Source organism: Microcoleus sp. EPA2 (genome assembly GCA_020882975.1).
Lineage (GTDB): Bacteria > Cyanobacteriota > Cyanobacteriia > Cyanobacteriales > Microcoleaceae > Microcoleus.
The window spans coordinates 54593-108448 of the sequence record JAHRFD010000023.1; the positions used below are offsets into that span (position 1 = coordinate 54593).

A 53856-nucleotide genomic window follows, 5' to 3' on the forward strand; every position below is an offset into this window, starting at 1 on the left:
ACGTCTGAATCTTGAACATCTGGCAAGCGATCGGCTTGCTGCTGATTGGTGATGACAGCTCCCGAAGGTATATACTTTCCAGGAGGAATCTCTACGTCTTGAATTAGTACGTGCATCATTACAATGCAACCGTTTCCTACCCTGGCATTGAACACCGTAGAGCGAAAGCCGATAAAGCAGTTATCGCCTACGTAGGCCGGGCCATGAATTAAACTCATGTGAGTCAGCGAAGTATTTTCCCCTACCCAAACGGAATAAGAGTTGCCATCGTCTCCGGTGACTCTGCCTTGTTCTAAACCATGAATTACCACTCCGTCTTGAATGTTGGTACTATTTCCGATATGGAAAGGAGTACCTTCATCGGCGCGGATAGATGTTCCTGGGGCAATCAGCACTTTAGAACCGACACGCACATCCCCAATAATGTTAGAAAAGGAATGTACATAGGCGGTTTCGTGAATTTTGGGCTCTGCCAAGTTTTTCGACCAAGGCGTCGGGGGAGCCGCAACACTGCGGGCTGCCATAAGTTAAGTTCTCCTGAACTGAAAAAAAAAATTGTTAGCTGTTAGCTGTTAGCTGTTAGTTATTGACGGTTAACTATCAACGGTCAACTGTCAACTTCTACTAACTACTAATGGTTGCAACTAGCGGTACGGGTCGTCTTTTTTACTGTAAATGAGGCGATTTTCTACATTGACAGTATCTATAATACCTACCACCAAAGCATCGAGCGGACGGTTTTCGCTTCCAGGTGCAATCCGGGCTGCGCTTCCCCTAGTTACTAAAACCCATTCATCTATACCAGCGCCCACACAGTCAGCGGCTACCTCATATCCGGGAACTGGCGAACCTTCTTCATTGATGAATTGCAGCAGCAGAAATTTCGATCCTCTAAGACTAGGCTCTTTTTGGGTACTGACAACTGTGCCGAGAACTTTTGCCATTTGCATTTTAGGTTACAGGTAGTTGGTAATTGGTAATTGTCAATTTTTCGATGTCATTAGTCTTTATTAGATTAGCCTTCTTCCATCAGTTTTTTCGTTTTTTTTAGTTATTTTGTCTACTAATGACTAATGACTAATAACTAATGACTCATGACTAATGACTAATGACTAATAACTAATGACTAATAACTAATGACTAATGACTAATAACTAATAACCAATCTGCCATCTCCTACTCAATTAAAAATTAAAAATACTAAATCAAAATCTCTCAGGATTTTTAATTTTTAATTTTTAATTTTTAATTACCAAACGCTGAATGAACGATCGCCTGTTTTAAGATCTATTGAGTGGGCGAATGCCACTCACGCCTTCGCGGAATTGTTCCACAGCTTCGGTGTAGCGAATGGGTAGTACATACTCCAAGTTTTCGTGAGGGCGGGCAATGATGTGGGTGGACATAACTTGTCCGCCGTTAACACGCTTGACGGATTCTACTCCAGCGGCCACTGAAGCTTGTACTTCCGAGACATCTCCTCTGACGATGACTGTAACGCGGGCGCTGCCGATTTTTTCGTACCCGACTAGGGTAACGCGGGCTGCTTTGACCATGGCGTCGGCTGCTTCTACAACTGCCGGGAAGCCTAAAGTTTCAATCATGCCAACTGCAATTGCCATTGTTTCTACTCCTGATTTAATATTGGGGGAACTAAACGATGTTTTTTTGACGGTTGCACTAATTTTTCACGGAACTAAGTTTCTGTGCAGTGAGAACTTAGTCGCCACGGAACTGTTCGACTGCTTCGGTATAGCGAATCGGTAAAACATATTCTAGGTTTTCGTGGGGACGGGCGATGATGTGGGTAGAGACAACTTCTCCGCCATTGACCCGTTTGACGGACTCGACTCCTGCTGCTACTGAGGCTTGGACTTCCGACACGTTACCACGCACAATTACTGTGACGCGGGCGCTGCCAATTTTTTCATAGCCCACGAGGGTGACACGAGCAGCTTTGACCATAGCGTCGGCAGCTTCCACAACAGCGGGAAAACCTTTTGTCTCAATCATTCCCACGGCAATTGACATTTTTGAATCTCCTAAGCGAGAGTTAGTGGAATTACCGTTACAAATCTTTGACCAATTTTAAAAATTGGACGGGGGAGCCCAGATTATTTAGAAAAACGGTTTAAAGCTTCCTATCCTTTAAGAATAGGCTAAGCTGTGTACCTTGACAATATAAACCAACATCATAATGTTTAATAACAAAAATTAAAATATTTTATGATCCTTAAAATGATTTAATATTTTTTTAATAAACTTAACATAGTCAGGAGTATATGCCGGTGGCAATGGGAGAGTCCGCTAAGTAAAAATACTCGTCAAGTAGAGTTCGCTTATGCGGTAAAAACTAATTTTTAACTGATTGAATTCTCAGTTTGAGTGCTTTCATGTATAGTTAACATTAGTGCAAAAAATTTTGCCAAAAGTATACAATCACGTTTAGCCAAAATTCCAGGGTGCGATCGCTCGCGGATATTTTTTTCATAAAGACAGCAGTAAAATCCAAATTTATCAGGATAAATTCATGAATCCATTGCTCCTCCAAACCTGTTGGTGGGTACCTTTATATGGCTTAATAGGCGCTATTTTAACTTTGCCTTGGTCTACGGGAACAATTCGCAAAACAGGGCCGAGACCAGCGGCTTATTTCAATTTGTTGATGACTGTGTTGGCTTTTATCCACGGGTCAGTTATTTTCAGAGAAACTTGGAATGAACCATCTCAACAATTGCTGCTAAACTGGGTGCAAGTAACAGACTTAAACCTATCTTTTGCCCTAGAAATCTCTACCGTAAGTGTGGGCGCAATGGAGTTGGTGGCATTTCTAAGTTTGCTAGCACAAATTTATGCTTTGGGCTACATGGAAAAAGACTGGGCGATGGCTCGATTTTTCGGGTTGCTAGGTTTTTTTGAAGCAGCAATTAGTGGTATTGCAATTAGCGATTCGCTGCTTCTAACTTACGCTTTGTTGGAAATGCTGACACTTTCAACTTACTTGCTAGTAGGATTTTGGTACGCTCAACCCCTGGTAGTCACAGCGGCTCGTGATGCGTTTTTAACCAAGCGAGTGGGAGATGTACCCCTGCTGATGGGAGTAGTGACACTTTCTACTTTAGCAGGAAGTTTGAATTTTTCGGATTTAGAAACATGGGCAGAATCGGCAACTTTATCTCCTCTAGTTGCGAATTTATTAGGTTTGGCTTTAATTGCCGCACCTACGGCTAAGTGCGCTCAATTTCCCTTCCATTTGTGGCTAGACGAGGCGATGGAAGGGCCGAACCCAGCTTCAATTATGCGGAATACGGTAGTTGTGGGTGGTGGGGCTTATGTTTTGATTAAACTTCAGCCGGTTTTGGCGCTGTCGCCGATGACTGGTGCGGTGTTGGTGGTTTTGGGTGCGGTGACGGCGGTTGGGGCTTCTTTAGTGGCGATCGCCCAAATCGACCTAAAAAGAACACTATCACATTCTACCAGTGCTTCAATGGGTTTGGTGTTTATCGCAGTGGGGTTAAATCAAGTTGACATTGCTTTGCTGTTACTGTTTGCACACTCGATTTCCAAGGCACTATTATTCATGAGCGCTGGGTCGATTATTTCGACCACCAACACTCAAGATTTAACAGAAATGGGTGGCTTATGGTCGAGAATGCCCGCCACTACTGCGGCTTTTGTAGTAGGCGCTGCGGGGATGGTGGCACTGTTGCCCCTAGGGAATTTTTGGGCAATGCGACGCTGGCTGAATGGTTTTTGGACAGTACCTTTATGGTTGGTAGTTTTGCTGCTGTTAGTTAATTGTTTGACGGCGCTCAATTTAACTCGCGTATTTGGTTTGGTGTTTGTCGGAAAACCGCAGCCAAAAACTCGCCGAGCTCCTGAAGTGGGATGGCTAATGGCTGTTCCCATGGTAATTTTGACTGTTACAGGACTATTAGTGCCTTGGATGTTGCAGCAGTGGCAATTATTAATTAGTTGGAGTGGACCTTGGGCTGAGACTGGAGATTTTGATAATTTAAATTTGCTGTTGAAAACTTTGGATACACCGTTGTTGATGTTGTCTGGGTTCATTGGTTGTGCGATCGGGGTGGCTATCTATTGGTATGGGGTGATACCCAGGCCTGTACGATTACCGATTCCGGCTATACAGGATTTGTTAGCTTACGATTTTTATATCGATCGCGTTTACCGTTTGACTGTGGTTTGGGCAGTTGATTCTATTTCTAAGATGAGTGCTTGGACTGACAGGTATGTGGTGGATGGCGTGGTGAATTTGTTTGGTTTTGCCACAATTTTCAGCGGTGAAGGTTTGAAGTATAGTGGTAATGGTCAGTCCCAGTTTTATGTGTTGACTATTGCTGGGGGGGTGGCTGTATTGCTGGCTTTGATAGTTTGGTTGTTTTAAACCGCAGATGAGAGCAGATGAGAGCAGATGATTTTATTCTGGGTTTGTCTGCTTTTTATTTAATTTTACTCAAACTCGATCGGCCATAATTCTGCAACGGGAACTTCCCAACCAGGTAATAGTTCAGCAATTGAAATAATGTCTCCATCTCTCAATATAACTGGTTCGGTTGCGGGGCGGTAAATTGTGACTGTGCATTTGTCTGGATCGATTAATATTCCTACTTTTGCTCCGAGTTCGAGAAATGAGAGGATTTTTTCTCGCAGCGGTTTAATGCGATCGGACTGAGACTTTATTTCTACAACTAAATCGGGGACGAGTTCGGCAAAATACCTTTTACTTTGTTTGAGGCGCGAGGCTACCACAAAAGAAACATCAGGAACTCTCAGATCGGAATTCGGGAGAATAAACCCGCCACTAGATTCAAACACTCGTCCCAATTTGCGGGGTTTGACCCAGTTAAGCAAAAGTCGGCTGAACTCTGCCCCTATTTCGCTCGATACAATGTCTGCTCCGCCCATTATGATAATCTTCCCGTCTACGAGTTCTAATTGGTAGTCTAGCTGTGCTTCGCAGAGTATACCTTGCAGTTGTTCCAAGTCGGCAACTGTGAGGCGGGTGGAAGGGTATGCCGATCGAACTTGCAAATCTTCCCGGTCTGTGAGACTTTCTGTAAGACTTGAGGTCATAGGATGGTTCCAAATACATCTGAACCTATGTTAACAAAAAAAATCAGCCGATCGCTTTTATCTTGTCTGGGTTTGCGCTAATCTTAAATATAGTTTAAAAATCGGTAGTAAAGGAAAGTTTTAATTGATGCTTAGTGCTTTAATTTGGATACCCATATTGGGGTCCGCTCTGATTGGGTTTTGGCCGAGGGCGGTTAGTTCTAAAATTGTGCGGAATCTGGCCCTGGCGATGGCAGGTATAACTTTGATTTTATCGGTGATTTTAGCGGCTCAGTTTGATCTAAATGCGAGTCAGTTGCAGTTTGCAGAATTTCTGCCTTGGATAGATGTTTTGGGATTGAACTACAATCTGGGTGTTGATGGTTTGTCTCTGCCTTTAGTAATTTTAAATGCTCTGCTGACTGGGGTGGCTATTTACAGTACAGATGAGTCTATTCGCAGACCTCGAATTTATTATTCTTTGATTTTGCTGATAATGGGTGGCGTGAATGGCGCTTTTTTAGCTCAAAATTTGCTGCTATTTTTCCTGTTTTTTGAGGTGGAACTAATCCCCCTTTACCTGTTAATTGCTATTTGGGGAGGGGAACGTCGGGGTTATGCTGCTACTAAGTTTTTAATCTATACTGCCTTTGCTGGGATTGTGCTGCTGGCATCTTTCTTGGGGACAGTTTGGCTCAGTGGTGCTTCTAGTTTTGATATTGTTGGTGCTGTGGGTGCATCGCATTTGCAGGGTGCTTTACCTTTGCCTTTGGTGAGGCAAATTGTCTTACTGGCTGGGGTGTTATTGGCTTTTGGGATTAAGATGCCTTTAGTGCCTTTTCATACTTGGCTTCCTGATGCTCACGTAGAAGCTTCGACTCCGGTTTCGGTGTTGCTGGCTGGGGTGCTTTTGAAGTTGGGAACTTACGGGATGCTGCGATTTGGTTTGGGTTTGTTTCCTGATGCGTGGGCGGTGGCTGCACCTTGGTTGGCTAGTTGGGCTGTTGTCAGTGTGCTTTATGGGGCTAGTTGCGCGATCGCCCAAAAAGATATGAAGAAAATGGTAGCTTATAGTTCGATCGCTCACATGGGCTACATTCTGTTGGCTAGCGCTGCGGCTACTCCGGTGAGTATGTTGGGTACTGTTTTACAAATGGTAAGCCACGGTTTAATTTCGGCGCTACTGTTTTTAACCGTCGGTGTTGTTTACCGAAAATCAGGTAGTCGCAATTTAGATGTGCTGCGGGGTTTGTTTAATCCCGATCGAGGTTTGCCGATGATTGGTAGTTTAATGATTCTCGGAGTGATGGCTAGTGCGGGTATTCCAGGTTTGGCTGGATTTATTGCTGAATTTTTGGTATTTCGCGGTAGCTTGCAAGTGTTTCCCGTGCAAACTTTGCTGTGCATGATCGGCACTGGTTTGACTTCTGTTTATTTTTTAATTATGGTCAACCGTGCTTTTTTTGGTCGGCTTTCGGATTTGGTGGTGAGTTTACCACAAGTGCGTTGGGGCGATCGCATTCCTTCTTTGGTATTGGCTGTGATTATTGTGATTATGGGAGTACAGCCGGGAGTGATTGTGGCTTTGAGTGAGAAAACGGCGATCGCCATGGTAGCTAATGTGCCACCACAAGTTAATGCGATCGCTCAAAACTTACCATAAAATATGACCTAGCTGTAGGGACACGGCAGGGGACATTGGTGTCAACTTAACGTCAAACCGATAGTCCGACAGGGGTTTAAACCCCTGTCTCAACTCATTAGTCCTCTTTTAGAGGACTAATGAGTTGAGATTCTTCTCTTCAGTCCTCTTTGAGAGGACTTTCGCTATTAGACAGGGGTTTCAACCCCGCTTAGGACTTGATGAATGACTAACGGACACGGGGCGGGCTGACAGCTTAAGTTGACACCAATGGGCAGGGGAGAATCCCGATTTTGTAAGGGCTATAGCATTCCGGCAGATAAGTTATTGGTTAAAAGGAAGGATTTACTACGGTCATGCTTCGCCCCTACCGATATATTTGCAAATTCTGAATGCTCCCCACGACAGTGTCCCTACCAGACCAAGAAATGCTATATCTGAAAAGCTTTTAGTGCATCATGAAAGGACTAAAGTTGTTACTACAAACATCTTTCTTCCTTCTTCCTTCTTCCTTCTTCCTTCTTCCTTCATTTAAGGTTAAATTAAAATGACGAGTACCGTATTAAAGCCATCTTCTCATCCTCTAGCAGCCTACATTGACATCTTGGAATCAGGAAAAGCTTTACTTCCTGAATCGGCAGAAAATTTAATAGAAGTAGTCGGAGTTCTTAAAAGTTATGGAGTTGTTTTAGATGCCTATTCTCGGAATCTAAACTACATCGCTGAAGAACAGTTTTTAGTGCTTTTTCCGTTTTTTAAATATTTCAATGGGGAAGTTACTCTGCCGAAATTAATGCGCTATTTGTGGCACGATCGCATAAATTTTGAGTATGCCGAATATTGCATGAAAACAATGCTGTGGCACGGTGGTGGCGGTTTGGATAGTTATTTGGATTCCCCGGAGTTTGATAATTTGGTCGAAAAGGCGATCGCTGCTAAATTAAAAGGCAACTTTTTCATGCAGGGGCTCCATAAAGCATTTCCTGATTTTTTGCCGGAACAAGTGCGGATGCTGGCTTACTACACCGGTTTAGGTCAGTTTTGGCGGGTAATGAGCGATTTGTTTATGGACTTATCTGATTCCTACGATCGAGGGGAAACTAAGTCTATTGCTGACGTAGTTGATTTTGTTAAAGCTGGTTTAGTCGCAGCCGCCAGTTTACCAATTACCTACAGCGTCAAGATTAGCGGTCAAGTTTACGATATCATTCCTCCAGAGGCTGGATTGACATTTTTAGCAGATGTAGCGATTCCCTATGTCGAGTCAATTTTCTTTCGGGGAACTGCATTTTTTGGAGTAGTTTCCTACAACGCTCAAGCTCATCAAATCCCGGAACAACAAAGAGACTTTAGCTATGGTGCTTTGTTTGCCGATCCTTTACCGATTGGAGGGGCGGGGATTCCGCCAACTCAATTGATGCAAGATATGCGGCATTTTTTGCCGGAGTATTTGCAAGAAATTTATCGCACTAGCTGTCGAGGCGAAGATGATGTGCGGGTGCAAATTTGTCAGAGTTTTCAAAAGTCGATGTTTTGCGTAACGACGGCGACTATTTTGGGTTTGGCACCTCATCCCATGAATACATCAAATCCAGAGGAAAGAAAGGCTAATCGGGTTTATTTGGAAGGTTGGATGGATCGGTTTGGAAATTCTCGTTTGGATTGGGCTAATCAACCAACTAACAGGGCTTGTCAGTTGTTTCCCGAACGATAGTTAGTAATTAGACATCTCCCATAATTATTGTGGAACAGGCAGGATGCCTGTTCTTGACAAGCTTTTTGGGAGATGTCTATTGTAGGGTGCACAGGCAGCGAGAAATCTTTGATTCGCTGCTTGCGACTGCGGACTGTCACGCACCCGGTAAAAAGTTGCTTGCTGGTGCGGCGAAAAAGTACCGAGTATTTTTTATAAAAAATTAATCGAACTCAATCAATAGGGCGATCGCAACTTAAATAACTTTTAATTATTGTATATATATATATATATATATATATATAATTCAAATCAATAAACTCTTGAACTTGCTTATAGGAAACAGTAAAGTGTTAGTCAATCAGCCAAAAATAAACTGATTAATGAATTAATGCAAATTTCACTCTATGAGAGGTGCTCGTAGGAATAGAGTTTAGGACGGGCGCAAAACTAAGTTGTAAAGTCTATTTTCTGTAGGGCAATTTATGAGTTACCCCTACCAATGGTTTACGCTGCGTAAGTTCAGGAATTTTTACAGAATTGAGTTTATTAGTTGGATTTAGTGGTGTTGAAAAAGGTGCGTCGCCTTCTGTAAAACCTACAAATAAAGCTAACATCTAGTTCCAGATTTCAGCATGACTGCACAGGTGACTCGCGCGAGATGTGTAGCAATACAGCAGATTCCACATTTATGAAGGACACCGCGCGATCGATCAGGGCTGTTTCATTCTCAGACAAATCATCATTTTGTAGGGGTAGTGCCCCCGTGCCTACCCTCTTCGTCCACGATTTTGTATGTGTTTCAGAGATCGGGGCGGGCACTCTTGGCACCGCCCCTACAAGAGAATAAAACAGCCCTGCCACGGTATGGACACTCCAAGATCTCATTAGTGTCAACTTAAGCTGTCAGCCCGCCAGTCCTTGCGCCCACCCGCTAGTCCGCCAGGGAATGAATTCCCTGTCTAATAGCTAAAGTCCTCTAAAGAAGACTAATGAGTTCTTCAGTCCTCTTTAGAGGACTTTAGCTTTGAGGCAGGGGTTTCAACCCTTGCCGGACTATGAGTTGTACCTTAATTTGACACCAATGGGCACGGTGCCGTGTTCCTACTTCATAAAGTCGGTTCAAACTTTACTTGTTGAGGTTAAATCCAATAGCAAGGTCTGTCAATTTGTCCAGTCAATTAGATACTAACGAATGATTAACTTTAGTCACTAAACCAGTGCCTAACCATCCAAGCAAACTTGATTGAGGAATAAAAGAATGAGCGGTTACAGTTTATCTCGACAAATCCCTGGGGGTAATGGAAGTGATAATTTTCCTTTGCCGAATATAGTTGCAAATCAGCTTACTAATATCGCTGTAATAAGTGCAAATACGGACACATTTAAGCCTTTTTTAACGGTCAATAATCCTAGTGGAGCCGAAATTGGAAATGGTAACAATGCCACTTTTACCCCCCCAGTAGGCGGTACTTTCGCGGGGATTGTTCGGGACGATAGAGGGACAGTTAAAGAAACAACGGTGTACACAGTCGAAGTGAATCTAGAGCCGAACAAGCTTAATAACACTAACAATGCTGATACTCCAGCCTTTACCCCCGGAAATTATCCAGGGTGGGTAGGTTCCATTGACGCATTGGACTACTACCGCATTGAAGGGCCGGCTGTTGGTAAGTTGACGGCGACTCTGACAGGTATAGATGGTGCAGTCACTGTAAGATTACTGGACAAGGGCGGATTTGAAAAAGCTACAGCAAAAACAACAGCTAGTGCGGAGACTGCAATTCAATTGGAGTTTCTGATACCTTCAGCGAACGAAAGATATTTTTTGGAAGTTGCTCCTCAAGATATTAAGAAGCCTGGTGATGGTCGGGGTGATGGTAAGAATAACAGTAGCAAATACAATCTGAATTTGGCATTTGCTACTTCCACAACACCGACTCCTGTGGTCACGACTCCGACTCCTGTGGTCACACCTCCAACACCTGTGGTCACACCTCCAACACCTGTGGTCACAACTCCGACTCCTGTGGTCACGACTCCGACTCCTGTGGTCACAACACCGACTCCTGTGGTCACGACACCGACTCCTGTGGTCACAACACCGACACCAACACCAACTCCAACTCCAACACCGACACCAACTCCAACACCAACGGCTGGTGGTACGCCTGTAACGATCGCGGCACCTGCAATCAATTCTTCGGGCCCTGGTACTCCCACTGGGCAACCAGCAAACACTGTTAGCGGTCAGTCTTACAACCTGTCAGACAATAATGACAATATTTTGGTGTCATCACTGCCCCCGGCTGCTGCTGGCAAACCAATCTTGGGGCTATCTGGCAACGACAATATTACCGGGACAAGCGGCTTTGATATCATTAACGGAATGCAAGGAGCCGATACAATTGACGGAGGGGCTGGCAACGACTCTTTAACCGGCGGTAAAGGGTCGGATCAGATTGACGGCGGTGCTGGCGACGACAACTTGTCCGGCAATAATGACAACGATACTCTCACCGGAGGAGATGGCAATGACACTATCACCGGTGGTAAAGAAAATGATGTCCTGATTGGCGGCTTAGGCGACGACATACTGAGTGGCGATCGCGGTCAAGACATTCTCACAGGTGGCGGCGGAAGCGATACATTTATCTTAACCGGAGGGGCGGCGACTGCTGCCACCCTAGCAGAGGCAGATGTGATTGCAGACTTTACTGTTGGGGACAAAATTGGTCTAACTGGCGGGAGTGTATTTGCTAGCCTCATCTTGGAAACTGTAAGTTTGAATCTGAATGGAGGAGCTCCTGTTAGTGCTACGGCAATTAAACTCGGCGGCTATTTGGGTATCGTTGTAGGGGTTGCCCCAAGCGAGCTTACGGCAAGTGTTTTTGTGTCATAGTTTCTGTAGCGTGGGCTTTGTGAGTCCTATTTGAGTGGAATTAAGTGCGATCGCCTTTGAGTTTGACTTGGGGGCGATCGCCTTCTGTAAAACCTACAGATCAGGCTAACATTTAGTTCCAGATTTCAGCATGACTGCACAGGTGACTCGCGCGAGATGTGTAGCAATACAGCAGATTCAACATTATAGAATCAAATCCCTTGGCGATCGCCTGAATATTACGACATTGGATACAGTCCCGCGATTGCGAGAGTATGCAGAAAAAAATAAAACTTGTGTACAGGGCTTTCCCAATGCTCTGCCCTGTGAAGGTCATTGGAATAGTCAAGGCCATGAGCAAGTTGGTCAACTTATTGCAGAACACTTATGCGATAAGTTCAAAGCAGAGCCTTAAGTTTGAATCTGATCCTATATCTAGATTCTGACTAAAAGACTGAGGCCGTGAGAATCAGTTCCACAAGTTCCAAACAAGCCGTGAGTTTCTGCTAAATCTTTGACTAAAGCAGTTTGTTTGGGACTTGATTTCCAAGGATTTGGATTACCATAGGCATAGTAAATTTCTACACCGTCAATGCCGAAACGAGCAGCTTCTGGGATTAATTTATCGGCGGTCGATCGATACCGACAGGGATGGGCGAGAACGGCTAAACCTCCTGCTTCATGAATAGCTTCAATTACTCTGGTGGCTGCATACAAATAAGTTCCTTCTGTACCTTTACCTCCTAAGTAGGGTTGGAGACTGGAATGTTGCGGATCGAAGCCATAACCGAGAATATGTACATCGTTATTGAGTAATTCAGCATTAATTTCCACCCCTGTCCACAGAGTTGGTATGGTGCTATTGTTATCGGGATGCTCTAATTTCCAATTATCTAACCAAATTTGAGCTTTTTCGTAGCCTTTGGTGCTGTGGTGGTCTGTAATAGCTAAGCCTTTGACCCCAAGGGCGATCGCTTTTTGGAGCAATTCCTCTGGCTGCAAGCGTCCATCCGAGTACACTGTGTGCATATGGAAGTTATAGGAACCGGGACAGCTATGAGCATCAATTGTCTGGAAGACTTGTTTGAGTGCACAGATATTTTGGGCTTGGGGTTTGAGACTAGAACCAGGGGAGGGAGCGAGATTGATATTCATAAGTGTTCCTATAAAAAAAACTAGCCTTGTTCAATATATCTAATAAATTGATATGTTGCACTTGTGGCGATAGTGGCACCGGGCGGGGCGGGTTTATGAGATTATTGATTTTTGGCAGAAATGGTTTGTAAAACCCGCCCCTACAGGTTTGTTGAGAATGGTGCAAGATATTAATTCACTGGCATTTTAAACCTGCGGCGGCGGCTGTGGGAAATTCGATGGGCACAAATGTCAGGCCAAATTGTTCTCTGGAACACGGAACAATGTGCGCCACTCGTTTAGGAGAGTTTTTTCGATTACCGGTGTTTGGGTCAAATTCAATTATACCTGTGGCTCCACTGGCTTGAAACTTTGGTGCTGCTAAGGTTTTTTGCATTCCTTCGCGGCTGGGTTCTGGCTGCATTTCTAGGGCTTGAATCAAGGTGCGGGCGGCATCGTAGGTTAAGGCCGATCGAGTATTTACCGGGCCTCCCCACAATTTTTCAGCGTTTTGAGGAAAATTTTTGTCAAAACTGATTAACGGATGCCAAAATACGGATACTCCCAGTTTGTTAACAGATTTCAATTGCTTGGCTAATTCTAATGTTCTCGTTTCGTACAGAGTCCAAGGGCCGATAATCCAATTGCGATCGTTGTTAGCTTTAATCATTTCGAGCGCATTTTCCAGGGAACTGGTGACTTGACCATCGGGAATCACAAGTATGGCTATTTTTCCCTCTTTTTCAACTTCGGCAATTGCTGCTGGGGCGTTAAAATTATTTTTAGATAAATCATAATAATTATTGATTCTAAAAGTGGTTCCTCCTAGGGCTTCAAATTGTTTTTTGAATTCTTCCCACAACGAAGCGCTGAAGGGACTGTTGGGATTGTAAAATACTGCCACTTTTTTCCAATCGACTGAGATTAGTTGATTTACTAAACCTTCAGCTTCTATGCTAGTTGTCGGCGCTGTCCGAAAGAAAAATTTCCGGGGTTTGCGTGTCAGTTCTTCTGTTGTGCTTCCCGGAGAAATAGCGACAAGTTTATTGCGATCGTAAATATCTACTGTTTCCACGGTCATGTCGCTGGTGTAGTGTCCGATTACTGCTAAAATATCGGGCTGAGCAACCAGAGAATTTGCTCTTTTAACTGCGTAGGATTTGATATTTCCGTCATCGGCGATGATGACTCTCAGTCCTTTGCGTTTAAGAGGTTTTGTTTCGAGTAATTCTTGACCGGGAAAGTCTTTATTGCTATTACTGGGAGTGATGAGACTTAAATTAACTTCTGTTTGAGCCTGAGCAATGCCGCGCAGCAGTTCTTCTGCTAAGTTGGCATTGAAAATGCTGCCGTCCTGATTTCTGCGGACGGGAACGACTATTGCGATGGTGTAATATTCTGCGTTGATTGATTTGAGCAGGGCATTGTTGATGTAAATTAAAGTTTCTGGGTCTTTACGGTCTTCTTTCCAAGACTGTTTGAGCAATTTTAAAGCTTCTGGATAATTTAAATCGGCAAACTCATTGATTCCTCTTTGTTTTGACCAGAGTGGCGAGGTTTGAATGAGGAGTTTTTCTCCTGAACTGATACCCTCTACAGAGGCTAGTGAAGGAATTGTTGGTCGAAATAAGGAGAAAGAATAGGCGATGATTAATGCAGAGGCTACTCCCGCAAGGCCGAACAGTAACCAACGAAAGTGGGGTGAATTTTTTCTTGGTTTTGACTTGACTGGTGCTACAAGAGGCTTTAAGGCTTGCAAAACCTCGGTAGCAGATTGGTAGCGGTCTTTAAAGTTAAAGCGCACCATCTTGGTTAAGATATTTTTAAGTGGGTCGCTCAGGCGATCGGATGTTAAATGAGTCCAGATAAATTCGCAACTATCAGGGTCTTGTGGCAGATTGGTGGGACGGCGCCCGGTGAGAGCTTGAATTGTGATAATTCCTACTGCATAAATATCATTATATGGTTGGGGAATTGACTGGGGATTGTATTGCTCTGCTGGCATATAACCTGTTGTCCCCCATGCTTTTGATGTCAATATTTCACCTGTACTGTTAGAAGTCAAAGTGCTTACTTCTCTGACTGCTCCAAAATCAATCAGAACTATTTTATTCCCTGTTATAGACCTAATTAAGTTAGAAGGTGTCAGATCGCGATGAATAATATTTGCGTTGTGAACAAGTTGTAAAATTTCAAGGATTTTTTGTAAAAAGGAAATCGCCTGTGCTTCAGTCCAGTGATTTTTTGCCGTAAGGAGTTCTTGACTTAGGGCAGTTCCTGTAATAAATTCTTGAACTATGTAAAAATTGTCATTTTCCTCAAAGTGATTTAATAATGTGGGAATGCGAGAATCATTTCCCAAAGTCTGCAAAGCCAAAACTTCTTTTTGAAATCGGTTCCTGGCTTTTTTTAGTACCAAGGGATTTTCGGTATGAGGAAAAGGAATTTCTTTAATGACGCAGGGTGGATTTGAGGGGTTTTGTAAATCTTGAGCTATGTAGGTTATGGCTGTTCCTCCCTGTCCTAATTGATTAATGATTTTATAGCGTCCGGTCAGTTCATCTCCGGGATTGAGAGACATAAATTTTAAAAAAAAGTAGTGCTGTTTTAATATATTTAATTAGCTGAAAATCTTTCATAATCCGGCATCCCTAGTGGGAGTTTTGAGAGAGGACGCCGGGGCGGGCATTGTTTTCAGTGCACCGCACCCGATCGCATTTTCCAGTCTCCAGCCAAGGGTTACTTTCATGTTGAAGTACCCGTTAGGCTTGGATGCTGTTGCGAGTCTGGCTAGCCAGCTCCAACAGTTGCGCCCAACGTTTTTGGACTTGTTTGGGAGTACATTTGATCGCAGTGGCGATCGCCTTGTCACTTTCTTGATTCCGCTTCATTGCTAACAGTTGTTGCTGTTCGGGAGAAAGTTGAGCGCGAAATGTTTCCCACTTGTCCGAAGTCATTCCCAATTTTTGATCGACATCAGCACCGAGCCATTCGTGCACTAATTTCCAGTTTTGAGTGCGGGCAAATTTTTCGACGTGGTACTTGAAACGTTGTTGCAAGTAGTCCCGTTGACGGGAAGACAAACCAAGAACGCGATCGATTTCAGAAGCAGAAAGGTCTTGCAATTTCAAATTGAGGTAGCTAACACATTCTGGCTGATTTTGCGATTCCAGATAAGCAATCAATTCCGATACTACTCGATCGCGCAACACAGCATCAGCCGGATCGACAGTTTCAGACACCATTTGTTCGCGCACTTGTTGCAGCGCTGGAGAGCGGCTGTACATTTCTGCATCTTCTCCCTTGCCAGATTCTACAGCCATTTCAATGTCGATCGCAGTTTCAGGAGGTTGACCCTTGGCAAAACCTTGAGCGCGGAGGACAATCAGGCGTTGGCGGTTGCGGCCTGGTAAGCCAATTTGGCGTTTGGCGTAGTGTTCGGTGAAAGCCATGTACTCAGCCAATTCTAGCTGTGTGCGGGGCTGGTAGCTGAGTTCGAGTTGGTGTTCCCGGCGGAAAGCCCGTAAAGATTCAATGTAAAAGCCTTGCAAAAAGTCTTCAATCATGTTGTAGCGAGCTTGGTAGTTCAAGTTCGATCTAAAGGAAGCAACATGGCGATAAATCATCGATGCGAGGTGAGAGTGAAGTTCGACGCGGCCTTGCTTGGAACCGAGGCGATAGAATTCCAGGGTTTTTTGCAAGCGGTGTTCGGCTAAGGTGATTTGCCAAGCTTGGACTTCGCCGGAAATTTGGATGCGATCGCTTTTTTGGCAAATCCGTTCGACTTCCTTCGCAATCCGCATCGCCACGGATTGAGCGCTACGGCTTGGTGTTTTCATCTCTGCTTGCAAGGCTTTGAGGGCGAAGTCAGCCAAAGCTAGGGTATCGACGCTGGGAAGGTTATTGATTTCGAGGGTTTGTTCGCAGGGGGCAGTTTGAAGGGAGTTGATGGTAGAAGCGGTGTTGCAGTTAACGGAGTTGGTGGCAGTTGTGACAGTCATGGTATTTATCAGGTGGTAGGGCACCGCAGCGACAGTGCGAGGACTTTTGTCAGAGAGTGAGTGATGCAGTTGCAGGCGGTTTGGCTTGCTGTGCGGATTCAACTCTCTATACATTGAATGTACGGGAAGTACAAATAGTGCAGTGACTCAGGTGTTCCACTCTCTCATGCAACTCTTTTTGGCTGCTGAATCTGATTTTAAGCTTTGGCTGTAGAGGATTGATGATTTGGTGCTTAAACCTATACTGTACAAGCATTCTGAGCTATTGCAAAGGTGGGGCGATCGCACTTGCGTGTGAGGGTATAGCAAGGCCGCTCAGTGGACAATTTACTAACTGGCCTTGGGACGGGATTTTGGGGGTGGAAGATTCTGGAATTGGTAGTCAGCAGAATGTAGGGAACTGCAATGTATTCTCTACCTACGGCAGAGCAGTTTCAAAACCCGGTTAATTTAGAAAATTGGTCTGACAGAAGGCTGGTTGATTGACAGAAGCCAGATTTCTGGGTACAAAGGCTGGCTACAAAGGAATGTATGCGATCGAGCTTGGTTTGATGGGGGCGGGTGAGTCCTTCCAGAAGTTTAAACCCCTAAATTGAGAACAGCGCCGCTGAGTCGATCGAATTAAATATTAAAGGTGATAATTCCTCTCAAGCTGAAATATCCAATTTTAAGTACGCGACAGGTTTTCGAGAATATCGGGTGGTGGCTCAAAAAATTGTACCTGATGCCCATTCACAATCTCAGTACCGATGAGCTGCGAACACACAGCTCGTAAAGACTTCCAAAGCATTGTCTCCTCGTAATGTTCTAATTCGGCTGGAATGTGATCTAGCAGAGTTTGAGAGCAGACCACAATCAGTTGTTTCTGAGCCCGAGAAAAAGCCACATTAGACCGATTGAGGTCTAAGATAAATTCCACATTTTTACTAATTGCTGAGGGGTCGCTGGCTGTTGCCGACACAATGATATAAGGTCGCTCGTCACCTTGTAAGCTTTCAACAGTATCAATTACATCGATCAGGTCGCCGGAGTCCTTCAAGTAACTTTTAAGCAGTGTTCGCTGCGCTCGGTGTGGAGTGACAATAGCCACAGAGTTGTTTTCTATTGCTCTTCTATTTTTTGCAGCAGCAATAATTTTCTCAATAATCAGCACCTCAAGCATATTGCTGCGTTTTGACAGGCGCTCAGAATGAAGAACAAGAATTAGACCTTTTGACTCCTCCTGCAAAAGACTATTTGAATCGGGCAACCTTCCTTTTAGTTCAATATTATCCAGTTGGTAAATACGAGAAATTAAATTACAAATCAGCGGTGGCAAGCGGAAAGTAAAACTCAACGCAGAACTCAGAATGGCTGAATCTGAAACTCCTGTAATTTTAATATTTTTAACCGCATCATATGCACTCACATAAGGCTTGTATAATTGAATGGGCGGACGGTCTTCCTGCTCCCAATTATGAGCAACAATTGGTGAGAGCTGCCGATGATCTCCGGCAAGCATGATTTCCCCGTCACTTTTTACTAATGTAGCCAGTGACAGAAAGTGCGGAAACACCATCATGCTTGCTTCGTCAACGATTAGTGTAGGTACTTGGATACCTTTCATTTCCAGCGATAATTTCAAAAGAGCACTGGTTGTGCCGCCGATGACCAAGACAGCATTTGAACGCATTTTCTTCAACTTGGCTGCACAAGGCTTAGAGGGAAAACATTCAACATTTTTTCCGAGAAAAACCTCACCCTCTTTAGGGTCAACTCGGCTAAGTTGTATCGGCGGTACTGTTAATCGCCATTTATCTGCCTGTTGCTGAAGGGTTGGCAAGAGGCTATCGAGGCGCAAAAGCAAGTTATTTACAGCAGTATGGGTAGGTGCTGCGATGAGAACGATATCTCCCATCGAACAACGCGCCAAAATTCTTAAGAACGTAGCGATCGCAGTTGTCTGTGTCTTGCCAGTTCCTGGAGGCCCCTGTAAAAGTTGAATTCTAGCGGTTAAGCCACTGACAGCAGCAGTGACTTGATCGGTAGCCAATTTCTGTCCGTTAGGCAATATCAAGAACTCCAGTAGATTCTGGTATTGTTCTAGCTTCTGTGCTGCTAGAGCCTGTTGCGGAGGAATCTGAGGACGCTCAGGATCGAACCACTGACATACATGATTTCCGAAACGACTTATTAGTCTGTCGTCAACCTTTCCGGCTACAAAATCAGAAGGACTTTCATCTAAAGTAGCATAGGAAAAAATCTCTTCCTCTTGGTTATAAAACCGACCAGGGAGTTGATAGCGGTCTGGTTGATTTGTTTGTCTTACTGAAAGCTCAATCTGTCTAGTCTCCCAGTCAATACGATCCACAAAACACGTACTTCCACCGCGTAGAAGTTGACCGAATGTTTGACCGCGATGCGGATCTTTAAAACAGGGGCTAAGCCTTACACAGTTGCCTTTTTCGATCGTGCAGTTGGTCTCGAAAACTTCATAATTAATACCGTACTCATCAAGGTTGATAGTGGCTGTCAGCCTATTGTTGCCGTGGGAGACAACATCACTAATAGGAATAGTGCGCCCTAGAGGGACGCGATAGACAGGCGGGACTAAGTGAGTAGCAATCCAGTTTGTCACTTTAACGTGCTGATCCAGTCGGAGATAGTCAATCCCCGCCTGCGCGGCGTTATCTACCCCAAGAGTGAATTCCAGTAAATCAGCGATGACAAGAGATGGTTTTACTACGTCTGGGTTCTTAGAACGAATGCTTTCTTCAACCCACCGCAGCGCGTGTACGCGGGCGCGAAAATAATCCTTGAGATAGTTAGGTTTCCGGGCGCTGTTGTAGCGCTCAATTGCCTTAGCAACTGCTGCCGATAGATTTGGGTCTTTTGGATCTGGCAATTTTCGCCAGTAAGCGCGCCAGTAGGGTGCTGTTAAGGAATCATAAAAGCGACTGCGGAGTTCAAACTTGTGCCTGCTGACTTGCTCAGAATCTCGATCTGCCCACTGCCCCTGAGCATCTAAATCCAAATCAGTCTTAAAATCGAAGATATCCTGTGTAAAAGCTTGCTCTAGATCGACCTCGGCACCAGACACCCGCCGCCGCCAATGATAGCGCCTGCCAAACCATGACAGAGAAGTAACGACAGCTAAGCCTCTACCTGTCCATCCCAAAGCAAAACGCCGATCGACTTCATCGTGCAAGCAAGAGTAGATGAGTTGCTCTAAACTCTCACGGCATCCTAGCAGTTCCCGGAGGTTGCCGAGTAACTGCGAGCTGACGCGGGAGCATCCTTCGAGCAACTGAGTCATCTCCGATCGAGACCAGACATAAAAGTGAATGGGAGCCGTTTCGGCCTCGGCTACCTCATCAATAACCTCAACCAACTTCATTAGAAACCCTTGAATTAGCTGTTTCTCAGCGCCTGTGTCTTCTCTGTATTCTCCCGTCCACGGAGAGGTTTGAAACTCAATAACTTCTCTACTTTGGAGGGAACGCTCTTCATAGACTGGGCGATTATTTCGATCACGCCCTACCTCCCACCGTTCCTTGACTGTGGGGTCTGGCTGCCAATGTCCATTTACCTGCGTGAAGCTTGTATGTAATTCTCCCTCGCTCTTGGTCACATGAGCTGCAAGCGCTCCGATCCTATTTTCTACATAGTCGTAATCCACAGAAAGGTAAACGCGAATCAGTCGCTCACCATTAATTATGTGTTCTGGAAGTTGACCTTGACCTACATAAGGTAGCGACTTCACTTCATAGGAATCTGGATTGATATTTCCGCCTGGAAGTGTACGCCTGCGAGTTTTTGCTTTTAACTGGATAAGTTCTAGGTTATCGCTAAAGCTTGGATCTTGCCGCACTTGAACCGCCTGCTGTCCATGTAATTCGAGTTCAGCCAAGTCATCGATTTTGTCAATCCCGGCCCCTCGCAAGACTCTTACTGCTGATGGATCTAAGCCTATTAGTTCAAGACGACGCAATCGAGCACTTTCAGATAGGCAGTGAATATTGAAAACACAGCCATCACACTTGGGATCGATTTGATAGTCCAAATCGGCTAAATCAGCCTGAACTACGCGGTTTAGCGCACCCTCAGATGCCAGGAGGCGATTAATGTCTGCTTCTTCTGTATCTAGCTTAAACGGTTTTAGATCGAGGATGAGCTGACTTTTATTTGTACTTTCATCAATCCTAGCAACAACGCACTCGATATCTTCTGGTCTGAGTTCTACGCCACAAATAGCCACTGGACTCACCTGAATAAGCTGCCGTACTAGCATCCGGTATAGAGCAACCTGCACGCGGTGGTAGGTACGGTCTCGACGACTGGCTTTGCATTCAACAATTCGCAGCTTTGGTCGATCGGCTTCCCACAGGATTAGTACAAAGTCAATTTGGCCTTTGATCTGGAAAGCTCCCTCGTCTGCTTCGATGGAAATTTCGCGTCCATATGCTCTTTGTCCTGAACTTATACCTTGCAATTGTGATACAAAGGTAGTCCAGGGTGTCTTCTTTTCCTCAGCAGACTTTTGGCTGTACAAAGTGAGGTCAAGGAGACCATTTTTTTGGAGAGAAGTTTCCCATTCGTTCTCCCTCAATCGCCCCGCCTCTTGGAGAACTGGATCTAATGAGTTGAAGAGGCGTTCTGCAAACGGAAGCTCTCGCGCAAGCTTTCGGTTATTATGCTCTAGCTTAAAGCGGCGATCGCAAGATTGATAATGGATGTACTCACCAATTTCGGTAACTCGAACAGATGGTTTAGTTACTGGGGTTAACATAAATCTAAGAATAAAATATTTAAATGAGTCAGACTTGCATAAAGGGTGCAAATCGACTAAATTTTAGTAATCATCTCACAATTAAGTCAGGGGTTACATGACAATAATCACCTTTAATTGTGACCATACTCACTGCAACTATTTTGATTATAAATTTATAATTTACCCTGCTTCTTTTTCTAACACCAAAGTCACCGGCCCATCATTATCTATAGAGACTTGCATCTGAGCTCCAAACAAGCCTGTTTCGACTTTTAAACCGCTGGCGCGCAACTTTTCGACAAATTTGTCATACAGAATGGAGGCGGCTTCTGGGGGCGCAGAGCGATCGAATGAAGGTCGGCGACCTTTGCGGCAGTCGCCGTAAAGCGTAAATTGACTGACAACCAGCAACTCGCCACCGATGTCTTGTACGGATTTCTCCCAGCGGCCAGTGTCAGTGGCTGGATCGGGAAATAAACGCAATTCTAGGCATTTGCGAGCCATCCAATCTAGTTCTGCTTCGGTGTCGGTAGTGGCAATGCCTACTACCAGATTCAGTCCGTGGCTAATTTTGCCAATTATTCGATCGTTAACTTCGACTTGAGACGATTTGACTCGCTGGATTATGATTCGCATTCTGAATCGGTAATTGGTAATCGATAGAGAACTTACTTGTTTACTCGTTACCAGGCTAGAGTCTGGTAACGCATATCCAAAGGCTCTACCTCCTATTTTCGTTGAATAAAAGCGAGATAGATCCTCTAGACATTTCCAGGCTCTAGCATGGAAGTTGTACTGTGTAAGTCCTGTTGTCTTTATTTTTTGCCAAATCCTTTGCCGCGATTTGCTGAAGGGAGACAGAGACAGTTTTCGATTTGCGATCGCAAAGTTTCGATATCTAAACCTTGACCGATTAAGACAATCTGGTTTTTCCGTTCGCCTTTCCACTCATCATCATCGATGGAAAATCGCTTACCACTCAAGTGAAAAATATGCCGTTTGGGACTTTCTTCAAACCACATAATTCCTTTTGCCCGAAACACATTTGTAGGCATTTGGTGGTCTAAGAAATATTGAAATTTCCTCAGAGAAAACGGCTTGTCACTCTGAAATGAAAGTGAGGTAAATCCATCATTATCTAAATGGTCTGAATGGTCGTGATGAGCGTGGTCGTGATGGTCGTGATGAGCGTGGTCGTGATGGTCGTGATGAGCATGGTCGTGATGGTCGTGATGGTCGTGGTCGTGATGAGCATGGTCGTGATGGTCGTGACTGCTAGCAGTTTCTTCAGCTTGGAAATATTTGTCCGATTCAAACAATCCTACACTGAGGATGAGTGGCAGAGGAACTTGGGATTTTACTGTACGGAGAATTCGAGCGCCTTCTTTGACATCACGAATCTTAACTTCCAACAAATCTAAATCTGCTTCCTCAACCAAATCTGTTTTGTTGAGAACAATAATATCGCCATAGGCAATTTGACTGTATGCTGCTTGAGAATTGAATAAATCCAAGCTGTAATTGGAGGCATCTACTACTGTAACGATGGAATCGAGACGAGTCATGTCTCGCAATTCAGTGCCTAAAAAAGTTAAAGCTACTGGTAGCGGGTCGGCGAGTCCGGTAGTTTCTACTACTAAATAATCTAGATTTTCTTGACGTTCTAAAACTTTGTAAACTGCATTTACCAAATCTTCGTTAATTGTGCAGCAAATGCAGCCGTTGTTCAGCTCGACCATATTGTCTTCGGTGGTGACAATCAGTTCGTTGTCGATGCCAATTTCGCCAAATTCGTTGACTAAAACGGCGGTTTTCAAACCTTGCTGGTTGGTCAGGATATGGTTGAGCAGGGTTGTTTTGCCGCTGCCGAGGAATCCTGTAATGATGGTAACTGGCAAGCCGTGTTTGGGGGCGTCCATTACCTGCTCTGTCTCGGACTGATTAGTTGTAGATTGCATAGCTTGAATGTCAAATAAGGTCGATCGCTTCAATTTGTTATTCTTATTGTATCTTATTTTTTGTTATTGGTTATTGGTTATTTGTTATTGGTTATTTGTTGTTCGTTATTGGTTATTAGTTATTTGTTATTTGCGGTGTTCGCTCAGCTTAGGGTCGTCCTGCCCTTCGACTCCGCCGTTCCCGATCGTAGTCAAAAGGTTATTAGTTATTTGTTTTTCCTTAAGGGTTACTTGTCATTTTGCGGTTGTTAGTTATGTATTCTAATAACAAATAACCAATAACCAATAACAAAGAACTAATAACAAATAACTAATAACCAATAACTAATCACCAATTTGCTACTTCATAACTTGCCAATCCATAATGCGCCATTGTTCGTCTTGGCGAATCAAGTCGTAGCGAATACGGAGGTTTTCGTTACGGGAGGTAACTAGCTGTTCGCGATCGAACACTTCGGCTTTTTCGGTAACTTGGGCTTCGACTTCGGTCCGATCGGGATTAGTCGGATTTGTTGTTACCTTTGTAATTTCCAGCTTGTGTGTATAACGCTGGTGGGCGTTGTTTCGCTGTTGAGCTTCTGCCATCAATTGCCAGCGAGACAAAGCTGGTTCCGTCAGAACTTCCTTTAATTCATCGATAGCGTGATTGGGGCCGAGGGCTGCTGCTTTGGCGGAGAGCCAACTTTGAATGATTTGCTCCGCTGTTTCTTCTGTGACGGCGCCGGAGGCTGGCGCGGCAGGGCCTGGCTCTGGAGCGGCGGGGGCTAAGGGGGGAATTTCGATCGGTGGTGCTTCTAGGCTGACTAAGGCTTGTTCTCCTTGCAGGGATGGGCCTGAGAGAGCTTGGAGGATGCCACCTAAGATACTGAAAATCAACCACAGGATTAACAGACTCAGAAAACCAGCTACTAGCAGCAGAGCTAGCCGATTTCGAGGCATGGACTTGACTTGGGCTGAAAGTTGGGAGCCTAGTGTCCTGGCTCGATCGACTAAATTACCCATTGGCCCTGCACTACTCTTGGCACTGCGACGGGAGGAATGGGGGCGTCGGCGTTCTTGTGAGCTGGAGGAAGGGGGGTGTGCTGTGGGGGTAGCTGTCGAGTCCTGGGGGGTGGTTGGGGGGATAGGGGAGACTAGGGTATCCTCATATTTGGGGCTTTGCCCAGGGGGAGGTATGGTGGCGGGGCCAGGGGTCAAGGTAACAGTGGGCGATCGCCCTGTGATGGCTGGAGATGGCTGGAGTGAGCTAGTGAGTGTCGCTCTAGCTTGAGCCTTGGCAGTAGAGCGGGGTTGGGCTACAACCCACTCGTTGGCTGTTTCTGCATCCAGTGGCAAGGATTCCAGGTAGGCTTGTACCTTGGGATCGGCAAAGTAATCTTTTAAGGAAACTGACTGCTTTGCCAAGTCCCGGAAGTGCGGAAATACTTCTTCCTGTAGCCAGTGTTCGGCGTATAAGCACAGCCCTGGCAACAAATCGGGAGAATCCTGGGAATTTTCGCGAATGAAGGCGAGGGGTTCTTTTTCGGAACTGAGTTCTAGGGCTCTGCTGGCTTCTTCTGTTTGGCCCAGCAGCAGGGAACATACGGCTTTTTCGAGGTGGACGTCTTGGCGGCGGCCCAACTGCATCAGCATCAGCTTGGCGCGGCGGATCATGGAGGGCTGTCTGGCTGCAAATCCCTGAGCTAGTAGGGTGTAAACCGAGAGATAAGTGCCTACAGCGGAGGGGCGGCTAGCTTCTGCTTCAAATAGGGTCTGCTGCTCGCTGCTGGTTAGGTGTTTCCGCAGTTGCTGGACGAAGCGTAGGAAGTCTTCGATGCCCAATCCCGATCGATCGTCATCGGAACCATCTATCCCACCCCTTTCTTCCAGCATTTCTCGCAGGATTTTTAGTCCTTGACGACGTTCGGAGACTTTTTCTTCTGGGAGGGATAGTAATTGTAAGATGTTGTACGGACGGAGTTTGTATATATCGGTTTGCATTTCACCCCTCACGCTTGGAAATAGGCTTTCGCGCAGCAGCAGTTCTTGACCTGCGTCTAGTGATTTGGTGGCATTTTGGTATTGACCTTGTTGCCACTGTTCCCTGCCTAGTTCTAAACAGGACAGGGCGATGGTTAAAACTATGTCTGGTCGCACTAGCTGGGGGTCGCCGAAGCGCCCTTGTGCGATCGCAGAGCTGCCATTATTGAGATAGGGACGGCCCAGTTTCTGTACAAGTTCGTATTCTCCCAGTTCTTGCAGTACCAGCAGGACTCCTACGAACTGGTTGTCGTCGATTTCTATACTTGGAGTATGGGGGTCGGGAGTAGCGTCTAAAACCCCGGACTCTTGCCAGTCTGTTTCTGCTTCTTGCAGGACTGTGGCCGCGCCTGTCGAGGCTTTTAACCTCGGATTTTGGGCTAAAATCCCTGCTTCTGATTCGCGATCGTAAGTTTTGGCCAAAAAACTGGCATCGTAAGCTTTGCGCCCCTCTGAGTCTGACAAAACGGCGTAGGCTTCGTCGAGCAGTTGTTTACGGGCGACGATCGCCACTTCGGAATACTCCCTGCGTGGAAGTTGTAACGTCCGGTCGCGATGAGCTTGCTGCAACTGTTCGGCAGTAGCTTGAATCGGTAGACCTAGAATCCGATAATAATCTAGTGGAATTAGCACTGTCCACTTCCCCAAAGCGCTAGCAACTGAATTAGCCTATCTTAGGTGACGCTCCCATATCAAATCAAAATTGATCGGTTGGGCTTCTGACTCCTGTTATGGAGAGCGAAAACTTCCTTCCAGGTACTTCGTTTCCCTTGAGGGCATTTTAGAGTGAGGTGCGCGTCGGGCCCCACTGCTGACAGAATAGCAGTTTGTTCGTTCAGTCGCTATCCCCAACTAAGGGGGGGGATAAAAGCCGATTGACCGATTATTGGTATAGTTAGGGTCGTTGACCGATTATCAACAGTTTGCATAATACTTATCAGGTATTAATTATTTATGGTTCAGGAACGGACTTTACCAGCTTTTGACGCAACAAGCGTAAGTATTTCTCGTGATGAAGGTTTGATGCTTTACGAAGATATGGTCTTGGGGCGCTTTTTTGAGGACAAGTGCGCTGAGATGTATTACCGGGGCAAGATGTTCGGTTTTGTTCACTTGTACAACGGCCAGGAGGCTGTTTCTACTGGGGTGATTCGATCGATGCGCCGGGATGATACTGACTATGTTAGCAGCACCTATCGCGACCACGTTCACGCTTTGAGTGCCGGTGTGCCGGCGCGGGAGGTGATGGCGGAGTTGTTCGGGAAAGAAACTGGTTGCTCGAAGGGCCGCGGCGGTTCGATGCATATGTTTTCAGCCGAACACCGACTTTTGGGGGGCTATGCTTTTGTCGCTGAGGGGATTCCTGTGGCGACGGGGGCTGCTTTTCAATCTAAGTACCGCCGGGAGGCTTTGGGAGATCAGACTTCTGATGGCGTGACTGCTTGTTTTTTTGGGGATGGTGCTGCTAATAACGGTCAGTTTTTTGAATGTTTGAATATGGCGGCTTTGTGGAAGTTGCCAATTCTTTATGTTGTGGAAAACAATAAATGGGCGATCGGGATGTCCCATGAACGTGCTACTTCTGACCCGCTGATTTACAAGAAAGCTCATGCTTTTGGTATGGCTGGAGTTGAGGTTGATGGGATGGATGTTTTGGCGGTGCGAGAAGTGGCGAAAGAAGCTGTGGCGCGCGCGCGGGCTGGTGAGGGACCGACGGTGATTGAGGCGTTGACTTATCGTTTTCGCGGGCATTCTTTGGCCGATCCTGATGAGTTACGTTCTAAGGAAGAGAAGGAATTTTGGTTCCCTCGCGATCCGATTAAGAAGTTGGCTGCTGATTTGATCGATCGCGCTTTGGCTACGGCTGAGGAATTAAAGGCGATCGAGAAGAAGATTGAAGCAGTCATTGATGATGCGGTGGATTTTGCTGAAAAAAGCGCTGAGCCAGATCCCAGTGAATTGTATCGGTTTATCTATGCTGAAGATGAGTAGTCTTTAGATATATTTTGGGTTCCGTTGCAGCCACAGGTTTTAACAACCTGTGGCTGCACAATTTTCCAGCTTATATTGAAATTTAAATGCGGTGATTATTAATTTTTGCGAGTCCGCCTCCAAAGGCAAAATCTTGTACCATTGAACTTTGTAAAAAATCGTGGGGAAAACCCAATTCGATCGCACTGACTGCGTTTAATCGCTCCATTTGTTCCGGGGTTAATGCAAACTCCAAACAAGCCAGATTTTCTTGAAGTTGCGTGACTTTGCGGGAACCGATAATCGGGATTACTCCTACTGACTGCTGCCGCAACCAATTCAGGGCTACTTCAGAAGGTGATTTGCCGATTTCGGCTGCTATGCTGCTAACTTCTCCAGCGATTTTTAAGTCGCGTTCGCTAATTTTCCCTGCTGCTGTTGAATCCAATCGCTTGGCTTCGCTAGCGGTTTCGGAAGAGTTGTATTTTCCTGTCAGCAAACCGCCTGCTAGGGGACTCCAAGCAGTCACGCCAATGTCTAGGGCTTTTGCCATGGGCAGTAAATCTCGTTCGGGAGTTCGTTCTTTTAAGGAGTATTCTATTTGTAGACCGACAAATTGTGTCCAGCCGCGGAAATGGGCGATCGTATTTGCTTGAGAAATAATCCAAGCTGGTGTATCGGAAATGCCGATGTAGAAAACTTTGCCGGCGCGGACTAAATCGTCAAAAGCCCGCATGACTTCTTCGACTGGTGTTGTAAAGTCCCAAGCGTGTAGCCACAGTAAATCAATGTAGTCAACTTGCAGCCGTTTCAAGCTGGCTTCTACTGCTTGCACCATGTTTTTGCGGTGGTTGCCGAAACCGTTGACTTCGCCATTTTTCATGTTCAGACTGTATTTGGTAGCTACTACCCATTTTTCGCGATCGGCTGCAATAAAATCGCCCACATATTTTTCGCTAGTACCGTTGGTGTAGAGATTCGCAGTATCGATGAAATTGCCACCTGCTTCTGCAAAGCAATCGAACATTTTGCTGCTTTCGTCGTAGGAACCTCCCCAACCCCATTCTTCCCCAAAAGTCATAGTCCCTAGACAAATTTCGGAAACACGCAATCCGCTGTTACCCAAGAGTTTGTATCTCATATCACTATCTAGTTAGTTGTTGACTGTTCATAGTTTAGATCTAGATTTATCAATAAAGGGAGAAGTAATATTTTCCCTTGATTAGATTTTGATTGAATAGAAGTATTCCCGATAATCTAGATTATGTCATCTATCTTGAGAGGGGTATTTATGAAACTAATTCCACAAAAAACCTCAACTAAAGATATAATAAATTAGGTAGCTAAATTTACTTTTTAGCGTTATGTTTATAAACAGATTATTTACCAAAATAGGTGACTCTCTTGGCTGACATTGTTGATACTGCCGTTCAGGCTGGTTCTTTCACAACCCTAGTTGCTGCGGTCAAAGCTGCTGGTTTAGTCGATACCCTCAAAGGCCCTGGCCCTTTCACAGTGTTTGCGCCTACTGATGAAGCTTTTGCTAAGCTTCCTGAAGGTACTGTAGAGGCTTTGCTTAAGGATATTCCGAAGCTGACAAAAATTCTGACTTATCATGTTGTCTCTGGCAAAGTGATGGCTGCGGATGTGGTGAAGTTGACTTCAGCTACTACTGTAGAAGGTTCAACGGTGAAAATTGATGCTTCTAATGGCGTCAAGATTAATGATTCTACTGTTACAACACCAGATGTGGCTGTTGATAACGGTGTTATTCATATCATTGATACTGTTTTGCTTCCTGCGTAAGCTAAGGTTGGAATTGGTGAAATACTAATTTTCAATCGAATTAAATACAGCAGAAAGCGTCAAAGAATGGCACTGCTATTTCATGTCAAATTAAGTATTTGACACCTATATTTCTTGATAGTAAGCGACCTGGTGAAGGGTGTCGCTTACTTTTTTATTTAATCAAACTCTGTTTACCCATTACCAATTACCCATTACCAATTATCAATTACCAATTACCCATTACCAATTACCAATTTTTTAAATTTGTCGAGTTCGTTCAAGTAAACTGATTCAGAGGACGAATAGCGAGTTATACTCCTAGTACCAAGACTGCGCCGGTCAAATAACCGCCAAATCACAGCTTATGAGCAACACTGCCCCTTCTGAGCGAGCCCCCAACAGCCACGAAGCAAAAAAACTCAGTTTCTCGACCAAATTAGCTTACGGTGCGGGAGACCTGGGCCCAGCTATCACGGCGAATATTCTCGTATTTTTCCTATTATTATTTTTTACCAGTGTGGCTGGTTTGGCTCCTGGTACTGCTAGCAATATTTTACTGATTGGTAAGGTTTGGGACGCTGTAAACGACCCGATTGTGGGGGTTTTGAGCGATCGCACCTCTCACCCCTGGGGCCGTCGGTATCCTTGGATGGTATACGGTGCAATTCCCTTTGGGATTTTCTTCTTTTTGCAGTGGATTGTTCCTAGCGACAATCCAACCATACTGTTTTGGTACTATGTAATTATCGCGATTCTATTCAATACTGCTTACACGGCTGTTAATCTGCCCTACACTGCACTTACCCCAGAATTAACCCAAGATTATAACGAACGCACTAGCCTCAATAGTTTTCGGTTTAGTTTCTCTATCGGTGGCAGCATTCTGTCACTAATTTTAGCCCAAGTTATCTTTGCCTTAGTTAAAGACAATACCCAAAAATACATAATATTAGGTGCTGTCTGTACGGTGATTTCAGTATTACCTTTATATTGGTGCTTTTTGGGAACTCGTAAACACGTCTTTGCTCAACTTGCAGAAAATCCTGTAGTAGAAGATGATTCTACATCGTTGCCGTTGAAAGAACAGTTACGGATTGCATTTAATAATCGCCCTTTTTTGTACGTGATTGGCATTTATCTCTGTTCTTGGTTGGGAGTGCAATTAACTGCTTCTATTTTGCCTTATTTTGTGATCGACTGGATGAAACTGCCGCCAGCAGCTTTTACCCAAACTGCGATCGCCGTTCAAGGTACTGCACTGGCTATGTTGTTTGTTTGGAGTAAAGTTAGCGAAAGATACGGCAAAAAAGCTGTATATTTTATGGGCATGAGTTTGTGGATTATTGCCCAAGCTGGACTGTTTTTCTTGCAACCAGGACAAGTAGGATTGATGTATTTCCTGGCAGTGATGGCTGGTGTGGGAGTTTCTACTGCTTATTTGGTACCTTGGTCGATGATACCGGATGTAATAGAACTGGATGAGTTACAGACTGGACAAAGACGCGAAGGTGTGTTCTATTCGTTTATGGTGTTGTTACAAAAAATTGGATTGGCGATCGGTTTGTGGTTTGTGGGGCAGGCCTTAGAAGTAGCTGGATTTCTACCTACAGTTCAGGGACAGGAGCCACCCATACAGCCTGATTCTGCAATGTTTGCGATTCGAGTGGCGATCGGACCTTTGCCAACAATTGCTTTAATTATCGGCATGATTTTAACATATTTTTATCCAATTACTCGCGAAGTTCATGATGAAATATTGTTGAAACTCAAAGAAAAAAAAGCCGAGAATGAAATGGGCTAAGAAGAAGGAAGAAGGAAGAGGGAAGAAATAAGAAGCAAGAAGGAAGAAGACTTATGTAGTCAGCTTGGGAGCATCCAGATCGTATAATGATTTATGGTGAAATGTTGTAGATGCACTTGACACCGAAGCTGTTCCTTGGGAAGGAAATTCAATTTACCAATGGGCGATCGGGATTGGCAGGAAATGTGACTGTAAAAGTAGTGTTGCCATTGCCGCTTTCAACTTCTATTTTCCCCTCCAATTGTTCGACAAGTTTTTGGGCTAAAGCTAAACCCAAACCAGTGCCACCTTGTTTCCAGGGGTCGGCATTGGGAACGCGATAAAATTTCTCAAATATCCGAGGTAATTCCTCTTTGGGAATTTCCGATTCATTTCTGACGGTAAATTCAATTTCTGGTTTTAAAACACTTGCTGGTTTTCCTGGTCTCTTTTTGATACCTTTGGACTTCACCCTGAGAGCAATTTCGCCTTCATTGGCGGTATATTTGCAGGCATTATTTAGGAGTTCTGCTAAAATTCTGCCCAAACTAGCGCGGTTTGAGTTGATAGTGGGGAGGTTGGCTGGGAACTCTACTACTAAATGTTGGTGGCGGTTTTGGGCGCGGGTGTAGAAGGGTTCAATAATGTTAGGTAGCCAGACTTGTAAGTTTACTGGTTCGAGGTCGATGGGACAAGCTGCTGCTTCTAGTCGCTGCAAATCTAGCAAAGCATTGATGAGGTCTGTTTCTCTAGTGCATTCTTTTTCCAAAATTTCTAAATAAACTTGGCGTCGTTCTTGAGTCGGAGAAACTTTCAGCATATGAATAGCCATTTTCATATTAGCTAAAGGTGTTCGTAGTTCGTGGGAAACTGTGCTGAGAAATTCATCTTTGATGATGTTTAAGTGCTGGAGTTCGTGAACTTTTTGCTGCAATTCGGCGGTGCGTTCTTGAACTTGGCGTTCGAGGTCGGTGTTGAGGTTCTGCACTTGCTGGTATAGTTGGGCTTGTTGAATGGCGATCGCCACTTGAGTTGCCAGTTGCAATAGCAAATCGACTTCTGAAGACTGCCACTGTCGAGATTTGGAACATTGGTGAACGCACATCATCCCCCACAAATTGCTGTCTTGTAAAATGGGTACTATTAAATAAGCTTTGATTTGTGCTTTCTGGAACCTCGCATATTTTTCGGCACTCAAAGTAGCTTGGTCAATCTGGGGAACCGCATAAATTTGTTGATCCTGAACCGATTCACCTTCTTGCCACATAGTATCTGGAAAAATTTCTCCCAATATTGAAGACCAATCTTCGGCTACTGATTCTGCCACTACAATCCCGGAATTGCTCGATTCTAAATGCAGGATGGCTACTCGGTCTGCTTGCAAAACTTGCCGCACTTCATCGACGCTGGCGTGGAGAATTTCTTCGAGGTTTAGGGATTGGTGAATCCGCAAAGCAATCTGAGTCAAAAGTCGATCGCGCTGTACTTGTTCGTGGAGTTTGGCGGTTCGTTCCCGCACCTGTTGTTCTAGTTTGGTATTCCGGCTTTGGAGTAGTTCGACTTTTTCGGCTTGGAGTTGATAAACAGAGTGCTGCAACTGTTTGACAACTCTGTACATTTCTGTTGGGTCTAGGACTCTCAACAAGCTAGTTTGGGTAATAATTCCCAACAGTTCTCCCCGTCCTCCGCACACCACTAATCGCTGCACTTGTTCCTGCTGCATTTGTTTGTGGGCCGTCCACAGGGAATCGGCTGGTTTGATCAGTAGCAGGGGAGTGACCATGACTTTTTGAACTGCGGTTTTCTCGAAATCTAGTTCGAGAAACTGTGCTTGTACAATGTCATATTCGGTAATGATGCCTAGGGGTTGCTGAAAAGAATAGTGAAAAATGGAGGTATGGTCATTTTTGGGTTTCTCCATTGTTAATTCTTTATTTTTGGTAATTACTACGCAACTAACTTGATGTTGTGACATTAGTTGCGCTATGGTCAACAGCGATGCGGTGTGGGGTGCTGTGATGGGCGTAGTCATTAATTCTGCGACTCGCCGCAATTTCAGAATATTGGAAGGTTGTAAGACTTGCCGAATTCTTTCCCTCGTCAGGACTCCTACCAAGTGGCGGAATTGATTGACGATCGGCAAATAGCGAATTCCGTGTTGGCGAAATAAGGATAAAGCGGCGAACACGTCTTGATCGTCGGATTCTGTCAGGGAGACTGACGCGGGGGACATGACTTCGGAAATCGGTATTTTGCGAAGGGCTACTTTTTTCTGAGTGTCTATTTTCCCAGAAGCGATTAGCCGTACTAGGTCGGCGGGAGTTAATATTCCGATCAATAGCCCTCGACTTGGGTTTTCTGATAAATTTCCTGCGGCGGCCATTTGGTGGTTATGCACCACCAACACGCATCGTGCCCGCATTTTTTCCGATGGTCCTAATTCCTGTAATACCCCGCGGTCTGAGGGTAAAGGTGTCTTGGGTAGGGGACAACTGTTTTGCAACTGACTCATCAGCGCGATCGCCACTACTAAGGAAGTGTCTGGTCCAGCAGTTAGGGGGTAGCGGTCGATCGCTTGTTCTAATGCTGAGGAGTAAAAAGGCGGGTGGTAAAAGGGCATAGTACATCGCGGGTTGTCGGAACGCAGCTAACTGCTAATAGGCGTTTTGTCTGTTGTGTAACACCAACCTAGGGCGGAAATTTTCCAAGTCACAATCACAGACAGCCGACGCTAATTTATGATTAGCAATCATCCCGGAGATTTTCCCATCTTCGAGCCGAATGCGAGTAGACTTCCGGCTAATCTCCGTTGTGGTTTTCTTGCATAAGTTTCGCCGTTGGTTGGCGAATTCGAGCATTTTACTTGGCAATTTAGCCGTAAAATTTATGAGCTTTTTTAGGGGGGATGACCCCTAAGTGATGGTTTCCGATTTGCTGGTTACGGTTTCTCCACTGCATTTTACTCAATTTTTTTATCGATCAAATTATACACAAATTTGAATAGGTATAACCTCTCTAAAGTCATAAGATACAGACAATTATAAACAGGTTTTTGACTGCCGATCGACGATCGCCTATAATGAAAACCAGGGAAATGTAAATTTTTACTAAAATTTGACCGCTAATGACAACTTTAAGCTTAACGGAAATTGCAGCCAAGTTAGAAAGCCAAAATTCAGCCGATCGGATGGTGGCTTTGGCTAACTTGCGGAATATACCCGCAGCCGTGGCGGTGCCTTTGATTAAAAAGGTTTTGAACGACGAAAGTTTGCAGGTGCGATCGATGGCTGTGTTTGCTCTGGGGATCAAACCCACGGCAGAATGCTTTCCCATTCTAGTCAAATTGCTAGAAACTGACCCTGACTACGGGATTCGTGCTGACGCTGCTGGTGCTTTGGGCTACCTGGAAGATATTAGAGCTTTTGACGCCTTGGTGCGGGCTTTTTACGAGGATACCGAATGGCTGGTGCGCTTCAGTGCTGCGGTGTCTCTGGGGAATCTCAAAGATCCGCGGGCTCGTGATGTGTTACTGAAAGCTCTCGAAAGCGAACAAGTGGTGATTCAGCAGGCTGCAATTTCAGCTTTGGGGGAAATTAAGGCAATTGAGGCGATCGATCGCCTGCTGAATTTTGCTCAGTCAGAAGATTGGCTAATCCGTCAGCGGCTAGCCGAAGCCTTGGGAAATTTAAATAGTCCCAAAAGCATTTCGGCCTTGAAATATTTGGCAAAAGATAGCAATTCTCAAGTATCTGAAGCGGCAACTATTTCTCTCGATCGTTTGTCGAAAGCAGAGCAATAAGTAGAAGATCGATGTGAAGAGGGAAGAAGATCGATGTGAAGAATAGCAAGCCAGTAAGCTTTTGAGCGATTTGGATCTTGCATTTAATTAGGTGGACTTACTTAATAGATACTGAATGTTCAAAATCCGCTAATTCTAGCGCGATCGCTTGCTCCAAAACTTCTCGATCTACTGCGCAAATATTTCACCCTGGTCGCAACAGGGAGGATCGGGATTTTATTAAGTTAGAAGCAATTGGGATAGAGATGGATACCACTGAGTATTTTATCAAAAATGTTGGTAAAATACTCAGTATCTTCATAAAATTTATAGAGCCTTGAGTGAAACCACAATCTATTATTTAAGCTGCGATGGCAAATCGCAAGTTAAGATAGTTGTGGAGATTCTTCATTTTACCAAACCCAGCCATGAATCAACTACCGAATCCCTTTAACTCAAATCCATCCAATCCCCTAGACCCCTTAAATCAAGAACCAGATAGACTCGACGATGCGGATGGAGAATTGCCAAAACGCTACCACCCAGCCACTAAAAAAACTCTGCAAAAATTGTTCATTATCCTGATAGTTAGTGGGGCAATTATTGGGGGAATTTTATCTATTGGTGTGCTGTCGCTCATGCAAAAAGCCGGATTGACTAATGTTCCACCCAGAGTAGAGAATTCTAAATAATTGATGGTGAAAAATTCTACAATTACACCGGATTTAGGAGAAAAATCCCCCTTTTCGGCTAAACTAATTGCTGCGGGGTTTCACGCGCTTTCTGACCCCCTGCGGATTCAAATTTTGGAGTTGCTGCGCCAACAGGAGTTGTGTGTTTGCGATTTGTGCGATCGACTTTGTGTCTCTCAGTCTAAACTCTCTTTCCACCTTAAAACTTTGAAGGAAGCAGCTTTAGTCCGCAGCCGCCAAGAAGGCCGCTGGATCTACTACAGCCTCAATCTAGTTCAGTTTCTCGCCCTGGAACAGTACCTGTCGGACTATCGGCGCTTTAGCCAGATCCTACCAGCCCGCCAGTGTTTCGAGGCAGATTAACCCATCAACATTTCTTAATGTATTTATTGCCTGTTTGTCTTCTACCATACTTGACATATCAAATTTTGTTGATATGATACAAATGTACTCTTAGTTATGGGATTGAGTGGAGTCAATGAACCCAGCAAAAAAGCCCAAGGTTTTCGCACTTGGTATAATTGCTTTGACGATCGGGCTTCTCAACTCCTGCGGACAAGTCCAGTCGCAAGACTCGCAAAGTATTAAAATAGACGGTTCCAGCACTGTCTATCCAATTACGGATGCGATGGCAAAAGAATATCAAAATACGAATTCCAAAAAAGCATCAATTACTGTTGAATTTTCCGGCACTGGCGGTGGATTTAAAAAGTTTTGTGCAGACGAAACTGACATCAGCAATGCCTCGCGCCCCATCCGTCCAGAGGAAATGGAAGCCTGCAAAAAAGCTGGCATCCGCTACTACGAATTACCGATCGCCTTTGACGCCCTCACAGTAGTAGTCAACCCCAAAAATGACTGGGTAAAAGATATTACTGTAGAGGAATTGAAAAAACTTTGGGAACCAGCGGCCCAAGGAAAAATTACTAGCTGGAATCAGATTCGACCCAATTGGCCAAACCGACCGATAACCCTTTACGGTGCAGGTAAAGATTCCGGTACATTTGACTACTTCACAGAGGCAACAGTAGGTACTGCTAAAGCCAGTCGCACCGACTATACAGCTAGTGAAGACGATACAGTTTTAGTGCAAGGAGTTATTAAAGACGAAAATGCTTTGGGTTACTTTGGATTTAGCTATTACGAAGACAACCAAAGTAAATTGAAAGCTGTAGGTATTGACAGAGGCAAAGGAGCAGTATTGCCCTCCCGCGAAACTGTAGAAAAAGCTCAGTATCAGCCCCTAGCAAGACCTCTATTTATCTATGTCAACTACCAATCGGCTCAAAGTAAAGTAGAACTACGAAACTTTGTAGAATTCTACATGAAAAAAGCCCCTACCTTAGTTAGTTCTGTGGGTTATATTCCTTTACCAAAAGAAGGATATCAACTGATTTATCAGAACTTCTACAATGGCAAAGTAGGGACTGTTTTTGGTGGCAAAGCTCAGCTTGACTCGACGATTGGAGAGTTATTGAGGCAGCAGGCAACTTTTTAGGTATCGGTGGTCATCTGTCAAATGTTTTAGTTTGTTAGCTGTGAATCTTGATTGGTAACTAAAATCTAACAACAGAGGTAAACTTATCCCGGAACGACTCAATGTTCAAGTCAGTTTATAAGACAGCAAGCAGCTTGTTATCACCGGAGTGCAGGAGAGAAGCGATCGCCGAATTTATAGGTACATTTATTCTGGTGTTTGCAGGCACGGGCGCGGTGATGGTGAACCAAATTAGCCAGGGTGCGATCGCTCATTTAGGCATTAGTTTTGTCTTTGGAGCCGTTGTCGCCGCCATGATTTATGCTACGGGTCATATTAGTAGCGCTCACCTCAATCCGGCTGTAACATTAGCTTTCTGGACCAGCGGGTTTTTCCCAAAAAAACGTGTTTTGCCTTATATTTTAGCCCAGTGTACCGGGGCGATTGCAGCTTCTCAACTGCTGCTAATTACTTTAGGAAAAGTAGCCAATCTCGGTGCAACAGTTCCTCTCAATGGTAACTGGTTACAGTCTCTAATTTTAGAAACAGTATTGACTTTTATCTTAATGTTTGTTATCCTAGGTTCAGGATTAGATAGACGCGCTCACATCGGATTTGCGGGCATAGCAATAGGCTTAACTGTAGGATTAGAAGCTGCATTTATGGGACCAATTACCGGAGCAAGCATGAATCCAGCACGCTCTCTCGGTCCAGCTTTAGTTGGTGGCATTTGGCAACACCATTGGGTTTACTGGGTGGCTCCGATTTGGGGAGCACAATTAGCAGTAGCAGTTTATCGGGAACTGTCTAACGGATTTCGGGATTTTAATTGAAAGCATCATGACAAGTTTTACCCACAAACCCAGAATTTTGTTTTTGTATGGCTCTTTAAGAGAGCGTTCTTACAGCCGTTTGTTGGCAGAAGAATGTGCAAGAATTATTGAGGATTTCGGGGCAGAAGTTAGGTTTTTTAATCCTCTGGAATTACCGATTTATGGTAGTGTTCCCGATACCCATCCCAAGGTTCAAGAGTTGCGGGAATTGAGCCTGTGGTCGGAGGGTCAGGTATGGTCTAGTCCAGAAATGCACGGCAATATTACGGGCATTATGAAAAACCAAATTGACTGGATTCCTTTAAGTATGGGGGCCGTAAGACCGACTCAAGGTAGAACTTTGGCGGTGATGCAAGTTAGCGGCGGTTCCCAGTCTTTTAATGCAGTCAATACTTTGAGAATATTGGGTCGTTGGATGCGGATGTTTACGATTCCTAATCAGTCTTCTGTTGCTAAGGCTTATCAGGAGTTTCATGAGGATGGAACTATGAAAGATTCGCCTTTTCGCGATCGGGCGATCGATGTCATGGAGGAATTGTACAAGTTTACTCTGTTGTTGCGGGAGGAAGTTGACTATTTGACCGATCGCTACAGCGAACGCCAGGAAAAAGCGGCCAAAGAGGCGATCGCCCTTGCAAATCGCGCCCTGGAATTACCTGGCGATTGAAATTACCCGGCGATTGAAATCGCGGGTACAGAAACAAAACCCGCCAACGCGGGTTGAAGAATCAACAATTTCTCTTCAGTCCACCTTCGTGGACTTCGGTTGTGCAGCCGCGGTTTCTAACCGCCGGGGCCCTAACTAACAACTAACAACTAACAAATACCATGAAGAAAGTAATGTTTGTCTGCAAAAGAAACTCCTGCCGATCGCAAATGGCAGAAGGATTTGCTAAAACCATAGGAGCCGGAAAGATTGAAGTCACCAGTTCCGGGTTAGAATCAAGCAGAGTTCATCCGACAGCAATTCAAGTCATGTCAGAAATCGGCATTGACATCAGCGATCAAACATCGAATCCCTTAAACGAATTCCATGCAGAAGACTACGATGCCGTAATTTCTCTGTGTGGCTGCGGCGTGAATTTACCAGAAGCGTGGGTATTGCGAGAAGTGTTTCAAGATTGGCAACTAGACGATCCCGACGGACAACCAATCGAAACATTTCACCGCGTCAGAGATGAAATTAAAGCACGAGTTGAGAAATTAGTGGATTCTCTAAAATAATACCATTTCTCTAAAATCCTACAACAATCTTTGACCCCCCCTAACCCCCGCTTATAAAGGGGAGGGACAAGACTGTGGATTCTCTAAAATAATACCATTTCTCTAAAATCGTACAACAATCTTTGACCCCCCCTAACCCCCCCTTATAAAGGGGAGGGACAAGACTACTGTTGCATTCTTTTTTAAAATTGGTATAAGATTAAACTCCTGCACTCACGGGTGGTTAAAAACCGGGCTGTTTTTCGAGAATATTTCGTTACAGCCCCCTTCTAGGGCAAAAAAAACTGGTTTATTTGGTGTTGATGCGTCCAGGATTACGATAATCTATGCTAAATTATCAGAGGCATTCCGTCAGAAAGCCTCTAAATCTGTTGTGAACATCCACCAACCAGACTAGCACATGATTCAGACAGCAGTTACCCCTTTCAAAAATAAACTTCAGTCAGCTTTAACTAAAAAGCAGATTACAGTTTTACAAATTAATCTGGGCAAACGCTGCAACCTGGCTTGCACTCACTGCCACGTAGAAGCTAGCCCCAAACGAACAGAAGAACTTTCCCCGGAAATTTGCGACCAATTAATTCAAATCATTCGCCATTTTCCTCAAATTCAAACTGTTGACCTCACCGGCGGTGCTCCAGAGATGCTTTACGGTTTTAAACCGCTGGCGGAAGCAGCCAGGGCGGCAGGTAAAGAGGTAATTGTTCGTTCTAATTTGACGATTTACTTTGAAAAAGGTTTTGAGGATATTCCCAAATATTGCGCGGATCGCCAACTCAGAATTGTGGCATCGCTTCCCTGCTACCAAGCTGATAATGTTGATAAAATGCGTGGCAACGGTGTTTTTGACCGTTCGATTTTGGCGCTACAAAAGCTAAATCAGTTGGGATATGGCAAAAACCCAAATTTGATTGTGGATTTGGTCTACAATCCGCAAGTTCCGACCACAGATAAGTTTTCGCTAACGCCACAACAGGGAAAGTTAGAGGCAGATTATAAGGTTTATTTAGCGGAACATTTTGGGATTTGTTTTAATCAATTGTTCGCGATTACTAACTTGCCGGTGGGACGGACTAAGTTTCATTTGGAACATCAGAAACTGCACAAGCCTTATCTGGGGTTTTTAGAGGATAATTTTAATCCCGGTACTCTAGAACATTTAATGTGTCGCAATGAATTGTCGATCGACTATTTGGGCAATGTTTACGACTGCGATTTTAACCAAATGGAAAATCTGCCAGCTAAAACTAGCAGTGGTGAACTCATTACAGTGGCTAAATTGTTAGAATCTGGGAGTCTAGATTTGATTCCAGAGGTGCAAACTGCTAGTTATTGCTATGGTTGTACGGCGGGTTCAGGTTCTAGTTGTGGTGGTACTTTGATTTGAGAAGAAGTCACTCCCCCCAAGGGGGGAAATTCAGGAAGATGGCAGAAATTATGCGGGATGGCTAACGCCCAATGCCCATGTTATTAAGAATGGAGAGTTGAAATAATGAATGATTCTCGATCGCCAATCCCAGACAATCGACAACCATCAAATAAGTGGAAGTTGATTTTAGTGGTGGTTTTAATTGTAGCATTGATTGTAGGAGCCAAGTTTTTTAACTTTCAAATAATTCTGCAAAAAGCCTTGGAGTCGATCGCCAGTCTTGGCCCTTGGGGCCCAGTAGCTTTTATTCTAATTTACATTGTGGCCACACTTTTGTTTATTCCTGGTTCGTTGCTGACTTTAGGTTCTGGTGTTTTATTCGGAGTATTTGGCGGTTGTGTTTGCGTTTCCATCGGCTCGATTTTAGGTGCAACTGGTGCTTTTTTAACAGGGCGATATTTAACTCGCGACTGGGTTTCTCAGCAAATACAAGGAAATGAAAAATTTCAGGCGATCGACTCCGCAGTTGCCTCTGAAGGATGGAAAATAGTCCTACTCACTAGACTTTCTCCAATTTTTCCATTTAATTTGCTTAACTATGCCTTTGGGGTGACACAGGTATCTCTCAGAGACTATTTTTTCGCATCTTGGATCGGTATGATTCCCGGAACAGTGATGTATGTTTATATCGGTTCCTTGGCTGGAAGTTTGGCGGCACTGGGAACCCAAGGGCGATCGCGCACCGCTGCTGAGTGGCTGCTGTACGGTATTGGTTTGGTAGCAACGATCGTTCTTACAGTTTACGTAACCCGCTTTGCCAAAAAAGCTTTAGAGGAAAAAATATCATCTTGAATCAATAATCATGAATGAGTATTATTGTCAATAAGTATTTACCCTTAATTAAAATTGTATTTTCATTAAGAAAACTCCGTATTTTTTCTGTGTTATTTCAAATTATTTTGTTATACAAACGAGAGAGAGCCTCCCATATTACCTAAAGTAACAATTAATTCTAAAATCTAAAATCTAAAATCTACCGACTTCAAAGAGAAAAATTGACGATGCAAAACCCAGCAAATCAAGCCTGCGCTGTGTCTGCACAGCCTCCCAAGCAAACAAAAAAGCTGCGCCACTTATGGCAAAACATCGGCATCAGTGCTCGATGGCGCTGGCAGCAACTGCACAGCCTTTGGGAACACAGACGACATCGCCGCCACTTGCTGACTCTGCTAATTCTGGGTGGCACCGCTTTAAGTATTAGCACCACTGCTTGCATCAGCTATTTTTTTGTTCGCGGACTAATACTTGATAATTTAAAAGAAATAGCACTATTAAAACTAGAAAAAGGTAGCGATGAAATCGATAACTGGCTCAGCAGTCGCAAAGCAGAAATAGAAACCATCGCTTATTCTCCCACTATTCGTACTCTAAATTGGACATTAGCAGAACCTGTTTTACAAGGAGAAACCTACAGATTAAAAGAATATTTTGTCCTGTCATTGATTCAAGCAAATGGGTTGGTGCAAAACACTTTAGGTACTACCACAAACAGCAAAGACCGCAAACATTTTCAAATAGCCATGTCGGGAAAAGTCAATGTTTCTGACCCCTTGGTAGGCCGAAGCACAAAGCTTTCTACAATCATCATTGCCGCTCCCATTTGGGCATTGCCTCCAACTCCCAACAAAGCAATTGGAGTGATTGCAGGCAGCATCAAAGTAGACCGAGTAGCAAAGGTGGCGAAAAGCTTGTACTACGGTTCAGAAAGTTATGCTTTTGCGCTAAATTCCCAAGGAGTCCCCATTGTACACCCCAACAATAATTTAATTGGAAATATAGACGAACCAGCTCCAAGTTTTTTAAAATCACCAGACCATGCACTAGCAGCAATTGCGCGTAAAATGACCGATCGCCAAACGAATATAGAACTGGTAAAAATAGATAAAAAATGGGTTTATGTAGCCTATACACCCCTCCATGAAGTTAACTGGTCAATGGCTTTAGTAATTCCCCGCGAAAATATTGAATCTCAACTACAAGCCTTAAATTTGTTGACTTTCGTTGCTGGTGGACTGCTGGGTCCGGCAATGTTAGCAGCCATTTGGGTAATTTACTCCTCGGAAAACAATCGGGCTCAAGCTGAGCGAGAAGCCATGTTAAACCGGATTTCTGGACGCATTCGTGCTTCCCTGGAATTAGAGAAAATCGTACAAAGTACAGTGGAAGAAATAGTAATTTTGCTACATTTAGAACAAGCCGGATTTGGTTGGTACGAACCGGAACTAGAAATGTTACAAATTATGTGGGAATGTTGCAAATCCGAGCATCCAAAAACCCTAAAACAGTTTGCTCCTTACTGCGTAAATAGTTTGTCACTGCGGCTAGAAAAAAGCGAGCCCATTATGCTGCCTGCTGACAGTTGGCCACAACCAGAAAATTCACATTTACAATTAAAAGGTAACACTTATTTAGCTGTACCAGTCCTGACTCAAAGTCAGTCCGACGGTTATTTAATTTGCAGTCATGCTAGTCACTGGTTTTGGAGTAAAGAAGAAGTTCAATTATTAAAAGCTGTAGCAGACCAACTGGCGATCGCCATTACTCAAGCTCATCTTTACAGCCAAACTCAAGACCAAGTAAAACTACTCAACAGCACCTTAACTGAACTCAAAAAAACTCAAACTCATTTAGTGCAAAGTGAAAAAATGTCATCCCTAGGTCAAATGGTAGCCGGGATAGCCCACGAAATCAATAACCCTGTCAACTTCATTTTTGCTAACTTGCCCTATACCACAAAATATACTACCAACTTATTGGAATTGGTGAGTTTATACAAACAAGCTTTTCCAGAGATTCCCCCGGAAATTGAAGATTTTGCCACAGAAATTGAGCTAGATTTTATCGAAGAAGACTTGCCACAAATGTTGAATTCTATGAAAATAGGAACAGAACGGATTCGCAATATAGTGCTTTCCTTACGCAACTTTTCTAGACTAGACGAATCCGACAAAAAACTAGCCGATATTCACGAAGGTATTGATAATACCTTGCTGCTGCTATCCAATCGGATTAAAAATGGAATTTATGTAGTCAAACACTACGGAGATTTACCCTTAGTAGAGTGCTATCCTTCACAGCTAAATCAGGTTTTTATGAACTTGCTGAGCAACGCGATCGATGCTTTGTTTGAGAGCAATCGCCGGGATAAAATTATTACTATTTCTACAGCATTGCTAAGAGAAAATGGTGCTAAATTTATCAAAGTGGCGATCGCCGATAACGGTCCGGGAATTCCTGAGAAAATTAAAAATCAAATTTTCAACCCGTTTTTTACGACTAAACCCGTGGGCAAAGGCACAGGTTTAGGGTTAGCGATTAGCTATAAAATTGTAGTTGAGGGACATGGTGGCACCATCAATATTTCTACACCTCCTGGCCGTGGCACGGAATTTTCAGTAAAAATTCCTTTTCATAAGGGACAGCAAGAAGCCAGAAGCAAGAAGGAAACCCCACCCTTGGGGGGGACAAGGGGGGAAGGAAGAAGAAAAAAGGAAGAAGTCAGTAGTCTGTAGTTGAAGTTCCTTGCTATTGGCTAGGATGAAAAAGTTAGTATTGAGAGGAGTTTTATGGCTGTTGGGAAGGAGACAATTTTTGAACGCTTTTTATCGCCATTGATTCGACTGGCGATCGACGAAGAAGCAATCGGACGATTCTACCAAAGTATCGACTGGGAAACAGCAGCCGGGAGCTACCGACAACCAGACCTAGTTTATCCCGAATATTACAGCAGCCAAAACTTTCATGGCATTAAAGGTGGCTACCTCAATCCCAGTGCCGCCGTTTCCTACGATCCCATTACCCAGTATGTTTTGCCTCCTAACGAAACAGTCGTCAGACAAGGCTTAATTGATGCAGTACGGGTTAAGCCCCGTCGCATTATCGATTTGGGATGCGGCACCGGTTCAACCACTCTCCTGCTCAAGCAAACCTTTCCCGAAGCGGAAGTTATCGGCCTCGACTTATCGCCTTATATGTTGGTAGTAGCGGACATCAAAGCTCAAACAGCCGGATGCAATATCCAGTGGCGTCACGGTAATGCCGAAAGCGTGGGTTTTCCCAATGCTAGCTTCGATTTAGTGACTGCTTCCTTACTGTTTCATGAGACACCACCTGCTGTGTCGCAAGCTATTTTGCGAGAAAGTTTCCGATTGCTGGGAGTTGGGGGACAAGTAGTAATTTTGGACGGGAATCAGAAAACTTTGCGCCAGACAGAGTGGCTGACTGATATCTTTGAGGAGCCTTATATTAAGTCTTACGCAACGGGTAGCATTGATGCTTGGATGGGAGCAGCGGGCTTCTGCTCAGTACAAACTCAGGATCACTGGTGGGTGCATCAGGTGACGCAAGGCGTGAAACCTCTTCCGGGTCAAGATTTGGAGGATGTGCGGGCGGCTTGGGGGTGGAATTGGCTCGATCGCAATCCTGATGCTGATGGCGATTTACAAGGCTTTCCCGCTCCTGCTTAATTTATCGCCCAATGTAATTTCCCCGATGCACAAACTTTAGTCCGCCTGTGCGGACTTAAGAATCGTGAATAATAAAGCACCAATAACGAATTACAAATAACAAATAACTCATGACTCTCAAAGCAGTTTTTTTTGATTTTAACGGCGTGATTATTCATGACGAGCAGATTCACGAGCAAATAATCGATAAATTGATGCTAGAGGAAAATCTTCAGCTCAAACGCGGTGAGTTTCGAGCTGTTTGTTTGGGAAAGAGCGATCGCGCTTGCATTGTCGAACTCTTGAGTCGCAGAGGGCGTTTTGTGACAGAAGTTTACCTTCAACGGTTGCTACGGAGTAAAGCTCAAGCTTATCAAGCCAGAATAGATAGTCTGGAAACATTGCCGATTTATTCAGGCTTAGCAGAGTTTATTGCTAAAATTCGGGCCGCCGGACTCAAAATGGCGATAGTGAGTGGCGGTATGCGATCGGATATAGAATCAGTTTTAAATCTGGCTGGTTTGACAGAAAACTTTGAATTAATTGTCACAGGGGATGATGTAAAGGCGAGCAAACCAGCACCAGAGGGCTATTTGTTGGCTGTGGAACTGATGAATCAGAAATATCCAGGATGGAACCTGGAACCGGGGGAGTGTTTGGCGGTGGAAAATACTTTGGCTGGGATTGAAGCGGCAAAAACCGCGGGGATTCAGGTATTGGGTGTCACTCACACTTACCCGTTTCATATGATCCAACGCCAAGCTAATTGGACGGTAGACTTTTTTGCAGATTTGGAATTGGAGCGAGTCCAAGAACTTTGTATGTAATGGGAATAGAAAGTAATTGATGGTAAAAAATTACCCAAATAATTGAAAACTTAGCCATGATTTATTTTATTAAAAAAGGTCTAAAAATCAATTGACAATATTAAATCCTATCTCCCTATAAATTAGTTAAATATCTCTGCTCTTCCTCTGTGTCCTCTGTGTTCTCTGCGGTTAAATCATGACCATGCAACCGGAAGCGAGATAAATTATCAACAACCAGAGAATTTAGGCTGGAATGGCAGGGGGAAATAGAAAAATATGTGGGTAGCTTAATATAGTTCGGCTTCCACCTTATTATTGGCGATCGCCAGAGGTTCCCTCCGCCCGATGCTCGTAGACTATTAGACATCTCCCATAATTCCTGTGGAACAGGCCAAACAGTTTGTTGTTCACAGGTTTTTTGGGACCAGATGTCTATTGTGGAACACTCAACCAGACTTGATATCATGTATATTACTCCTGACCAAGACCAAAAAATTCGTTCCACCCTGCGGGAGTGCGGTGCACAAGCTCAAAAACTCGCAGCAGAACCCTTTGAAGTGTGCGAGAAAGGGCCCAACGACTACGTAACCAGTATCGATCGATTCTTAGACCAACAGCTATCCACCGCCTTTGGTGCATTGTTTCCTGAAGACGGTATAATTACTGAGGAAAACGCCGCATCCAGAGCAGCTTACCTGGGTAATTACAAAAGCCTCTGGTGCATTGACCCCCTAGACGGCACCGCAGAATTTATTCAAGGGAAACTCCACTATGCCCTGATGGTGGGGCTGCTGCAAGAGGGGGAGCCGGTAGCGGGCTGGATCTATGCTCCGGCTTTTGAGCAAATGTACTTCGGCGGGAAAGATTGGGGCTTGTTCCAAACCCTTGGAGACTCGAAGCCTTCTGCGATCGCCCTGCACAAATCACCGGCTCCGACAGCAGATAGTTGTAAAATTGTCCTGGGAGACAAAGATCAGAAAAACTACGGTATGGCGATCGCTCAAATCATACCAGGTGTCGAATTTTATTCCCTCGGCAGCTTTGGCTTAAAAGTGCTCGAAGTTATCAGCGGTAGAGCCGGTTTGTACCTTTACTTCAACGGTAGAGTCAAAGTGTGGGATACCGCAGGCCCTCTCGCCCTAGCCAAGGCAGCCGGGTTAGTCTGCTGCGACTTGGAAGGTAAACCTCTGCGGTGGACTCCCGATGCTCTCGATCCGGCAAGTCTGGCCCACTCTCAGGCGATCGCGATCGGCCAGCCGGAGTACATAGAAACTCTGTTACCAAAAGTTCGGATAGCAGTAAGAGGGCGCTAGATCAGTTGACTATGAAAGAATCTGTGGATTTGGCGTCAAGCCCGCCTGAGTCCTCCGATCCGTAAACTGGGTTGAAAACCCCGTCCTTCCCCAGGGCGGCTTTTGTGAATCAGTGCCACCAGTCCTATGGTCTAATGTAAAAAGTCGGGATAGGGCATTGCCACGACTCTAAATGGACAAGTCGGGAGAGTGAAACTACTTCGGTAGTATTACCTTTCGGAAGTGTCAAGAATCACCGCCCTCACCGTGCGGTGAGGATGTCAAATTTCCCACCTCAGCGAACTTGCATGAAGACAGAAGCTTTCAGTGAGCTTTTCCCCCTGTTTAAGGGTGCTAACCCAGAAACCTTGGGAGGGCTACTATCCAATGCCGTCAAGCACGAGTATCCCGCAGGCAGAGCCGTTTTGATGGAGGATTCTTGGGGTAACGCCATTTACTTTGTAGTTTCCGGGTGGGTCAAAGTCAGACACCTGTCTGGCGATCGAGCCGTATCAATGGCTATTTTGGGTAGGGGTGCATTCTTCGGCGAAATGGCGATTCTGGACGAATCTCCGCGATCGAATGACGTACTTGCTTTATCACCCGTGCGACTGATCAGCGTTACGGCTCAGAGATTTATCCAAACCCTGTTCAAAGATCCGCAGTTGCACCACCGAATGCTGCAACTGATGGTACGGCGACTCCGCCAAACAAATCTCCGCTATCAACTCCGCAACCGCCAACCAGCGGTTAAACTAGCAAATACCTTAGTCGAGCTGGCAGAAAACTACGGTCAGAAAACGGCCCAGGGCAAAGATATCTTTAATATCCCCTATGAAGACTTAGCGGACGTGACAGAAATCGCCCTAGATGAAACCAGCAAAATTATGGAAAAACTCGATAGCAAAGGCTGGATTAGTGTCGATCCCGAACGCCAAACTATCCATTTGATTAACCTCAAGCACTTGATGAATTTAGCAAGTCAATGACTGATGTCACCTCCTTGGATACCTCGTTGGTTGCCGCGAATCTTTCAAAGCAACCTCAAGCACCGACCATAGAATATTCCGTGGCGATGCCCAATCCTGAATCTCATTTGTTTGAAGTGACTTTGCGCGTGCAAGGTTGGTCTGAGCCGATGATGGATTTAAAAATGCCTGTCTGGACTCCCGGTTCTTACTTGGTTCGAGAGTATGCCAAACACCTGCAAGATTTTCGCTCGACCACTGAGGGCGATCGCTCCTTATCTTGGCGCAAACAAAGCAAAAATCACTGGCAAATCGAGACTAATTCGGTTTCTGATGTAACAGTTAATTACCGGATTTTTGCTAACGAACTGACAGTCAGAACCAATCATTTAGATTCAACTCACGGTTATTTCAATCCCGCAGCTCTGTGCTTTTTATTGCCAGGATTTGAGAGCAATTGTTACAGGATAAAAATTGTCCCGCCACGACCAGAATGGCGGATAGTTACTACTTTACCCCCCGTTTCTGGGCAACCCTATACTTTCGAGGCTGCGGATTTTGACACTCTCGTAGACACTCCTTTTGAAATAGGCTGTCACGATTTGTACGATTTTGAAGTAATGGGGAAAAACCACCAGCTAGTTGTTTGGGGGAAAGGTAATTTACAACCGGAAGAGGTAATTCGAGATATCCAAAAAGTGATCGAAGTCGAAGCGAAAATGTTTGGCGGTTTGCCCTACGACCGTTATGTATTTTTACTGCATTTGTCAGGCTCAGGTTTTGGGGGATTGGAACACAAAGATAGTTGCACTCTCAATTATCCGCGTTTTGGTTTTCGGAATAAAGACAAGTACGATCGCTTTATGCAGTTGGTGGCCCACGAATTTTTCCACCTCTGGAATGTCAAGCGCATCCGACCGAAAGCTCTCGAAGTATTTGATTACAACGAAGAAAATTATACTACTTCTTTGTGGTTCTCCGAAGGGACTACCAGTTATTACGATTTAGTGATTCCTTTTCGCTCAGGTCTCTACGGTGTCAAGGGTTTTTTGCAGGGTTTAGGTAAGGAAATTACTCGCTTGCAAACGACTCCGGGGCGGAAAGTACAATCGGCTAGCGAGTCTAGTTGGGATACTTGGATTAAACTGTACCGCAGGGATAGTAATAGCGACAATTCGCAAATTTCTTATTACTTAAAAGGGGAGTTAATATCGTTTTTACTGGACTTATTGATTCGGGCAAAACACGGCAATGAGCGCTCGTTGGATGATGTAATGCGTTTGATGTGGCAGAAATTTGGTCAGGCAAATTTCCATCAAAATCAGGAAAGTAAAAAATCTGTAATTCCCGGAAACGGGGCATTAATTGATAATTCATTACCCTCAGAAATTGGTTTTACTCCAGCAGAGTTACAAGAGGCGATCGAGTCGGTAGCTGGTGTCGATTTGAGTGATTTTTTTGCGCGCTATGTTGACGGTACCCAAGAGTTACCCTACAACCAATATCTCGCACCTTTTGGGCTGGAACTTGTGGTAGATGAAACTAACGAAATTCCTAGCCTGGGTTGGACTTTGGGAGTGGAACATGGGCGGGAAATGGTTAAATTTGTCGAAGCTGGAGCTCCCGCACAGTTGGCGGGAATTGACGCTGGAGACGAGTTATTGGCGATCGACGGTTTTCGAGTAAATGCAGAACAAGCGAGCGAGAGGCTGAAAGATTATCGGCCTGGGGACACGGTAGAGGTGACAGTGTTTCACCAAGACCAACTGCGGACTTGTCGGGTGACTCTCGCCCCGCCGCGGCCAGCCCGCTATCAGATTCTGGCGGTGGAACACCCAAGTTCGATTCAGAAACAAAACTTTACTGGCTGGCTGGGAGTTCCTTTATAAAAACTGTGAGATTATGGTTAGTAGTTATTTATTAGTTGTTATGGGTGGATTCCTACCAATAACAACTAACAAATAACCAATAACCAATAACAAACTTTTTATGCAAACCCCACCTCCTCCATCCATTACACCCCGCCAGATGAACCTGTTAAGAATAGTTGCTTCTATGGCCTGGGCTGACGGAGAATTAGCAACAGAAGAAGTCAATTTAATGCTCGATCGCTTTTGCCGTTTGTTTGCAGCCGATGTCGATGCTCAACAATTGCAACAAGAACTCCGCGACTATGTGATGCAAAATATTCCTCTAGACGAGTTGATTTGTCAACTACAAAGTCAGGAAGAAAAAGAATTGGTGCTGCAACTAGGTTATGAGGTGATTGCATCTAGTGCTCGGACGCCCGATGAACCAAAAATTAATGCTGAAGAAGCAGCAGCGTATCAAAAATTAGTGCAATTACTGAATTTGCCAGAAGATGCTGTCAAGCGGATTGAAGCCGAAGCATCTGCCGCATCTACTTCGGAGGGAATTGTCGAGAAGATGGTTCATAAATTAGAGAATTTAATGAAAGGTTAATTTCGGACTTTCTGCATACTAACTAAGTTAGCCTTTCCAGGGCGGGTTCTCCTGCCCACCTCACCATAAATTCACCCTTGGCATCGGAATTATTCAAATCTCTGTTATCTCTTCCTCTGTGTCCTCTGTGTTCTCTGCGGTTAAATCAATCCGAATTCTAGTATCAATCCTTTCAGTTACAGAGATGTAAATTAATAAAATTCCCGCAAAGCAGGGATTAAATACTCGGTCAAAGTAAAAGCATCAACTCCTAATTCTGTCCGTTCTTTGGCAGCCATCATACCCCCTCTAGCGTGCCACCAAACTGCTGTTTTTACCACGGATTTGGGACAGGATTTGCGGGCGATCGCACCTGCCATCAAACCACCCAACAAACCTGTGAGAACGTCCCCACTGCCGCCTCTAGCCAGGGCTGGGGTACTTTCGGGATTGAGGTAAGTGATGGTACGTGAAGCGTAGCTATCCCCTAGGGAATCGCCCTCATCGTCAAAACAAATACAAACTCTGGCTCCTTTCAACAATACCACTGCACCGGTGAGCTGAGCCGCTTGTTGAGTTGCGGTAATGCGCGAGTCCATTTTGTCAGCTAATTCGGGAAATAAACGCTGGAATTCCCCTGGATGAGGCGTGATAATAGTTAGTGCTGAACGTTCCGACAAAATCGGCACAGTGCCAAGTTGAGCCAGTATATTTAAACCATCGGCATCTAGAACTAAAGGTCGATCGCTCTCTAACACAGATTCTACCGTAATAGCAGCTTCCAAGGTCAGACCAGGCCCCGCCGCGATCGCATCATAGATACCCAGATCGATTCCTACGGGCAAATCCTTAATTGCACCGCTGGAAGTTTCGGGACATCCTATAACTAATGCCTCTGGTAACTGACTGCTCAACATCGGTTTCATCGATATAGGAACAGCAATTGACAGCATTCCCACCCCGCTGGCCCTCGCCCCTAATGCTGACAAAATTGCGGCTCCGCTGTATCGGGCTGAACCTGCAATAATTAGTAGATGACCGTTGGTGTATTTATGAGCAATGGGCGATCGGGGCAAGGGCAAATACTGAATTGCAGATGCTGGAGTAATCCGTTGTATTGCCGGGAAATCTCCCAATATCGCCACAATATCTGCCAAGGGAATATCAAAATCAATCAACTCCGATGTCCCGACATATTCTAATGCTTGATCTTGCAAAAATGCCAACTTCCACAAACCCAAACATAAAGTATGAGTAGCCCTGATAGCCGTCCCTAAAACTGCGCCTGAATCAGTATGAATTCCCGACGGAATATCAATACTCAAAACAAGTTTATTTAATTTATTTATTTCATCAATAGCGGTGCTAATCGGCTGAACAATTTCCCGTTCTAACCCAAATCCAAATAAACCATCTATGAACAAATCGCAGTTTTTCAGCGGTTCAATGGTGTCAAAAAAAGGAATATTTAAAGAACGCCCATAATCCGAGTGACTTTTTGTTAGTTCTTTAAGTTTAGAAAACGGGCAGTAAATAATTACTGGAAATCCTTGAAAGTGTAATTCGCGGGCGACAATCAAAGCATCGCCGCCATTGTGTCCCGGCCCCACCAATACCCCAATAACCGGGAATTGAGAATTGACGAGATCTTTCCCTTGAGACTCCTCTCCTAGATAACCAAATCCCTCATCCCTATTCCTTCTCCCCTTGGGGGGGTGGGTTTCTTCTTCCCTCGGACTTCTTCCCTCGGACTTCAAAAGCGCCTGAATGCGTCTGGCCACCAGTCCGGCGACTTTTTCCATTAAAGCTGCCGAGGGCATTCCAGCGGCAAAGATTCTGGTTTCTATTTGCCGCATTTGGTCAGCGGAGACAATAAACTTTTCAATAGTCATGGGAATGTTAAAATTTCAAAGAACAGCAACAGTAGCAACTTGTAGTATTTTTGTACTATAATAAATTAGCTCGATCGAACGAAGTACCAGTAAAATAGCCAGTTTTTTCCGAACCATGAACAAGATTGTTGTAGGCCTCTCCGGCGGGGTCGATAGTTCCGCAGCAGCCGCAATTCTACACCATCAGGGATATGAAGTGGTGGGTTTAACTCTGTGGCTGATGAAAGGTAAAGGCCAGTGCTGCTCTGAGGGAATGGTTGATGCAGCTAAAATTTGCGAACAGTTGGGCGTTCCTCACCACATAGTTGACAGCCGTGAGGTTTTTCAAGCAAGTATTGTGGATTTTTTGGTGGAGGGTTATAGTGCAGGAATTACGCCTTTGCCTTGTTCCCAGTGCAATAAAACTGTGAAGTTCGGCCCGATGCTCAAGTATGCTCGCCAAGAACTCGGAATTGACAAAATTGCTACAGGTCACTACGCTCGGATTACTCATGATACTGTGACAGGTCGCTATCAGTTGCGTCGGGCGATCGACCCTGGGAAAGACCAGTCCTATTTCTTGTACGATTTGACACAAGACTTTCTCGCAGGTACGGAGTTTCCTTTGGGGGAAATTACCAAGACCGAAACTCGCAGAATAGCCGCGGAGTTTGGCTTGACAACTGCTGATAAGCCCGAAAGTCAGGATTTGTGTTTGGTGGAAAGTAACGGTTCCATGCGAGCATTTCTGGATAAATATATTGCTCCGCAAAAGGGTGACATTGTACACAAGGATGGCCGAGTGCTCGGACAGCACGATGGCATACACCACTATACTATCGGCCAACGCAAGGGGCTGGGTATTGCAGCACCGGAACCCCTGTACGTGGTCGAATTGGATGCTGCCAGAAATCGGGTGATTGTGGGCGATCGACTCTTAGCAGTAGAATCCGAATGTTATGTCCAGCAAGTGAATTGGGTTTCTGTAGCACCGCCAACAGCTCCCATTCGAGCCGAAGTACAGATTCGGTATCGATCGCACCCAGTCCCCGCCACAGTAATTCCCCTAGAATCATCCCAGGAACCAGAAAATACTCGCGGTACAAGAGTTAAGTTAATTTTTGACGAACCGCAGTTGAGCATCACCCCCGGACAAGCCGCCGTTTGGTACGAAGGGGACTTGCTTCTTGGCGGCGGACTCATCGAAAAACAAGCAGCATCAAAGGCGGGCTAGAAGCCCGCCCCACCACAAAATTTAACTAAATTCAGTCCTAGACACCTGGGGGCCAAAAACCCGGTTTCTGGGTGAATATTTGTTGAAAAAATCGACGATTTTTGGAAGAAACCCGGTTTTTTTGCGTAAGTCTTATAAATTGATTTACTGTAACTTGGCTACAGCTACACATCAATTTTTCGGTTCCAAACGCAACACCTTTCCCCTAGCATCGGTGCGATAAACCCAAATTTGGCTGCCATCAGAAACCACAACCCGCCAACCTTTCACAATCATTTGGCCGCACAACTCATTAGTTGTCGAGATTCCCAAACAAGTATTCGGCCAAGTTTGGCGGCTGGATTCAGTCACTCGTAACCCTCCAGCAGCAATACCCGTTTGGCGCGATAAGTCCACTCGAACAGCCTCAACGATGGAAGCGGGCAATTGGTTTGGGGGGTTTTGGGGCGATCCTTGAGCCAAATTGTCTACTTGAGACGTTAATTTATTCCCTACAAATTGCGAATAGCTGATGTTTTCCACAACAGGTGTCGGCAGAAATTCCTTGACTGGAGTTTAGACTAAACAGCTATTAAATCGCGATCGTCACCGCACTCTTGAACGGCAACGGTCGCTGGCGACAAGTTATGAGGCTCAACCATAAGATAGAAGTCCAGCGACCGTTGACGTTCT

41 protein-coding genes (1 of these 41 running past the window's edge) are annotated in these 53856 nt (G+C 44.8%); 25 read left to right on the forward strand and 16 right to left on the reverse strand.

All coding sequences use genetic code 11. The features are described 5' to 3' along the window. The 4 genes from AAFP14_RS19135 to AAFP14_RS19150 all read right to left on the reverse strand — a co-directional run. Window positions 1-524: the 5' portion of a ribulose bisphosphate carboxylase small subunit gene (locus tag AAFP14_RS19135; protein WP_341733802.1), read on the reverse strand. Its footprint begins 1108 nt before the window's first position; only the first 524 of its 1632 coding nucleotides appear in the window; its start codon is at window positions 522-524; the stop codon falls past the left edge of the window. A 120-nt stretch (window positions 525-644) separates the two neighbouring features. Next, complete coding sequence (locus tag AAFP14_RS19140) at window positions 645-950, reverse strand: EutN/CcmL family microcompartment protein (protein WP_341733803.1); 306 nt, start codon at window positions 948-950, stop codon at window positions 645-647. A 330-nt stretch (window positions 951-1280) separates the two neighbouring features. After that, entirely contained in the window at window positions 1281-1622 is a 342-nt protein-coding gene (locus AAFP14_RS19145; protein ID WP_006635058.1) for a carbon dioxide-concentrating mechanism protein CcmK, read from the reverse strand. 97 nt (window positions 1623-1719) lie between these two features. Beyond that, window positions 1720-2031, reverse strand: coding sequence for a carbon dioxide-concentrating mechanism protein CcmK (locus AAFP14_RS19150; protein WP_096828468.1), 312 nt, complete (start codon window positions 2029-2031; stop codon window positions 1720-1722). A 499-nt stretch (window positions 2032-2530) separates the two neighbouring features. On the opposite strand from AAFP14_RS19150, the gene AAFP14_RS19155 reads away from it, so the two are divergent. Beyond that, a complete protein-coding gene (locus AAFP14_RS19155; protein WP_341733804.1) occupies window positions 2531-4405 on the forward strand; it encodes an NAD(P)H-quinone oxidoreductase subunit F in 1875 nt (624 codons plus the stop codon). 65 nt (window positions 4406-4470) lie between these two features. On the opposite strand, the gene AAFP14_RS19160 is transcribed toward AAFP14_RS19155, so the two are convergent. Next, entirely contained in the window at window positions 4471-5094 is a 624-nt protein-coding gene (locus AAFP14_RS19160) for a Uma2 family endonuclease (protein WP_341733805.1), read from the reverse strand. A 127-nt stretch (window positions 5095-5221) separates the two neighbouring features. Here AAFP14_RS19160 and AAFP14_RS19165 point away from each other — a divergent pair, with 127 nt between their 5' ends. The 4 genes from AAFP14_RS19165 to AAFP14_RS19180 all read left to right on the forward strand — a co-directional run bounded on the left by AAFP14_RS19165 (window position 5222) and on the right by AAFP14_RS19180 (window position 11704). Further along, entirely contained in the window at window positions 5222-6736 is a 1515-nt protein-coding gene (locus AAFP14_RS19165) for an NADH-quinone oxidoreductase subunit M (protein WP_341733806.1), read from the forward strand. A 526-nt stretch (window positions 6737-7262) separates the two neighbouring features. After that, on the forward strand, window positions 7263-8429 hold the full coding sequence (locus tag AAFP14_RS19170; protein ID WP_341733807.1) for a CO2 hydration protein: 1167 nt from the start codon (window positions 7263-7265) through the stop codon (window positions 8427-8429). A 1240-nt stretch (window positions 8430-9669) separates the two neighbouring features. Continuing rightward, window positions 9670-11310 (forward strand): calcium-binding protein, encoded by a 1641-nt coding sequence (locus tag AAFP14_RS19175; RefSeq protein ID WP_341733808.1) that lies wholly within the window; start codon window positions 9670-9672, stop codon window positions 11308-11310. A 130-nt stretch (window positions 11311-11440) separates the two neighbouring features. After that, the gene (locus tag AAFP14_RS19180; RefSeq protein ID WP_341733809.1) at window positions 11441-11704 is read left to right on the forward strand and encodes a hypothetical protein; all 264 of its coding nucleotides are present in this window, start codon (window positions 11441-11443) and stop codon (window positions 11702-11704) included. A gap of 20 nt (window positions 11705-11724) precedes the next feature. Here the strand turns inward: AAFP14_RS19180 and AAFP14_RS19185 are convergent, their stop codons facing one another. The 7 genes from AAFP14_RS19185 to AAFP14_RS19215 all read right to left on the reverse strand — a co-directional run bounded on the left by AAFP14_RS19185 (window position 11725) and on the right by AAFP14_RS19215 (window position 25784). Continuing rightward, a complete protein-coding gene (locus AAFP14_RS19185; RefSeq protein WP_341733810.1) occupies window positions 11725-12444 on the reverse strand; it encodes a PHP domain-containing protein in 720 nt (239 codons plus the stop codon). Window positions 12445-12619: 175 nt separating this feature from the next. After that, complete coding sequence (locus tag AAFP14_RS19190) at window positions 12620-15004, reverse strand: bifunctional serine/threonine-protein kinase/ABC transporter substrate-binding protein (protein WP_341733811.1); 2385 nt, start codon at window positions 15002-15004, stop codon at window positions 12620-12622. A gap of 181 nt (window positions 15005-15185) precedes the next feature. Continuing rightward, a complete protein-coding gene (locus AAFP14_RS19195) occupies window positions 15186-16424 on the reverse strand; it encodes a HetZ-related protein (RefSeq protein WP_341733812.1) in 1239 nt (412 codons plus the stop codon). A gap of 667 nt (window positions 16425-17091) precedes the next feature. Beyond that, window positions 17092-21192, reverse strand: a complete 4101-nt coding sequence (locus AAFP14_RS19200; protein WP_341733813.1) for an AAA domain-containing protein — start codon at window positions 21190-21192, stop codon at window positions 17092-17094. A gap of 162 nt (window positions 21193-21354) precedes the next feature. Beyond that, the gene (dtd, locus tag AAFP14_RS19205; protein ID WP_341733814.1) at window positions 21355-21810 is read right to left on the reverse strand and encodes a D-aminoacyl-tRNA deacylase; all 456 of its coding nucleotides are present in this window, start codon (window positions 21808-21810) and stop codon (window positions 21355-21357) included. A 179-nt stretch (window positions 21811-21989) separates the two neighbouring features. Further along, the gene (locus AAFP14_RS19210) at window positions 21990-23132 is read right to left on the reverse strand and encodes a CobW family GTP-binding protein (RefSeq protein WP_341733815.1); all 1143 of its coding nucleotides are present in this window, start codon (window positions 23130-23132) and stop codon (window positions 21990-21992) included. Window positions 23133-23471: 339 nt separating this feature from the next. Beyond that, window positions 23472-25784, reverse strand: a complete 2313-nt coding sequence (locus AAFP14_RS19215) for an IMS domain-containing protein (protein WP_341733816.1) — start codon at window positions 25782-25784, stop codon at window positions 23472-23474. Between the two features lie 321 nt (window positions 25785-26105). Between AAFP14_RS19215 and pdhA the strand changes: the two genes are divergently transcribed. Continuing rightward, window positions 26106-27143 (forward strand): pyruvate dehydrogenase (acetyl-transferring) E1 component subunit alpha, encoded by a 1038-nt coding sequence (pdhA, locus tag AAFP14_RS19220; protein WP_341733817.1) that lies wholly within the window; start codon window positions 26106-26108, stop codon window positions 27141-27143. A gap of 82 nt (window positions 27144-27225) precedes the next feature. Here pdhA and AAFP14_RS19225 read toward each other — a convergent pair whose 3' ends face one another. Beyond that, complete coding sequence (locus tag AAFP14_RS19225; RefSeq protein WP_341733818.1) at window positions 27226-28263, reverse strand: aldo/keto reductase; 1038 nt, start codon at window positions 28261-28263, stop codon at window positions 27226-27228. A gap of 263 nt (window positions 28264-28526) precedes the next feature. Between AAFP14_RS19225 and AAFP14_RS19230 the strand changes: the two genes are divergently transcribed. Next, window positions 28527-28928: a fasciclin domain-containing protein gene (locus tag AAFP14_RS19230; RefSeq protein WP_341733819.1), complete on the forward strand. Its 402-nt coding sequence runs from the start codon at window positions 28527-28529 to the stop codon at window positions 28926-28928. A gap of 346 nt (window positions 28929-29274) precedes the next feature. Next, window positions 29275-30711: an MFS transporter gene (locus AAFP14_RS19235; RefSeq protein WP_341733820.1), complete on the forward strand. Its 1437-nt coding sequence runs from the start codon at window positions 29275-29277 to the stop codon at window positions 30709-30711. A gap of 148 nt (window positions 30712-30859) precedes the next feature. Here AAFP14_RS19235 and AAFP14_RS19240 read toward each other — a convergent pair whose 3' ends face one another. Next, on the reverse strand, window positions 30860-33310 hold the full coding sequence (locus AAFP14_RS19240; RefSeq protein ID WP_341733821.1) for a CBS domain-containing protein: 2451 nt from the start codon (window positions 33308-33310) through the stop codon (window positions 30860-30862). 504 nt (window positions 33311-33814) lie between these two features. Between AAFP14_RS19240 and AAFP14_RS19245 the strand changes: the two genes are divergently transcribed. The 16 genes from AAFP14_RS19245 (at window position 33815) to AAFP14_RS19320 (ending at window position 50100) form a co-directional block, all read left to right on the forward strand. Further along, a complete protein-coding gene (locus AAFP14_RS19245) occupies window positions 33815-34489 on the forward strand; it encodes a HEAT repeat domain-containing protein (RefSeq protein ID WP_341733822.1) in 675 nt (224 codons plus the stop codon). 407 nt (window positions 34490-34896) lie between these two features. Further along, the gene (locus AAFP14_RS19250) at window positions 34897-35160 is read left to right on the forward strand and encodes a hypothetical protein (protein WP_341733823.1); all 264 of its coding nucleotides are present in this window, start codon (window positions 34897-34899) and stop codon (window positions 35158-35160) included. A 3-nt stretch (window positions 35161-35163) separates the two neighbouring features. Then, complete coding sequence (locus AAFP14_RS19255) at window positions 35164-35523, forward strand: ArsR/SmtB family transcription factor (protein WP_341733824.1); 360 nt, start codon at window positions 35164-35166, stop codon at window positions 35521-35523. A 115-nt stretch (window positions 35524-35638) separates the two neighbouring features. Then, window positions 35639-36658 (forward strand): PstS family phosphate ABC transporter substrate-binding protein, encoded by a 1020-nt coding sequence (locus AAFP14_RS19260; protein ID WP_341733825.1) that lies wholly within the window; start codon window positions 35639-35641, stop codon window positions 36656-36658. Between the two features lie 101 nt (window positions 36659-36759). Next, the gene (locus AAFP14_RS19265; protein ID WP_341733826.1) at window positions 36760-37470 is read left to right on the forward strand and encodes an MIP/aquaporin family protein; all 711 of its coding nucleotides are present in this window, start codon (window positions 36760-36762) and stop codon (window positions 37468-37470) included. Window positions 37471-37477: 7 nt separating this feature from the next. Beyond that, a complete protein-coding gene (gene arsH, locus AAFP14_RS19270; protein ID WP_341733827.1) occupies window positions 37478-38137 on the forward strand; it encodes an arsenical resistance protein ArsH in 660 nt (219 codons plus the stop codon). A 161-nt stretch (window positions 38138-38298) separates the two neighbouring features. After that, a complete protein-coding gene (gene arsC / locus AAFP14_RS19275; protein WP_341733828.1) occupies window positions 38299-38694 on the forward strand; it encodes an arsenate reductase, glutathione/glutaredoxin type in 396 nt (131 codons plus the stop codon). 400 nt (window positions 38695-39094) lie between these two features. Continuing rightward, window positions 39095-40081: an arsenosugar biosynthesis radical SAM (seleno)protein ArsS gene (gene arsS, locus AAFP14_RS19280; protein ID WP_341733829.1), complete on the forward strand. Its 987-nt coding sequence runs from the start codon at window positions 39095-39097 to the stop codon at window positions 40079-40081. A 105-nt stretch (window positions 40082-40186) separates the two neighbouring features. Continuing rightward, window positions 40187-40915: a TVP38/TMEM64 family protein gene (locus AAFP14_RS19285; protein ID WP_341733830.1), complete on the forward strand. Its 729-nt coding sequence runs from the start codon at window positions 40187-40189 to the stop codon at window positions 40913-40915. 209 nt (window positions 40916-41124) lie between these two features. Next, window positions 41125-43635, forward strand: coding sequence for an ATP-binding protein (locus AAFP14_RS19290; protein ID WP_341733831.1), 2511 nt, complete (start codon window positions 41125-41127; stop codon window positions 43633-43635). Between the two features lie 54 nt (window positions 43636-43689). After that, window positions 43690-44589: a class I SAM-dependent methyltransferase gene (locus AAFP14_RS19295; RefSeq protein WP_341733832.1), complete on the forward strand. Its 900-nt coding sequence runs from the start codon at window positions 43690-43692 to the stop codon at window positions 44587-44589. Window positions 44590-44699: 110 nt separating this feature from the next. Then, complete coding sequence (locus tag AAFP14_RS19300; protein ID WP_341733833.1) at window positions 44700-45395, forward strand: HAD family hydrolase; 696 nt, start codon at window positions 44700-44702, stop codon at window positions 45393-45395. 419 nt (window positions 45396-45814) lie between these two features. Beyond that, the gene (locus tag AAFP14_RS19305) at window positions 45815-46690 is read left to right on the forward strand and encodes a 3'(2'),5'-bisphosphate nucleotidase CysQ family protein (protein WP_341733834.1); all 876 of its coding nucleotides are present in this window, start codon (window positions 45815-45817) and stop codon (window positions 46688-46690) included. Window positions 46691-46977: 287 nt separating this feature from the next. Beyond that, complete coding sequence (locus AAFP14_RS19310; protein WP_341733835.1) at window positions 46978-47658, forward strand: Crp/Fnr family transcriptional regulator; 681 nt, start codon at window positions 46978-46980, stop codon at window positions 47656-47658. Then, a complete protein-coding gene (locus AAFP14_RS19315; RefSeq protein WP_341733836.1) occupies window positions 47655-49526 on the forward strand; it encodes a M61 family metallopeptidase in 1872 nt (623 codons plus the stop codon). Before AAFP14_RS19310 ends, AAFP14_RS19315 begins: the two co-directional genes overlap by 4 nt. A 100-nt stretch (window positions 49527-49626) precedes the next feature. Then, window positions 49627-50100, forward strand: coding sequence for a tellurite resistance TerB family protein (locus AAFP14_RS19320; RefSeq protein WP_341733837.1), 474 nt, complete (start codon window positions 49627-49629; stop codon window positions 50098-50100). Window positions 50101-50291: 191 nt separating this feature from the next. Here the strand turns inward: AAFP14_RS19320 and AAFP14_RS19325 are convergent, their stop codons facing one another. After that, a complete protein-coding gene (locus AAFP14_RS19325) occupies window positions 50292-51971 on the reverse strand; it encodes an NAD(P)H-hydrate dehydratase (protein WP_341733838.1) in 1680 nt (559 codons plus the stop codon). A 115-nt stretch (window positions 51972-52086) separates the two neighbouring features. Between AAFP14_RS19325 and mnmA the strand changes: the two genes are divergently transcribed. Continuing rightward, window positions 52087-53184, forward strand: coding sequence for a tRNA 2-thiouridine(34) synthase MnmA (gene mnmA / locus AAFP14_RS19330; protein ID WP_341733839.1), 1098 nt, complete (start codon window positions 52087-52089; stop codon window positions 53182-53184). 171 nt (window positions 53185-53355) lie between these two features. Here the strand turns inward: mnmA and AAFP14_RS19335 are convergent, their stop codons facing one another. Continuing rightward, window positions 53356-53706 carry a hypothetical protein gene (locus AAFP14_RS19335; protein ID WP_341733840.1) on the reverse strand — a complete coding sequence of 117 codons (351 nt, stop codon included), beginning with the start codon at window positions 53704-53706 and terminating at the stop codon, window positions 53356-53358. Window positions 53707-53856: the final 150 nt, after the last annotated feature.

What these genes read in the sequence shown, in the direction of transcription:
- AAFP14_RS19140 (WP_341733803.1), bottom strand. Translation starts at nt 950, where the DNA reads ATGCAAATGGCAAAAGTTCTCGGCACAGTTGTCAGTACCCAAAAAGAG.
- AAFP14_RS19145 (WP_006635058.1), bottom strand. Translation starts at nt 1,622, where the DNA reads ATGGCAATTGCAGTTGGCATGATTGAAACTTTAGGCTTCCCGGCAGTT.
- AAFP14_RS19150 (WP_096828468.1), bottom strand. Translation starts at nt 2,031, where the DNA reads ATGTCAATTGCCGTGGGAATGATTGAGACAAAAGGTTTTCCCGCTGTT.
- AAFP14_RS19155 (WP_341733804.1), top strand. Translation starts at nt 2,531, where the DNA reads ATGAATCCATTGCTCCTCCAAACCTGTTGGTGGGTACCTTTATATGGC.
- AAFP14_RS19160 (WP_341733805.1), bottom strand. Translation starts at nt 5,094, where the DNA reads ATGACCTCAAGTCTTACAGAAAGTCTCACAGACCGGGAAGATTTGCAA.
- AAFP14_RS19165 (WP_341733806.1), top strand. Translation starts at nt 5,222, where the DNA reads ATGCTTAGTGCTTTAATTTGGATACCCATATTGGGGTCCGCTCTGATT.
- AAFP14_RS19170 (WP_341733807.1), top strand. Translation starts at nt 7,263, where the DNA reads ATGACGAGTACCGTATTAAAGCCATCTTCTCATCCTCTAGCAGCCTAC.
- AAFP14_RS19175 (WP_341733808.1), top strand. Translation starts at nt 9,670, where the DNA reads ATGAGCGGTTACAGTTTATCTCGACAAATCCCTGGGGGTAATGGAAGT.
- AAFP14_RS19180 (WP_341733809.1), top strand. Translation starts at nt 11,441, where the DNA reads ATGACTGCACAGGTGACTCGCGCGAGATGTGTAGCAATACAGCAGATT.
- AAFP14_RS19185 (WP_341733810.1), bottom strand. Translation starts at nt 12,444, where the DNA reads ATGAATATCAATCTCGCTCCCTCCCCTGGTTCTAGTCTCAAACCCCAA.
- AAFP14_RS19190 (WP_341733811.1), bottom strand. Translation starts at nt 15,004, where the DNA reads ATGTCTCTCAATCCCGGAGATGAACTGACCGGACGCTATAAAATCATT.
- AAFP14_RS19195 (WP_341733812.1), bottom strand. Translation starts at nt 16,424, where the DNA reads ATGACTGTCACAACTGCCACCAACTCCGTTAACTGCAACACCGCTTCT.
- AAFP14_RS19200 (WP_341733813.1), bottom strand. Translation starts at nt 21,192, where the DNA reads ATGTTAACCCCAGTAACTAAACCATCTGTTCGAGTTACCGAAATTGGT.
- dtd (WP_341733814.1), bottom strand. Translation starts at nt 21,810, where the DNA reads ATGCGAATCATAATCCAGCGAGTCAAATCGTCTCAAGTCGAAGTTAAC.
- AAFP14_RS19210 (WP_341733815.1), bottom strand. Translation starts at nt 23,132, where the DNA reads ATGCAATCTACAACTAATCAGTCCGAGACAGAGCAGGTAATGGACGCC.
- pdhA (WP_341733817.1), top strand. Translation starts at nt 26,106, where the DNA reads ATGGTTCAGGAACGGACTTTACCAGCTTTTGACGCAACAAGCGTAAGT.
- AAFP14_RS19225 (WP_341733818.1), bottom strand. Translation starts at nt 28,263, where the DNA reads ATGAGATACAAACTCTTGGGTAACAGCGGATTGCGTGTTTCCGAAATT.
- AAFP14_RS19235 (WP_341733820.1), top strand. Translation starts at nt 29,275, where the DNA reads ATGAGCAACACTGCCCCTTCTGAGCGAGCCCCCAACAGCCACGAAGCA.
- AAFP14_RS19240 (WP_341733821.1), bottom strand. Translation starts at nt 33,310, where the DNA reads ATGCCCTTTTACCACCCGCCTTTTTACTCCTCAGCATTAGAACAAGCG.
- AAFP14_RS19245 (WP_341733822.1), top strand. Translation starts at nt 33,815, where the DNA reads ATGACAACTTTAAGCTTAACGGAAATTGCAGCCAAGTTAGAAAGCCAA.
- AAFP14_RS19250 (WP_341733823.1), top strand. Translation starts at nt 34,897, where the DNA reads ATGAATCAACTACCGAATCCCTTTAACTCAAATCCATCCAATCCCCTA.
- AAFP14_RS19255 (WP_341733824.1), top strand. Translation starts at nt 35,164, where the DNA reads ATGGTGAAAAATTCTACAATTACACCGGATTTAGGAGAAAAATCCCCC.
- AAFP14_RS19260 (WP_341733825.1), top strand. Translation starts at nt 35,639, where the DNA reads ATGAACCCAGCAAAAAAGCCCAAGGTTTTCGCACTTGGTATAATTGCT.
- AAFP14_RS19265 (WP_341733826.1), top strand. Translation starts at nt 36,760, where the DNA reads ATGTTCAAGTCAGTTTATAAGACAGCAAGCAGCTTGTTATCACCGGAG.
- arsH (WP_341733827.1), top strand. Translation starts at nt 37,478, where the DNA reads ATGACAAGTTTTACCCACAAACCCAGAATTTTGTTTTTGTATGGCTCT.
- arsC (WP_341733828.1), top strand. Translation starts at nt 38,299, where the DNA reads ATGAAGAAAGTAATGTTTGTCTGCAAAAGAAACTCCTGCCGATCGCAA.
- arsS (WP_341733829.1), top strand. Translation starts at nt 39,095, where the DNA reads ATGATTCAGACAGCAGTTACCCCTTTCAAAAATAAACTTCAGTCAGCT.
- AAFP14_RS19285 (WP_341733830.1), top strand. Translation starts at nt 40,187, where the DNA reads ATGAATGATTCTCGATCGCCAATCCCAGACAATCGACAACCATCAAAT.
- AAFP14_RS19290 (WP_341733831.1), top strand. Translation starts at nt 41,125, where the DNA reads ATGCAAAACCCAGCAAATCAAGCCTGCGCTGTGTCTGCACAGCCTCCC.
- AAFP14_RS19295 (WP_341733832.1), top strand. Translation starts at nt 43,690, where the DNA reads ATGGCTGTTGGGAAGGAGACAATTTTTGAACGCTTTTTATCGCCATTG.
- AAFP14_RS19300 (WP_341733833.1), top strand. Translation starts at nt 44,700, where the DNA reads ATGACTCTCAAAGCAGTTTTTTTTGATTTTAACGGCGTGATTATTCAT.
- AAFP14_RS19310 (WP_341733835.1), top strand. Translation starts at nt 46,978, where the DNA reads ATGAAGACAGAAGCTTTCAGTGAGCTTTTCCCCCTGTTTAAGGGTGCT.
- AAFP14_RS19315 (WP_341733836.1), top strand. Translation starts at nt 47,655, where the DNA reads ATGACTGATGTCACCTCCTTGGATACCTCGTTGGTTGCCGCGAATCTT.
- AAFP14_RS19320 (WP_341733837.1), top strand. Translation starts at nt 49,627, where the DNA reads ATGCAAACCCCACCTCCTCCATCCATTACACCCCGCCAGATGAACCTG.
- AAFP14_RS19325 (WP_341733838.1), bottom strand. Translation starts at nt 51,971, where the DNA reads ATGACTATTGAAAAGTTTATTGTCTCCGCTGACCAAATGCGGCAAATA.
- mnmA (WP_341733839.1), top strand. Translation starts at nt 52,087, where the DNA reads ATGAACAAGATTGTTGTAGGCCTCTCCGGCGGGGTCGATAGTTCCGCA.